Below are 57671 nucleotides of genomic sequence, written 5' to 3'. Positions count from 1 at the left end.
AAGATTTTTCCCCATCTCCCCAGTCCCCAGTCCCCAGTCCCAGTCCCCAGTCCCCAGTCCCCAGTCCCCAGTCCCAGTCCCCAGTCCCCAGTCCCCACCTCCCCTAACCTTGTCTCAGATAGATATTCCTAACCAATTTGATGTATTAGTAGTCGGCGCTGGCGCTGCTGGACTATACACAGCATTGTGTCTACCAGAAAGCTTACGCGTAGGCTTAATTACTAAAGAAACTGTGACTTTATCCGCCAGTGATTGGGCGCAAGGTGGTATTGCCGCAGCTGTAGCCCCAGAAGATTCACCCCAACTGCATATTGAAGACACTTTAAAAGCCGGGGCGGGTTTATGTGATCTCAAAGCCGTAGAATTTTTGGCTGAACAAGCCCCTAGCTGTATTCAATCCTTAGTTAACTTAGGGGTAGCCTTTGACCGTCATGGTAACACCCTAGCTTTAACTTTGGAAGCTGCCCATTCTCGTCATCGCGTTCTTCACGCCGCAGATACCACAGGTAGGGAAGTAACCACCACTCTCACAGCCCAAGTATTGCGTCGTCAAAATATCCAAGTTATTCAGCAAGCTTTGGCTTTGTCCTTATGGATAGAACCAGAAACCGGTCGCTGTCAGGGAATCAGCCTGTTTTATCAAGGCAAAGTTACATGGGTAAAGGCTGGCGCTGTAGTTTTGGCAACCGGTGGCGGTGGTCAAGTATTTGCCCAAACTACTAACCCTGCTGTGAGTACAGGTGATGGGGTGGCTATAGCTTGGCGGGCTGGGGCTGTTCTCCGGGATTTAGAATTTGTCCAATTTCATCCTACAGCCCTGACAAAACCAGGGCGCTTTCTCATCAGCGAAGCGGTACGCGGTGAAGGGGCGCATCTTGTCGATAACGAAGGGCGGCGTTTTGCTTTTGACTACGATCCAGCAGGTGAACTTGCACCGCGAGATGTGGTGAGTAGAGCTATTTTCAGTCATCTACAACGTACAGCAGATGATATTGCTACTGCCAATGTCTGGTTAGATATGCGCCCCATCCCTGCTGATAAAATTCGTCAACGGTTTCCCAACATTATTCAAGTTTGTCAGCATTGGGGTATTGATGTTTGTAATCAACCGATTCCTGTAGCCCCTGCTGCTCATTATTGGATGGGTGGTATTCTCACCAATTTGCAGAATCGTACCAATATTCCCGGTTTGTATGCTGTAGGAGAAACTGCTAGTACGGGAGTACATGGTGCTAATCGTCTAGCTAGTAATTCTCTGTTGGAATGTATCGTCTTTGGGGCGCAAATGGCAGATTTAGCCGATTTAGAGAATGAAATGTGGCGGCAGTCTCAAACTACAGAATCAGAATCTTTTCCAAATCCTTTATCTTGTATCTTGTCTTTTCATGATTGGGAAAATCAACAAGTACAATTAGAAGCTATCAGGGAAAAGTTACCTCGTTTAGTCTGGCAAAGTGCTGGTATTTGTCGAGAACAATCAAGTTTGGAAAATGCGATCGCTACAATTGAATCTTGGCAACAGGATTTCGCTACTTTACCTTTGAGTCAATTCTTGCAAAGTTTACGTCCCACAGTAGCAGCCAGTTTCAATCTACCAGATATTGATCAGCAATTGCGGCTTTGGGCAGAAACTCGTAATTTATTAGATGTAGCTTATTTAATTCTCAAAAGTGCTGCTTTTAGAAAGGAAAGCAGGGGTGGACACTACCGTCTAGATTATCCTCAACCAGACCCTGATTGGCAAGTCCACACAATTGTCCAAAATCATAGTTGGTGGAAATCTATCTGAATATTACGAACTTACCTACAATCTAAAATTTAATATCTAAATTTCAAAATTGTATTAGCGTGTTCCGGTACCATGTTGACTGGCAGGCGCACCAAAGTTGGGTGGAATATACATATCTTGACTAACAATATTCATCTCATGAGTATTGAGGTGAAAGCTTTCAATATCGCTGGAACTATTCAAAATAAAAGTATAAAAGTTGATTTTTTCCTCTGCCATTATCGGGATTAATATCAATGTACTCACTATACATAAAATCACAATACTTGTGATTCTCACATTTGGTTCGAGAGATTTTAGTAGATTTCCTAACATATAAATGCCTCCTGATTTTTTTCGCTTCCAAATGTAGATTGAATAACTTGTTGATAAAAAATCAAAACTTGAGAAATTTATTGCTAATAATAAATAGGTATTTAATCTAGAAGTGACCTGTACTGGCTTGTTGCTGAAGACAAGGAATATACAGCACAATCAATCATCTGAGTGAGGGACACCGCAGGCAAGATGCCTACCCCACAAGAATTTCAGCATTCTCATCCATATCTGTACCTCATTACCTACAATTTGCTGCAATCAGTGACTTACATTATTAAGAAATATTTCTAATATGCCTTTCTCAGCATCAGTCATAAGATGGATATTTCAGATGGATATTAATTATTTATCAGGAGCAAATTATAGATGTGGTTTTTTTTAATAGGACTTACGCATGATATGGACGAAAACCTGATTTTTGCGTAGTAGTATCATCGTTTACCCGTACTTTCGTTATGTTTTGCGTAAGTCCTGTTTAATTAGAGCTTAATTTTTTTAAGTGTAATTACTATGGTTTTTCAATAAAAGAGTATAAATGTTAAAAAAAAGTTATTAATCTTTATATAAATTATTTCTAGATGATTTGAACTGTTTTTGATAATTAACAGATTTTAATGAAATAAATATAAATAATACAAAATTTTATTGTTAAATATTCAGCAGTCATTAATCCCCACCCTATAAAGGGAAGGGGTATGACAGCGTTTTAGATAAACTCATAGCGATTTTTTCCCAAATGCTTGGCTCGGTACATTGCTGTGTCAGCTTGTTTAACCAATGTTTCACTGTTTTTGCTGTTGCTTGGGTAAATACTAATACCAATACTGGCAGAAACTCTAGTGATATGGCCATTCAAAATAATTGGCTCAGTTATGGCACTTAAAAGTTTTTCGGCCACCTTTGCAGCTACTTGCTCATTAGTAATAGCCCGTAAAATTACAGTAAATTCATCACCACCTAAACGAGAAACTGTATCACTAGCCCGTAAGGAATTATTCAGCCGTTGAGCAACAATGATCAGCAAGCTATCGCCCTGGTCATGGCCTAAAGTATCATTGATTTTTTTAAAGCCATCCAAGTCAATAAATAATAATCCCAACATAAGATTATGCGTTTGCGACCAAGTGAGAGATTCTTCAAGTTGTTCATGGAAAAATTTACGATTGCATAAACCAGTGAGAGGGTCATGGTATGCTAGTTCGCGCAGCTGGACTTCTTGGATTTTTAATTCGTAATAGGAGCGAGATAAATCATCAGCATTACGCTTGAGTTCTTCCTCCATTTGTTTGCGTTGTGTGATATCTCTAATCACACCAACTAAAAATAAATTACCGGCAGCGTCTTTGTGGAGCGATCGCTTAGTAGCTATCAAATGAATATTCCCATTAGCATCAGTAAATTCTTCTTCATTTTCCTGGGCTTGTTGAGTCTGAAAAACCTGATTATCTTGTTCCCTAAATACATCGGCTTGATATTGTGGAAAAATGTCATATTCTGATTTTTGCATCAATAAATTATAGGGATAACCAATAAATCGACAATAGGCTTCATTTAAAACAACCCACTGATGTTGTTCATTTTTTACAAAAATTGGATCAGAGATAGTATTGATAACTTGATGTAAAAACTCCTGAGAACGTTTCAACTCTCGCTGTATATAAGGAGTGTAAAAAATCATGGAAATAGCTGAACTGGAAAAAGTCAGCCATGCGGGAATGATGGGTATCCACCACCCAAATACAAAGGCAATATAAACACTTATGCTCAACACCAAACCGGATAGTAAAAATGTGAATATACTATTTCTTGGTTGTTTAATTCGGGATATGATTATTGAGCCGATGAAAGACCAAATAAAAATCCACAAACTTTCTAGCAAATCAGGCCAAACTTTGACTAATGGTCGTCCTTCAAGAGCAGCCGAAATTAATTCATTGATAAAATAAGCTTGCAATTGGATACCAGCTACAGGTTTTGCCTCACTTATACCCATCAAACGACTAGAATAGGGAATAAATACAAAATCCTGAAGACTAGGTGCAGTAGAACCGATTAGTATAAGGCGATCGCGAATCAATGGTTCAGGAACTCTATCATCTAATAAATCTTGCAAAGATACATGATCATAACCACAAGGTTGGAAAGATGGAGTTTGACAACGGGGTTTAGGAAAATTAGATAAAATTTGGTAGCCTCTAGCATCAGCATTTACATAAGCACCATTGTTACTTTCAAACCGAGTAAACACAGCCTTACCTAACTGTAAATATTCAGGATTGCTAACAGATTTTTTGGGTGTAATGCCCTCCGACTTCAGATATAATAACGCCAGCTTCAAAGCAAAACTTTGATATGCTTGGTTATTAATGTGCATATATAACAAGCTGCGGCGGACTTTACCATCAGGATCATACAGCACATTGTTAAAACCCACTTGGTCGCGCTGTTTTAACTCTGGTGCAGGTAAAACCCTATTCTCTTTGTTAGTTGTCAGGAGTTCAATTCCGATGAGATTTGGGATGGAATTATAAGCATCCACCAGTTTTTCATGACCAGACTTTACAGGCAAATCTCTATAGATATCTAAGCCAATTGCACGGGGTTTATAGTCTTTCAACTTGGACAAAACCTGAGCTATTTTCTCATCAGAAATCGGCCAAGAACCCGCTTGACGGATAGAATTTTCATCAATTTCTACTATAGTGATGCGTTCATCTGCTGCTTCGTAGGGACGGAAGCGAAAAAATTGATCTAAAGCTGCTAATTCCAAAGACTGTAATAATCCCACAGATCGCAAAAGCAGTACACAAATGGTAATCAACCCAGCAGTCGTCAATTCTCTGCGTCCTTGACGAAGCATTTGTTTAATTTCAAATACAACTTGAAAAAGATGATTACTTAACTGCTGATTCATAAAAACCTCGCTGGAGTGCGACACAAAAATTACACCAATAGCTGATAGGCAAATACCGGACAAATCCTTATTCTTGCTTCCTAAAGGTATAAGTAGGTAGGTGTTGAAAATTGTCGTTATGGCAAGGCAAGAGGCACTCATGCAAGAGGGAAGAGACTTTCAGAGATTTTACATTTTGTTACATACCTTGGTTTTTTCGAGCCGACTTACTTACTCACATCTTGTATCTTTGCCCTTTACCCGGACTAACTTTCAACTTCCGGTCTCAAAATCTAGTGTAGTATTTTACGCGGAATTAGCATTATCCCCAGCTTCAGTTACTACTTAAGCCGGGGATAGAATCAAAGATTTAGCATAGACAGTTCACCTAAAATACTTGAAGTTGCGAGAACCTGTATAACCAGTCATATTTGCCAATTCCTCCAAGTCCTGCACCCCGCTATAGGTTTTACCATTGATAATCCAAGAGGGGAAACCTTGAATTTTCGCAGCTTGACACAAGTCTGGCTTGCCTTTGGGACTCTCTGGCGCACACTCTACTGCAATATTATCGCTGATGATTTGATAAGCTTCTTTACCAAATAGCAGTTTTTGATCGTGGCAATGAGGACACCAATAGGCTACATATTCCTTAGCACCAGCTTTGACTAGATGCTCTGCCAAGGCAATTTCTGACTCTCCAGAAGTGGTGGTGATTTCCCATCCAAACTCAGGGTTAGGCTTTTCCTTGGGAACAAAGGCTGCAATTTGTTGAGGACCATCCGCAGATCCCCTTGTCCCATCGGGATTCATGCCAGAATAAACTCCTAAAGTACCAATCAGCGTCACCATGACGACAATAACGCCTGTAAAGAGGATTTGCCCTACATCTTCCCAGTCGCGTCCCAGGATAGTGAGGGTGAGCATACTCAAAGCAAACAATGCCGAAGCAATACAGTACCAACACAGGGCTTGAAGTTTAAATGCCAGGACATACATTAAATATGCACTAAATACTGACATAGCGATCGCCCCTACCAAGAGCAACCACCAAGTCAGATTTTCTATTTGTTTGCGATTTTTGTTACCATCTTTTTCCCCTGATTTTAATGCCAAGGGAGCTAAAGCCAAGACGAACATACCAATGTATGCCAGCAAGCCAAACAGAGCTAAAGGCTGGCCAAAAACCGTACCCCAAGGGCTGGAAAGTACATCAGCACAACCTTTAACTTTTTCTGGTGTCGTACAAACAGGACTACCTCCTGTGAGCTTTTCAAAGGTGAGATAACCTGTGTTGAGGATACCAAGTCCAGCGATCGCCCCAATTAAGGGACGCGACCATTTATGAATCCAAGGAGTAGAACGACGGCGAATCATAAGTATTAGTCATTAGTTCAGTGGTCAGTGGCAGGAGGTAGGAGGCACGAGGCACGACGCAGGAGACAGAAGGCACGAGGCACGACGCAGGAGGCAGGAGGCACGAGACAGAAGGCAGGAGGCAGAAGGCAGGAGGCAGAAGGCAGGAGGCAGAACAAAAATAAATATTCCCTGTTCCCTGTTCCCTGTTCCCTGTTCCCTGTTCCCTGTTCCCTGTTCCCTGTTCCCTGTTCCCTGTTCCCTGTTCCCTGTTCCCCATCTCCCCAATCCCCAGTCCCCAGTCCCCAGTCCCCAGTCCCCAGTCCCCAGTCCCTAAGAATGTAACTTTACAGAGGAGCTTGATTTAGTTTCACCTTTGGAATTCCAACTTCGGTGAGCAGCTTCCACAAATTGACTGACGCGAATTGGATCAATCGCTTGCGAAATTTGACCGTGACGTTTTAAAGAACTGGAAACAATCACACCATCTGCTGCTTGCATTAAAGTACCAACATTTTCCCAACTAGCTCCGCTACCAATAAACACTGGTGTACCAGCAGCAGCACCAGAAGCTAATTCCAGGTCTTCTAAGTTGGGAGGGCTACCAGTTGCCCAGCCTGATAAAATTACCCCATCTGCCAATCCTCTTTCTATTGTGTCTTTAACAGCAACTGTGAGGTTAGGAGAACTTAAAGGACGAGCGTGTTTGACGAGGACATCAGCCAGGATTTTCACATCAGAACCTAGTTCCCGTCGATAACGGAGTAATTGATGGGCTTCACCTTCAATTAATCCTTGGTCAGTGGCCATTACCCCGGTGAGGACGTTGACGCGGATAAATTGGGCTTTAATACAACTGGCGATCGCCATTGCACTTTTGCCATCATTCCTTAAAACATTTAAACCCACAGGCAAAGTTACTAAATTCTGTATGCGTTGTACCACCATAGTCATAGCACTGACAACGGCTGGGTCAACTTGGTTTTTAGTAAACGGAGCATCGAAAAAATTTTCCACAATCAAGCCGTCTACCCCTCCACTGGCAAGGGCTGTAGCTTCTTGTTCAGCGCGGTCAATTACCGCTTTCAGGCTACCTCCCCAACGGGCTGAGGTAGGTAGGGGTAGCAGATGAACTACGCCAATAATCGGTTTGTGAGTTTTGAATAGTTGATATAGATCCACGTCTTTAATTTGAAGATGGCATTGTCCAGAATTGAAAATTTTTTTGTTTAAGGAACCCAGGCTCAAAAGGTCAGAATACTTATCTGCTTTGGCGTGTTATTCATCAGTTAGTCCATCTCCTCCTTCCGAAGATGGAAATTGGCGTTAAACCTTTCATAAGATATGTTAAGATAAAACTTGGCTACAAGAGGAGTTTGCCACTCACAAGACGCAAGGCAGTTTCCCGTGGTTTAGGCATCTCGCTGTCTGCACGTCGTCGCAGCACCAGCCTGAAGTAGGGTAGCATTACTGCTTTATGGGCGCAGTCGCGTTCGCGATTTCCCTGAGGGTAGCGACTTCTCACAAACAGCCCTTTGGGCGGCTTCCCGATGGGTAAATTAACAACGCACACGCTGCGGTAGTATAAAATACCAATAAGCGAATCGTTAAAATATATTAAGAGTGTCACAAATACCCAAAGACACTTAAATTTACCCTGGGAAACAGATTAATAGAAACATCATAACATGGCCTCTATATCTTTACTGATTAGGGTCATACGTCCACGGGCATTTACAAAAAACAACTGGTAGTGGAAATCCAGTAACGTAACTTGCTAGTTAGGGAAAAGGTAACAGGTGAGCCAAAACATGATTGGGGGTTTACCCATAAGCTTGGCATTCACCGGAGGGTGACAAAGCACAGAGAGATAACAAGGAAAATTGATATTTCTTGCTTCTGCTTTTTATCAATTACCAATTACCGATTACGGTTTACCGATTACGAATTACCAATTACCAGCCTAAACTAGATAACTAGCAACTTGAGTTATTACTGCTGTGTACTGATTAGGGTGCGGGAAAAAGCACCTACTTAATGTTTGTAATGTTTGACTACAAGAGAAAAAAACTGAAGATACTTTCAAAATATGGGTGACAAGCCAACAATTGCCATTTCTCACCTGGGCTGCGAGAAAAACCGAATAGATACAGAACATATGTTAGGACTGCTGGTAGAAGCAGGATATGGTGTAGACACAAATGAAGAGTTAGCTGATTATGTAATTGTCAATACTTGTAGTTTTATCGAAGCTGCCAGGGAAGAATCGGTAAAAACTTTAGTAGAATTAGCAGAAGCCAATAAAAAAGTCGTTATTACTGGTTGCATGGCTCAACACTTTCAAGAACAATTATTGGAAGAGTTGCCAGAAGCAGTAGCCGTGGTTGGCACTGGTGATTATCACAAAATTGTCAATGTAATTGAGCGAGTAGAACAGGGAGAGCGAGTTAAACAAATTAGCGCCGAACCCACCTACATAGCTGATGAAACCACGCCACGATACCGGACAACAACCGAGGGAGTAGCATACCTGAGAGTTGCTGAAGGATGCGATTATCGTTGTGCATTTTGTATAATTCCTTATTTAAGAGGAAACCAGCGATCGCGTACTATTGAATCAATAGTTGCTGAAGCCGAGCAATTGGCTCATCAAGGGGTAAAAGAAATTATTCTAATTTCCCAAATCACCACAAACTATGGTTTAGATATTTACGGTAAGCCAAGGTTAGCGGAACTACTTCGCGCTTTAGGCAAAGTAGATGTACCGTGGATTAGAATACATTATGCTTATCCTACCGGACTCACCCCAGATGTGATCACGGCTATTAGAGAAACCCCGAATGTTCTGCCTTATTTAGATTTGCCCTTGCAGCATTCTCATCCAGAAATTCTCCGCGCCATGAATCGTCCTTGGCAGGGACGGGTAAATGACGGGATTATTGAGCGCATCAAAGCTGCACTACCATCAGCAGTGTTGCGAACCACATTTATTGTGGGTTTCCCTGGAGAGACACAAGAGCATTTTGAACATTTACTAGAGTTTACTGCGCGACATGAATTTGATCATGTTGGTGTTTTCACCTTCTCGCCGGAAGAGGAAACCCCCGCCTACAATTTGCCCAATCAATTGCCACAAGAATTGATGGTAGAGCGTCGTGATCAACTCATGGAACTCCAACAACCAATTTCTCTCCACAAAAATCAGCAGGAAGTCGGCAAAATAGTTGATGTCCTGATTGAGCAAGAAAATCCCGAAAGTGGAGAATTAATCGGCCGTTCCGGCAGATTTTCCCCAGAAGTCGATGGTCAAGTCTATGTTAAAGGCGAAACGGGGCTAGGAACCATCGTGCCAGTAAAGATCCACAGTGCCGATGCCTACGACCTCTATGGTGAAATTGTCATTGCAGGAAATAGGGAATAGGGAACGGGGAACAGGGAACAGTAAGAAGGCAAGAGGCAAAAGGCAAGAGTTTATTCTTCCCAATCACCAATTACCAATTACCTAATTTACGAATAAGTATCGGTTTACAAGTCCAAAACTCAGAATAAATCTAGGAGAATTAATGAATCTTACCTTTCAAGAACTAGGCATTTCCCAAGAACGTGTTGAAATTCTAGAAAAACTTGGCTTTACCACACCCACAAATATTCAGGCTCAAGCTGTTCCCCAGTTGTTAGCGGGTCGTGATGTAGTTGGTCAATCGCAAACCGGAACAGGCAAAACAGCAGCCTTTTCACTGCCGATGTTAGAAAAACTGGATGTGAGCAAAAAAGCTGTACAAGCTATTGTTCTAACACCTACCCGTGAATTAGCAATGCAAGTTCACGATGCTATTTCCCAATTCATGGGAAATGATGGGTTGCGAGTATTGGCTATTTACGGTGGTCAGTCAATTGACCGCCAAATGATGCAACTAAAACGCGGTGTTCATGTTGTCGTAGGTACACCAGGGCGAGTAATCGACTTGCTAGAGCGTGGTAGTTTAAAACTTGACCAGGTGAAATGGTTTGTTTTAGATGAAGCTGATGAAATGTTGAGCATGGGCTTTATTGATGATGTCATCAAAATCCTGTCCCAAGCCCCCACAGATCGCCAAACGGCTTTATTCTCGGCAACTATGCCCCCATCTATTCGCCAACTGGTGAACAAGTTTTTAAACTCTCCAGTGACAGTCACCGTTGAGCAACCAAAAGCTGCACCCAATAAAATCAACCAAGTAGCTTACCTGATTCCCCGACACTGGACAAAAGCCAAAGCTTTACAGCCAATTCTGGAAATGGAAGATCCAGAAACAGCTTTAATCTTTGTCCGTACCAGACGCACAGCCGCAGAACTGACTAATCAATTGCAAGCGGCTGGCCATAGTGTGGATGAATATCATGGTGACTTATCCCAACAAGCGCGGGAAAGATTGTTGACCCGTTTCCGTAATCGCCAAGTCCGCTGGGTGGTAGCGACTGATATTGCTGCACGGGGTTTGGATGTGGATCTACTTTCTCACGTGATCAACTTTGATTTACCCGATAGCGTGGAAACCTATGTTCACCGGATCGGTCGGACTGGTCGCGCTGGTAAAGAAGGTACGGCGATTTCTTTGGTACAACCGTTTGAACGCCGCAAACAACAGGCATTTGAACGCCATAACCGCCAAAATTGGCAGGTGTTAACAATTCCTACCAGAGCGCAAATTGAAGCCAGACACATCAAAAAATTGCAAGAACAGGTAGCAGAAGCGTTAACTGGTGAACGTTTGGCTTCATTTTTACCAATCATTAGTGAATTGATTGAAAAGTATGATGCTCAGGCGATCGCTGCTGCGGCTTTGCAAATTGCCTATGATCAAACCCGTCCAGATTGGTTGCAATCTGGTGTAGACCTTCCCCAAGAAGAACCATCTCCCAAACCCAAGCTCAACAAGCGTCGTGATGGTGGTGAATACCCACGCAGCGGCGGTGGTGAACGTGGTGGACGTTCTTCCTGGTCTAAATCTGACAACAATGGTGATGAAGGACGGGGATCAGCCAAGCCTAAATTACGTACAGGCCGCCGTGAATCTCCTGTGACACCTAGTAATCAAAAACTAGGTTCACATCGAGAATAGGAGTTTGAGTTAATTTGGGATTTTGGATTTTGGGTTGAAATTTAGGAATTGATGCAATTTGCAACTAATGATTTTGATTTTTCCTAATCTAAAATCGCCAACCTAAAATCTAAAATTGTGTCAGAGGCGGGTAATTTGATCTAACTCGCCTAATTCATCATCAGTCATTATCCAACCCAAAGCGCCAACATTCTGTTTCACTTGTTCGGCGTTTTTGACACCAGCAATGGGAATTACGTTCCCCTGAGCAATCAACCAGTTAAGGGCAACTTGGGCAGGGGTGCGACCATATTTTTCACCAATTTTCCGCAGTAAAGATAAAACTGGGGCAATTTTATTTAAACCATCTTGACTAAATCGCGGGTCTATGCTTCTGGCACCTGTAGGATTTTGAGAAGGTGTATATTTACCTGTAAGTAATCCCTGAGCTAAAGGACTATAAGCTAATATTTTTACATCTAAATCACGGGCAGTTGGCAAAATACCGTTAGTTTCGATTTGCCTTGTTAGCAAAGAATAACGAACTTGGTTAACTGCTAAAGGTACTCCCCGTGCGGCTAATATTTGATGTGCTTCTTGCATTTGTGATGCCGAATAATTACTGACACCTACTGCACCGATTCTTCCCTTATGCACTTCATCGGCTAAAGTATTCATCAAAGTTTCTTGACTGAGAAAGAATGTAAATGGCCAATGAACTTGGTATAATTCAATTCTTTCAACTTGTAGACGTTGGAGACTGGCTGTTAAAGCCTCAGACACAGATTTTCCATCCCAACGCCAGGGTAATGGTCCAAATTTAGTAGCAATTTGTACTGGTTGGGATGTTTGCTTCATGAACTTTCCTAAAAACTCTTCAGAAAGTCCCAAGCCGTAAACTTCCGCAGTATCAAAGAAAGTGACACCAGCATCTAATGCTGCGGTAAAAGCGGCTTGTAACTGTTCTTCACCGTAAGCATCGCCATAATTCCAAAAAAGTTTATCACCCCAAGCCCAAGTTCCTATGCACAGGGGAGGAACGGTTATGCCATTTTGACCTAATGTGATGGTTTCCATCTTGCTAAAATAGATTATATTTACATTTCTTTACTTATTCAGTTTATCGTTTTCCCTTAACCTGTTCAGGTGACTCGAAAGAGGTTGGGTGTTTCCGTTTATCTTGGTTAATGAGTGTAAACAATACAAAAAAGTAGCTATGGCAAGCGGTGATGTATTTGATACCCAAAAAGAATCCCTAGCTGTACCAAAGGTCAATATACCGACCATGTTTAGGCTGGGATTATTTCAGATGGGTTTGAGTATGATGTCTATTTTGACTCTGGGGGTACTTAACCGAGTCATGATTCAGGAAATAGCTATTCCGGCTACAATAGTGGCTTTGGTGTTAGCCATACCGGCTTTTGTCTCTCCTACCCGGATTTTATTTGGACAGATTTCTGATGCTAAACCGTTGTTAGGCTATCATCGTACAGCTTATGTGTGGGTGGGAGCAGGGATATTTGCGATCGCTGCTTTTTTAGCAGTACAAGTAATGTGGCAGTTAAATGCCGCTAGTAGTGCTGATAGCTGGGTATGGACAGCCCAAACTATCGGTTGGACAGCAGTTTTAGGTTTGGTTTTCGCTGTCTATGGTCTAGCAATTTGTGTCAGTGGTACGACATTTGCAGCTTTGTTGGTGGATATCTCAGAAGAAGATAACCGTTCCCAAGTCGTTGGTATTGTTTGGTCAATGCTGATGGTAGGAATTATAGTTGGGGCTATTGTTAGTTCTAGTTTATTAAAACAACTGGATGGTAATGCACCTTTAGAAACTTTACAATCAGCCATTAATCGATTATTTCTCATTGTTCCTAGTATTGTATTTGGATTATCAATAATCGCTACTTTGGGCGTAGAAAAAAAATATTCCCGTTTTTCTAAACGTTCCACACTAGGAAACCGAGAAGATAGCATTAGCTTAAGTAAAGCTTGGTCAATATTAACAGCAAGTCCACAAACAGGTTTGTTTTTCACCTTTTTATTGGTGATGACTATCAGCTTGTTTATGCAAGATCCAATTTTAGAACCTTATGCGGGTGAAGTGTTTAATATGCCTTTGGCTGAAAGTACCAGATTGAATATTTTTTACGGTACAGGAATTTTAATTGCTTATGGTGTGACTGGTTTCTTGATTGTGCCACGTTTGGGTAAACGGAGAACTATAAAATTAGGCTGTATTTTAGTAGCCTTTTCGGCTTTATTACTCGGTTTTTCCGGATTCTCTGCTAATCCTAATTTCTTGAAATTTGGTTTGGTGATATTTGGTTTATCTACAGGTTTCTTAACTACAGCAGCAGTGAGTTTAATGTTAGATTTAACAGTTGCAGAAGCCGCAGGTACTTTTATTGGTGCTTGGGGACTAGCACAGTCTATATCTAGGGGAATAGCTGTAGTTATTGGTGGTACTGTTTTAGATATAGGTCGCAATTTATTACCCAATAATTTAGTATTAGCTTATGGTTTGGTTTTTGGTTTAGAAGCGGTGGGAATGTTAATTTCGATTTGGTTTTTGAATCGGGTCAATGTGACAGAATTTCAAACCAATACGAAACAAGCTTTAGCTTCTGTTTTAGAAAGTGATTTAGATTAAAGGGAACGGGGACAGGGGACAGGGGAGAAAGTAACCACTGATCAATGACTAATAACTAATAACTAATAACTAATGAACGATTTTTGGACTACTATTTTAGACTTTGCGGAAACCACTACTACCAGAGTGGGACAACAATTAATGCACGATTTTGGGAAAGTGCAAGCTTCTCAAAAAGCTGATGGTAGTTTAGTTACTCAAGCTGATAAATGGGCAGATCAGGAAATTCGAGATGCGATCGCTTCTACTTTCTCAGGTTACGGTATTTTAAGTGAAGAAAGTGATCAGACTTTTCCTAATACAGAATGGTGTTGGGTAATTGATCCTTTAGATGGAACAACCAACTTTACACGGGGTATTCCCATTTGGTCTATTTCTCTGGGGTTACTGTATCGAGGTACGCCCATTTTTGGTTATGTTTACGCACCACCATTAAATCAAGCATTTTATGGTTTTTGGCCTGGTTCTTCAGGCTTAACAACCCCAACAGGAGCATTTTTGAATAATCACGCTATTCATACCAGTAAAGATGCTCCTAGCAGTAATCACTTTTTTAATCTTTGTTCCCGCAGTACGGGAATAATTCAACCAGGTTTTCCCTGTAAACTGCGGATGTTAGGAGTTGCTAGTTATAACTTTTTGACAGTTGCGACTGGTGCGGTTTTGGGAGGAATTGAAGCGACACCAAAGGTTTGGGATATTGCAGGTGCTTGGGTAATTGTACAAGCTGCTGGTGGTAGTTGGGTATCTCTCAAGTCTGAGCCGTTTCCATTATCACCAGGTACAGATTATAGCGATCGCTCTTTTCCGACAATGGTGGTTGGTTATCCAGAATTGGTTCCTGTGTTTACACCCTTTCTAGAAGGTGTAAAATTTTAATTAATTCCCACCGCTATATCCATCAGGGTTAGCGGGGAATTCCTTATAAAAAACTATATTTATTATGTTTGCACACAGAGCAATAAAAGAGAGATAATAAATGATTACGTTAATAAACTAGCAAACAACAGTAGTCAGTAATTCAGCATAAATATTGATCGTTAATATCAAGCAATTAGCAGAAGAAAATGGAAATTTAGCCTAATTCAGCACTTCTGGAAATAATTATCTTGATTTATGCTTTTCTACTTAATCTTACTGTTAATTTGCATTTGTTCTAGGTGCAACTCTACTGAGTCATCGACAATTATGCTATCAAATTTAGATTTGGTGCGAGATTTTGTTCATCACTCTAGCCAAAACCAAGAAGTTTTGTTGGCAAATTCTATTTTAAGCTCGCAAACAATTTGCCGGAGCAATCAACTGACAGCAAAAAAAGAGGGCGTAATTATGAGCGCCCATGCAACCGACACACAAACTAAATTTTTAATCAAAGCCAATTCATCCCATTGGGAATTGATGAATCAGGTATTAGCTGAATACGGATATCTTTTACAAGGAGATATAGATAGCCGAGGATTCTATGAGTATTTATACGGCAAAGTCCCTGAAGGCTATCAGCTTCACTGTACTAAATCTGTGATGCTATGGCGAGCTTGGTGGAAATATCGTAAATATACTTCTCGAATAGGTATTCCTATGAATCTTCTAATTCGGAAGAAAGATTCATGGTATCCAGTCAAAGATTTAATAATTAGCAATGGTACATTATATATTAAAACACTAGGAAATGAAATAGCACTTAGTTCAGAGGATCTGATTACTTGGCTAAACAAAATTGAATTATCACCGTTGAGTGAAAAGGTTGAAGAAAAGCCACAATTGTAGTCAGCAGTCAATTAGCAAATTAGGTGAGGACAAAATGAAAGGACTCTGGCTGGAAAATAACCAGTTACAACTCAAAACAGATATTCCTATGCCTGAACCACCACCGGGCGAGGCTTTGGTGCGAGTTTTACGTGCGGGGATCTGTAACACTGATTTAGAATTACTCAGAGGTTATTATCCCTATACAGGTATTTTAGGACATGAGTTTGTTGGTGTTGTCGAACAAGGTCCAGAAGAGTTAATCAATCAAAGAGTTGTCGGTGAAATCAATGCTGCTTGTGGTTATTGTCGGTTTTGTCGCAGTGGAAAACCTACCCACTGTGAAAATCGCACAGTTTTAGGTATTGTTAATCGAAATGGTGCTTTTGCAGAATACCTTTGTTTACCTGTTAAAAATTTGCATCCTGTACCAGAAAATGTTTCTACAGAAGCTGCAACTTTTACCGAACCTATAGCCGCAGCTTTGGAAATTCAACAACAAGTGCAATTATCTCCAGATGACCGAGTTTTAGTAGTCGGAGATGGTAAATTAGGACAACTGGTATCTCAGACACTAGCTTTAACTGGCTGTGATTTGTTGGTAGTAGGGCGACACCCTGAGAAATTAGCTAATTTAAAAGCCAGGGGTATAAAAACAGGTTTAGCTGATGCTGTGACAGATAGGGCTTTTGATATATCAGTTGATTGTACTGGAAACCCAGCAGGATTTTCTATTGCTCGTCGGGCTTTACGTCCCAGAGGTACGCTAGTTTTAAAAAGTACATACTCTGGTAATCTCAGTCTGGATGCTTCCTCATTAGTGGTAGATGAAATTACCCTGATTGGTTCTCGTTGTGGACCCTTTAGCCCAGCATTAGAGTTATTAGCTACAAAACAAGTAGATGTAGAACCTCTAATACATTCTCATTATCCTCTGAGTGAAGGGTTAGCTGCTTTTGAAAAAGCGCAAACTAAAGGAGTTTTAAAAGTGTTGTTAGATATGAATTAGCAAATCACATCGATGCTGCACCACTTATAACTAGACGTTTAAACAAAGCCGATGACCAACCAGTTTCTTTTAAAACAGCAGATGTAGAAACCTCTATATACGACTGTTCAATAAAAGCTAAATCAATCATGCAAATCTTACCCAAAGCGTCTTTTAATTCTTCTGATTTTCCTTCTACTTTGAGTTTTTTACCGACTTCATTAACTACAGTAGCCATAGCTGGAACTATATGCTGGGGTTGGATTCCAACCTTGACATGAACAATGCCAATTTGCCAACGACATTGAGAATAGCCAGCACTCCAATCATCAATTCCTGTAAACATTTCATGAAACCATTGCACGAATGTTTTATGCAAGCGATGAATTCTTCCTTCAGTTGCATTTAAAATGGTATTCATTTCTTCATCTCGTCCTAGATAAGCATAGAAATGATCTGCCATTTCTGCGGCAATTTCTCGCCCCCAATCTGCATTGGATTTAAGAATAACTTTATCTTCCTCGGTAAAATCAAATCTCTTTACCAGGGTATTCATAAAAACGACAGGATCTATAGTCATAATTAATCCTTATTTTCTTCAACAAATCAAGATCAAGACTGACTGGTTGCGCTAAAAAAAGGTAGTGAGTGCAGCCGGACTCAGTTTACTGCACAACAAGTTGTTTTAACAAAACAGATGTGCTTTTAAGAACCGAGTTCAATCTTCGTCTAATTTAGTCGATAAAGTTGAGGAAGTTGTGAAGATAGAAATAATTGTTACAAATAACTCTCGGACAGCTAGGCATAATCAAGGATGTGTATCACCTGTTGTATAGCTGTCAGAATCAGGATTTATGGCTAACGCCACGCTTCGCTATGAGGATTTAAGGATTTTCAGGATTATTTTCTCAATGACTGTCTAAATCATTCTGCCAATAGAAATCCATCCTGTAATCAATACATCATTTGAGGATGTCTGATAGCTTGCGTGGCGTAGCCATCAACTTTTTCTGTAATATCCAATACTTGTATATTCCCCTAAATACTGCTGAAAAAGGGGGGATAAGGGAGGAGCGGAATAAAACTTGATACTTCTCCGATATCCTCTTAGAGGAGAGGGAGATAATAATTAATTTGATTGATAATCTTTACAACCAATTGCTTCTTCAGTATTCGCAATGTATGGATTTACAGTACATTTAAGACGATAATTATTAGTAAAAAATTTGCAATTATGACAGGGTATTTTGTGCATTTGTTGAGCATTTTTAACCGTATCTCGTGTTGCTGTCCATAAGTTCAAAAATACCAGAATAATCATAGTCCAAGCTATGACAAAGCAAATCGGAATCAATAATGGTTGTATCCCATGAATTAGGAAGGATATAAAATTTAACACGGCATTTGCTAATACAAGTGAGGAGTTAGAAATTAATATAACTCCTAACTCCTCGTTGACTACTTCTAGCTAAAGATATATTACAGGGGATTTTCAGGTGAATGCGAGAAGAGGATTCTTTACCCCTACGGGAGGTTAAACCCCAGCATGACCTAATGCTAAACCTGTCACCAGCATTCCCAGAACTAGGAAAGGTTGGGCGCTGGCTTGGTACTTAACGTCATTTGCTATGGGGTCACGCAGGAAATACATATCCTGGAAAGTGATTTGGGGAATGATTAATAGTACCAAGATGGCAGCGTACAAGTTTTCATGAATACTGACGAGGTAAGCTGCAACTAAACCTTGGAATAAGTCAATCATAACCACACAAATCAAGGCGGCAGTTTGCACGCCAAACATGACTGGTAGTGATTGTAAACCTAGTTGGCGATCGCCCTCTACACTCTTGAAGTCGTTAACAATGGCAATACCTAAACCTGCCAAGCTGTAAAATAAGGTAAGAACCACAATTCTCCAATTGAGTTCCCCAAACAAAGCATGACCAGCCCACCAAGGTAAAGCAATGTAACTTGCACCTAACGCATAGTTTCCTAACCAACCATTTTGTTTTAATTTCAATGGTGGTGCAGAATATATATAGGCGATAAAAGTACCAAAAATAGACAACATCAAAACATTAGGAAATGGATGACCTGCCCATAAATCTAAGGTATAGGCTACGCCATATCCTAGTAATAGTAAAACAATGAATTGGCTAATTACTTGCTTTTCAGAAATTGCCCCAGAAGGTATGGGACGGTAAGGTTCATTAATAGCGTCAATTTCCCGGTCATAAAAATCATTGATAGTTTGGGTGTAACCTGTCAACAATGGACCAGAAAGAAACATACAAAGTGCTGCTTTTAAGACATTTTCTAGAGTCCAAGTGTAGTTACCAGAAGAAGCCGCACCGCAGACTACACCCCAAATTAGGGGAATCCAGGTAATCGGTTTCATCAATTGCAAGCGAATTTTCCAAATAGAAGTTTCACCAGCACTTGCACCTTTCATTCCCAGAAGTTGCCGAGTTTTTGCATTGCGGTCTTCTGTGGTTGTTACTTCCTGAATTGTAGATTCTACAACCTCAATAGGTTGAGGATTTTGATTAATGGGAGTTGATTCAGACATAAGATGTAATGGGTGATTGGTGATTGGTGATTGGTGATTGGTGATTGGTGATTGGGAAAAATAAAAGTGATTACCCAATCCCCAGTCCCCAGTCCCCAGTCCCCAGTCCCTAAAAAGAAATAATCAAATAACTATTTTGAAACTTGGCTCCGGTGATAGGTCTACCACTGAGAGCAGGGGGTAAGAAGATATTGCGGCGATGATCTCCGGCTTCTACCGTGACCTCTGGTCCGTACTGAGTGAGTTTGACTTGTTTTTTGTCAAAACCAGGTAAAAATAGGCGTACTTGGCGATTATGCACGTCTATGTCAATTGGTTTGGGAGCCTGTAATGCTTGCTCTACAAAGTTAGGTAAAGCATCTATCAGTGGTTGCCATTCACCGTTGGAGACATCAGGGACAATGCTTACAGGTAGGGGTGTAAATTCTGCTGATAGGTTGGTGTTTTGCTGATCGGACACTAAAATAGCACCACCAATAGTTAAACCTACTTGTTGAGCAGTACCCCAAAGATAACGAGAATTTGCCACATCAATTGGATCTGAGGTTGTGACTAAAAAAGCAGCAACGCGCTCAGGGTTAGCTAAAGCAGCTTTGCCTTGATCGAGAAAATTATTAACTTGGTTGGTGGGTTGGGAGAAATTATCAGCTGTCCAATTAACATTAAAAAAGCTGGTAATTAGAGGTTGAATCAAGGGTGATTCAGAAATTGTTTTGCCTAAATCGGAGTTAACAAACAATTGTCGAAATCGCCGCACATACCAGCTAATAGATTCAGGCATACCCAACATCCGCAAGGTGGAACCGTCTCCAGTGCCATCATAGATAATCGCGTCATATTTGCCACTGGCATCGTATTCACGAATAGCATTGAGAGCTAAAGCGTTGTCCATGCCTGGTAATACTACCAGTTCTTGACCATAAACCTCTTTAAAAATAGGTGTGCGGAGATATTGCGCTTCAAGTTTTTTTACTTCTTCCCAGTTGCGTTCTAGCAGTACAGATGCTTGAAACTGTACTGCTTGCAAGTTGGGAGCGATTTCCTGGGGGTCAGGAGACAGAGTAGTTTCTAGTAAAATTGGCAACGTTGGTTCTGCTAATCCTGCTAGGAGTACCCGTTTGCCTTGGGTTGCCAATAGCTTGGCTGCTGCGATCGCTATTTTGCTACGGGCGATGCCGCTTTTGCCTAAAAATGTCAATATCAAGGCCATTACTTGAGTTCCAATTACCGCCTGTCTGGTCAACTCCAACTTAACATTACCCAGATACTCTGTGCCTGTGCTTTGAGGTGTGTATACTACACTGGTTTGATTTCATCTTCAAAAAACCAAGTACAAAAGTTGTCATCAAACTTGACTACTACACCAATTCCAGCACCGTCAGTAACTTTGTAGCCTTCGATAATGCCGACTTTTCCTAATTTTTGGGCGATAGTGGCAGATACGCGATCGCGCATACGAAACACCTTAACCTTTTGTCCAATTTCCATATCTAGTTACAATCCAAGAATTCAAGTCTCAGTGTAGCGGAATCTGGTACTTTCTTTTCATTGGTCATGACTTAAAATTAAATCAGTAAGCAAGCTGGTATTCAATTACTCTCAGATATTACTACTAAACTTAACCGCCACCTCAAAAAAAGTTCGTATGAAAGTTGATTTCATCCCATTTGCGATTTCTGCGGAGCAATTCGCCATTGCTTGGACTAAATCCTGATAGTTTAACCTAGAAATAACGTTATATATGTATCAAAATCATCCACCCTCCTCACCCAAAGAAACCATGCCAACAATGTATGATTTACCTAGTGAATTAATAGGGGAATCAGGTTTGCCAGACGAATTTCATTGCATACAAGCAGATTTACTCACTGAAACTTGTCAACCAGCCAATTATACTTTTGCAGAAATACTGCTTGCTAGTGATTTAAACCTTTATTATGATCCCCGTCATCCTAGTTGGTACAAGCGTCCTGACTGGTATATGGTGTTAGGTGTTGCTAATGCTAACCAACAACAAGACTTACGTTTAAGTTATGTTGTGTGGCAAGAAGGTATTGATCCGTTTTTAGTGGTTGAATTACTTTCACCGGGAACAGAACAAGAAGACCTGGGACAAACCCTGCGAGAAGTTAACAAACCACCAACCAAGTGGGAAGTATACGAAAGAATTTTGCGTGTTCCTTACTATGTTATCTATGACCGCTACGAAAATAATTTCCGTGCCTTTAAACTCAATGGTACTCGTTATGAACCTATAACTCTATCAGATCATCGTTTCTGGTTAGAAGAAATAGAAATGGGTTTAGGTTTATGGCAGGGAAGCTATCAAAATACAGAGGGTTTGTGGTTACGTTGGTATAATGCTGATGGCTGGTTGCCAACTTTGTCAGAACGGGCAGAAAGCGAACGTCAACGGGCTGATGAAGCGGAGGTTAAAGCAGCTATTCTAGCTCAAAGGTTAAGAGAATTAGGTATTGAACCGGATAGTGTGTAATGAAAGAAATTTTTTGCAGATCATGAGCGTCAACGGGCTGATAAATTAACAGAAAAATGCCATTACTGCGGATCATTGCGAGTAAATCCTGACAGTTTGGCTGCAATTAATGCTGACAATCATATAAAATGCGCGAATAACTTGGCTGTGGTGTGCAGTGGTACTTGAGGATGACCCTATCTATCAAAGACAATTTCACTAAGTTGCAAGTAGAGCGTTATTGGGAATTGCTGCACGTTTTAGTAGCACGGACTCTGAAAGTACGTTATAGGGGTTCCTTCCTGGGAGTTTATTGGTCTCTGTTGAACCCGTTAATAATGACAGGGTTGTACACCGCAATTTTTGGAGTTACCTTCGCATCCTATTATGGTAACTCCATTCTGAACTACGTTTTAGCAGCCTTCACAGGTTTAGTAGTAATCAATTTTTTCTCAGCTTCCACATCCCAAGCCTTGGTAAGTGTGGTAAGTAATGGCGCATTATTGAATAAAATTCATCTCCCAGTCAGCGTTTTTCCTGTATCAATGATTGCGTCTAATATATTTCAGTTTTTCGTGGGAGCATTTCCGTTGCTGTCACTAATGACTTTAATAAATTCTAAAAGTCTAGTAAATGTCCTAGCGTTAGTGTTTCCATTTCTGGCATTAATTTTAGTTTCCACAGGAATCGGATTTTTAGTAAGTGCCTTGTATGTATTTTTTAGAGATTTACCTTACTTTTATGAATTAGTCACCTTTGTGATGTGGATTAGTAGCCCTATATTTTATCCGGCTGCGATTGTCCCGCCACAAGTAAAGCCATTTCTCAGTTTAAATCCCCTATCCCCAATAATTGAAAGTCTGCGTCAGATTACATTATCAGGAACATCGCCAGATTTAGGTTTAATTTGGGGTGCTTTACTAAGTGGCATCATTATTTTGTCCCTGGGATGGACTTGTTTTCATATTTGGCGACATCAATTTATGGATTTACTGTAATGGAAGTAATTCGCCTGGATAAAGTTTCACTGTGGCGACGGACACAAGAAGAGTTTTCTTACGACTTGAAAAAAACAGTGCTTTCTATTGTAGAAGGGAAATATCGCCAACCTGCCAGAAAATTAGTGCTGGATACAATTGAATTGGTAGTTAACAAAGGTGAAAAAATAGGTATTATTGGTGCAAATGGTTCTGGTAAATCCACGCTTTTAAAAATAATTTCTGGTATTCTTAAACCTACTCATGGAACAGTGCGAGTAAAAGGGCAAATTGCTCCTTTAATTGAACTGGGAGCAGGCTTTGATCCAGAAATATCTGTGATGGATAATATTGTACTTTATGGTGTACTACTGGGATTTTCTAGAATAGAAATGCGAGCAAGAGCGCATTCTATTTTGGAGTTTGCAGAATTGCAAGATTATGCTTTAGTTCCAGTTAAGGGTTTATCTTCGGGTATGGTAGCAAGGTTGGGTTTTTCTATTGCTACAGATGTACAACCTGATATTTTAATTTTGGATGAAGTTTTATCAGTAGGGGATGAGAGTTTTAAGAATAAATGCCAACAAAGAATTGAGAGATTTTGGGACGCAGAAGCAACTGTTTTGGTAGTTTCTCATGATTTGGGTTTTATGAAACAGTCTTGTAAAAGGATAATTTGGTTAGAGAAGGGAAAAATCAATTTTATAGGAACAGCGGAGCGTGCAGTAGAGTCTTATTTGGCTGGTAAAGTCATCCCCGAATAAATTAAAGTCAAGATATTAGGGTGCATATCTTGATATTTGTACTATATTTGTAAAGTTTTGTTTAAAAATTCAATATCTGTGCTGACATAGCAGAAATGTTGAAGGATTTATAGTTACAGGGTGTAACGGAAATAGGTGGAGTTGATACAACTTTGTTGTAAGTTCCTTCATAACCTCCTACCTCTTTCATATCCCTCTCGTTGCATTAATTAATAGAACTTACGCACTCAGATCCTCAAAACCGCTTAAAAACAGAGCTTTAGATATCTCCCACCTTGTTAAAGCAATAGGGATGATCTGAATTTCAAGAGTCAGTGTGTAAATCCTCATTAAACAACAAACTTCATCCCAGTCCAAGAGACTACAGGAAAGACTTGCAATACAGTTTTAAAAGCTTTCTATTGAGCTAAAAATCTGCTGTCTACTCAAAGCATTTTTAGGAGATATCAGCGATTTTGACACACAAAGAAAATCAAGGATAATGCACTGTGCTTTTTTCAATATGAACTCATTTTTTGGCATTGCTACCAAGTAAAATTACACCATCAATAGGAAAGTTAATGTATAAGTTTACATTTGGAAGCAAAAAGAAAATCAAGAATCAAAACGACTTCAGATTCCCCGATTTTTACTGTTAAATACTTAGCCAGTATTTCCAGACATAAATAAATGATAACTTAGGTGTAAAAAATAGCATAAGTCATTTAGAAGAAGTGATTTTTCCCAATGAATTAGCTGTTTATAGAAAAGAAAACAACCTAAAATATACATCCATTTTGCAAAATGATTAGCCTAAAATGTAACAGCAAAAAGTAATATCAATACAGAATAGAATGTTTTGAATTAAGTGTTTATTCTGTTGGCATTTCAATTGATGTTTTGGCATAACAGTTACTGAAGAAGATTTTGAGTCGAAATATAAAATCAAAATTGAGTAAAAACAAACTATGGTTAACCAACTAGAATTACCAACTATCTGTCACATTACTCAAAATAAGATATTTAATCATCTGCAAAATATTATTTTTCCTAGAACTGATATTTGTACTGTTGAAGAACTATTTTTTAGAAGTAATGCTCAAGTTTTATTTGACTATGAAAATCAGACATTAGAGCTAAATCAAGGTGGAATTGTTAGTTTTGACACATATTTTAATGCTTTTTATGTGGATAGTTGGCAAGAATATACAAAGGTTAAAACTATAGGTGCTAGTCTCAAATTAAAAGGAAGTTTAAAAATTAGTATTTACAATATAGACAGATTAGGTGAAACTAAAACCGTCTTATCACAGAAGATAATAAACAACCAAAAAATTGAGGAGATTACAGTTTTAGACAACTTCGATATATCCGCATATACAGGAATGATCTACCTGGAAATCGAAGCATTAGAAAATATGTGTCAAATTAGCGCAGGGTATTTTTCTACTTTTATAGAGACTGATATAAACGTCAAAATTGCAGTTGTAATTTGTACTTACAAAAGGGAAAATTATGTTTATAAAAATATGAAATTATTAGAAGAATACTTATTAGAAAAAACTGAATTTATTAAGAGATTAGAAGTATTTATTATTGATAATGGCAATACTTTAGAACAACTTGATAGTCATATAATTCATTTAATACCTAATAAAAATGCCGGGGGAAGCGGCGGTTTTGCTAGAGGAATGCTGGAAGTTTTACAGCAGCAAGATAAATTTTCACATATTATTCTTATGGATGATGATGTTCTCTTTGAGCCAGCAATATTGGAAAGAACATGGAATTTTTTGAGCGTAGCTAATCAGAAAGAAATCTGTCTTGGTAGTAGTATGTTGAGATTGGATAAAAAATACATACAGCATGAAAAAGGAGCTTATTGGAATAGAGATAAAGGTTTTATTCCTGTCAAACCCAATATGGATTTAAGAAAATTAACAGATACTTTATTCAATGAAGTAGATGAATATATTGATTACAGTGGATGGTGGTTCTTTTGCTTTCCAGTCAATTCTATCAAAGATTATGGCTTGCCATATCCTTTCTTCATTAAAATGGATGATGTTGAATTTTGCCGAAGAATAGGGAAAAAAATTATTATTTTGAATGGTATATGTGTTTGGCATGAACCCTTTGAAAATAAAAAGAATCCATCCATTGAATACTATTTTTTTAGAAATAGTATGATTTATCATAGCCTGTATTTTCCAAAAGAGTTTAGTAGTAGCAAGGCGATCAAATGGTTTCTAAAACCATTACTAAAAGAAATATTTTGTTATAGATATGAAACTGCCGAGAGCATTATCAAAGCCACTGTTGATTTTCTCAAAGGTCCTGATGCTTTAGTTGCTAACCAACCGGAGGAAAAGCATAAAGAAGTTTCTACGTCTACGGAAAAAACAACTAAAAATTCACAGTTACCATTCGTATACAACAAATATATAGCCAGTCTAGAAAAGAGTGAAAACAAGTTACATCGTTTTTTCAGACTTCTAACTCTTAATGGTCATCTTTTACCAAATTGGTTTTTCTTTGCAGACGACACATTGAGCGATAAGGGATATAGTATTGTTCCATTTGGTAATAGTAGACCTTTAAACGTTTTTAGAGCTAAAAAAGTTTTGTATTACAATTTACAAACACAAGAAGGATTTATAGTTAAATTTTCCCGAAGCAGATTTTTTTTGGTGCTAATAAATGCCTTATGGTTAACCTTGGTAATGCTCTTAAAATTACCAAAATTGAAAAAGCTATATATCAACTCATTCTCTGAATTTACTAGTCAAGCTTTCTGGGAAAAGTATCTAGAAATAGAAGCAAAATAATTAAAATACCCGCAATAAAACTATGTACAATAGAATGTTTGACTTTCTGATTGTTGGTGCTGGGTTTGCAGGTTGCACCCTAGCAAATTGTATTGCTACGCACCTAGATCGCAAAGTTTTAGTCGTTGATACCCGCAATCATATTGGTGGTAATGCTTTTGATTTTTATGACAATGCTGGAGTATTAATTCACAAGTATGGAGCGCACATTTTTCATACTAATAGCAAAAAAATCATTGATTACCTTTCCCAGTTTACTCAATGGCGAGTTTATCAGCATGAAGTTTTAGCTAAAGTTGATGGTGACTTATATCCAATTCCCATCAACTTAAATACCATTAACCAACTCTATGGACTAAATCTTAACGGCCAAGAAATTGAAGATTTTTATGAGCAAGTTAGAGAAAAATATGAAAGAATTGAAAACTCAGAACAAGCTGTAGTTGGCAAAGTAGGAACTGATTTATACGAGAAATTCTTTAAAAACTACACTTATAAACAGTGGAACCTGTGGCCGCACGAACTAGATGCTTCAGTTTGCGCTCGTATTCCCGTGAGAACAAATAAAGATAACCGCTATTTTGGTGATAAGTATCAACTTATGCCTATACATGGTTATACGAAAATGTTTGAAAAAATGTTGGCACATCCCAACATTAAAGTTATGCTAAATACTAGCTTCCAGGAAGTAGAAAAATGGCTGAAGTTTGACCATCTAATTTATACTGGACCCATCGATCAATTTTTTGATTATAAATTTGGTAAACTTCCCTATCGCTCATTGCGCTTTGAATTTGAAACTCATGATGTTGAATATTTCCAACCAGTTGCTGTTGTCAACTATCCCAACGATTATGATTTTACACGGATAGTCGAGTCAAAACATATTACTGGACAAAAACATCCAAAAACTACTATCTACTACGAATACCCACAAGCGGAAGGAGATCCTTATTACCCTGTTCCGCGTCCCGAAAATCGTGAGTTATTTCAACAGTATAAAACTGAAGCAGATAAGCTGGAAACAGTAACATTTGTAGGTAGATTAGCACAATACCAATATTACAACATGGATCAGGTTGTTGCTGCTGCTCTCACGGTGTTTGAAAACAGAATTAGTCAAATTTATTAGGTTTTATCAACAATTATTAGAGGAAAAATACTTTGTCATATACATCATTTACACAAAAATTGCCCAAGTCTCTCCGTGCTTTTATCCGTGAAAGAGATACAGCAGTTCAAAAATTAATAAGTTCTTATGAGCATATCAAGCTTGAGTCGAAAAAGTTAAGAAAGCTTTATAAAATTTTAGAGTCACAAAATCAATATTCACCTGCGGAGAATAAAAACGAAAAAGTTCCAGATTTAATCAAAAGAAAAGCACTAGAATATGATTTAAACAAGGGTAGAGTTGTCATTGAATCAATCTTATCTTCTTCAAAAGAAGAATTGGCAAATAGAGATTTTTTGTTAGATAAAATTAAAGAGTATGGTTGTGCATATCAAGGCTGGAACCTTTATTCTCCTTATCAACAGTATCTCAATGCTTCTGACTATGGACCGCTACAAATTCCTACAGAATTCACAGATTTTTTAATTTATTGTATTCAGAAACAACCCAGTTCATTTTTAGAAATTGGCGTGATGTATGGAGGATTTTCTGTTTTCTGCTGTGCGGTTTTATCTAAATTCAACACGAATTTTAAGTATACGTGTGTTGATATAGAAGATAATTTTCGAGATTGGGAGTATTTTTCATCTATTTTACCGCTGGAAAAAGCTATTCCTGCTACATCTGCTGATTTTATAGGCTCACAATTTGATGTTGTTTATATTGATGCTGATCATTCATATCATGGCATGAAAAAGGATTTCTGCAATGTAGGTCGTTATGCAAAAGTTTGCGCTTTTCACGATATTAATGCATCTGAATATGACCACTTAGATGGTGGAACTAGAAGATGTTGGAATGAACTCAAATTATCATACTGTCAGTCAGCTTCAATTTTGGAAATTAGTCATATCGCTGAAGAGTGGATGGGTATTGGTATTATCGATTTTAATAAATGATTTATGCAAATTATTAAAGTCGCAGCTATCATTGTCACTTGGAACAAACTTAAAGATGTTTGTTTGCTAATTGAAGACACTAATAAACTAGATTTAAATGGGATATGTCTGGATATTTTTGTGGTTGATAATGCTTCATCTGATGGTACACAAGCTTATCTTGAAGAACATTATCCCCAAGTCAAGGTTCTCCAAACAGGTGAAAATATAGGCGGTTCTGGTGGCTTTTCTCATGGAATGAAGTTTTTAATTCAACTCAATTATGACTACATTTGGCTACTAGATAATGATGTGCGCTTAGATACTCAAGCTTTGCTTGCTTTAGTAGAAACTTTACAAAATTATTCTGAAGTGGGCTTAGTAGGTTCTCAAATTAGAAAGTTAGAGCAACCGGAGATTATTCAAGAAATAGGCAGTTATATTCATGAACAAAAAGCCCATTTAAAAACTTACTTGGGTAACTCTCCTATTGTATCTACAGAAGACATTTTGGCAGAGAAACCTTATCTATCTGTAGATATTTGTGCTGCGGCTTCATTATTATTTAGACGGGAAATAATTCAGCAAATAGGAGTATTTGAAAATTATTTTTTGCACTTTGATGATGTGGAATGGTGTTTAAGAGCAAAGCAAGCTGGTTGGGTTGTTGCTGCTCATCCAGCATCTATTGTTTGGCATAGATCACCTGATTTTAAACATCGTCCTTGGATTAGTTATTATGATGAACGTAACCTCTGTTATTGTTGGCAAAAACACAAACCGGAACTGTTATTAAAACGTCTTCGATTACTTTTAGCAAAGTTAATCTACTATTCATTAACAGGGCGTTTTTTTTGGACGGAAATTTATTTGCAAGGGTTAGAAGATTTTCTCAAGGGAGTGAAAGGCAAAATGCCTAGTTTACTTCCCTATCGAGAATATTCTCTAGCGGAAATTATTACCCCTGATGCAAATATTTTGGTGCAATCTTCGATATATCAAGATATCTGTCAATTTACAGATTTACAGATAGATGAAAAAACGACTCTTTGGTATTTACCTAAAAATTTATTATATCGGGTTTATATTTGGGTAATTTCTTGGTTTTTAAAACCTGTAGATTTAGCAATACTTAGCTGCTATCGTCCTGAAATTTACCAATTTCATTTAGCTAAAAAAGTTTATTGTTTCACTGGTGCAGGTTACGTACAAGTAAATCTCAGTTTAATGAATGTTCTGCTCAACAGTCTGCAACTATTTTATCGGTTGTTGAACATATATTGGCAGATGAGCATTGTCGTAAGTAACTCAGCAGGTGCAAGATAACTTTTCTCATTAGCAAGATTGGAAATAATTGCAACTATGTCAAACTCAGAATTGATATCTATAGTGATATGCACTGCTGACCGCTCGGTTTCTCTGCAAAAAACTATTGAATCCTTAAATCACATCAATTATCCCCATTTTGAAGTGATTGTTGTAGATTCTTCATCTAATGACAATACCTTAAAAATGCTAAATTTGCTCAAACAAGATTTGAATTTTAGCATCAAAATATCTATATCAAGTCATAAAAATCTTAGTATATCTAGAAATATAGGTATACAAAAATCATCAGGAACAATTATTGCTTTTATAGATGATGATGCTATTCCTCCATCAGAATGGTTAAACGAATTGATAGCAACCTATATTTTATATGGTAATAATTGTGCTGGTGTTGGTGGTACTGTGCGAGATATGACAACTTTGGGTTATCCTTTACAATATCATCATGGGATAACTAATATTATTAGTAATACTATTCCTATTCGTGCAGTTGATGCTATCAATTACAATCAAATAGATGGGTTTTGGTACAATGGTTTGATGGGAACAAATTCATCTTATCGTAAAGAATTACTGGAAAAGATTAATGGTTATGATGAATTTTTTGAATATTTTTTAGATGAAACTGATGTTTGTTTGCGCTTGATTCAAGCTGGTTATGAAATTCACTACTGTGATGCAGTTGTAGATCACTATCCCCAACCTAGTCATAATCGTTATGATCAAAAGCACCTTACTTGTTGGTATTCCTTAGCTAAAAATACTACTTATTTTGCCTTAAAGCACGCTTATAAAAGACTTCCTTTGGCGATTTTGTTGATACGTCTAGCTTCACTGTTAATTTATCGGTGCTTACTGAGGATTATTCGGCTTAAATTTACTCATGGTCTTAGTAATCGGATTTTATGGCAATATATCCAAGAGGCTTTTAAGGGTGTGCGTGTGGGTTGGAGTGCTGGTATTGCTTGGCATAGCGGAAATAATGAGAAGGTGGGTAAATCGCCTGCTTCTAGTTATAAAGCTGAATTGTTATTTGTTAGTTCTAAAAAACGATTTACCAATTCATCCCAAGAATAGATTTGATCAGTTTGAATTTGATCACGCTTATAGCTTTGGGCTGCAAGTAAAGCATTGCGGATACTGTCAACATCTCCTGGTTGATAGTAAAAAACATGAGTTTTTGAAGATGATAAGTAGACTGGAGCAATAATAGGTAACTGACAGTAAGTATATTGAATCATTTTCAGGCTATCAGTAAAAGACTCACTACCATGACTATAGACCAGTGTCTGAAGAGCTATATCTGCATATTTTATATAAGGGATAGTGGCTATAAATGGTAACTCTCCATAGGAAATGATGTTTTTCCTTGCAGGTAAGTTTTTAATAGGTCCAATAATATGAAATTGCCAATTAGGGAATAATTGACTGGCTTGGGCGATAAAATCTGTATCAAAGTAAGAATTACCTACAAATATGATATTTGGATGATTTACAGTGGGATAAGGATTAGCATATTCTTGATCAAATAAGTCTTTACGAATACCATGAAAATGCAATTCCAAATTCGGCAAGCCTGGAAAATTACGGTAAATGTACTGACTAGGTACGCTGACTAAATCAAATTCAGAGGCTATTTGCTGTTCTGTTTCTAAGACAACAGGATGATTATTTAATAATCGCAGATCATCAGAAACACGATAGATAAACTTAGCACTGGGATTGATGCGTTTAAAGCTTTCAAATAACAGAATTGCAGGGGTACTTTCAAAGATAAAAAGATCAGCATCCTCAATCATGGATGCTACTGGTCCTAGAGGCAAGTGACTGTAAAGACGGAACAAACCATGACTTAAGGAGTTAAGTACATTCAAACGCAGATTAGCTGGATGCCAAAGTGTAAACCAGATATAGCTCCAAAGTGTGGTTTCTACCTGCTGAAGTTTGTTAGCCTCTTGGAGTACAGGATAGTCTAGGCGGTAGTCTTGACGAATTACAGATAGCCAACTTAGGGGTGCGGTGAAAAATACCACTTCCCAACCTTGACGCAAAAAGGCATCAGCTAACCAGTGAAAGCCTGCCTTGCGTTTGGAACTCCAGTAATGGCCAGTAATCAAAACTACACGCTTCATAAATTAATGATATGTCACAAAACTGCTAAACTATTAACCTGGTAAATTAAATATTTACTGGTATAAAGTTTGCGCTACTAGAAACCTGTCAACATTGTCTAATGCTTGAGTATATCTTGAGTTGAGATTATAGATACATTGTGATTAGAAATACTTTTTATGTAGCGTAGTCACTATGAAACTTGCTCTAAGCAAGATTATGTAGCCTGAAAATATGACTGATCACCCAGAAAATTTAGTTAAATTAAAACAAAAAATTAGCGACCATACAGCCATTGTTGGGGTTGTCGGTCTGGGATATGTAGGTTTACCATTTGCAGTAGAAAAAGCCAAAGTTGGCTATCATGTCCTGGGAATTGAGCAAAATCCGCTCAGAGTTGAACGAGTCAACATAGCCGATAATTACATCACAGATGTTCAAGATGAAGACTTAAAGCGAGTTGTCAGCAGTGGCAAACTACAAGCAGTTGCCGATTTTGAACGGGTTGCGGAGATGGATGTTATCGTCATTTGTGTTCCCACACCCCTAACTAAAAATCTGACTCCTAATTTGAGCTACGTTGAAAATGTAACTCATGCCATTGCTAGACATTTGCGCCCTGGACAGTTGGTAACTTTAGAATCAACTACTTACCCTGGAACTACGGATGAGGTGATGCGCCCTGTTCTAGAGCAAATTAGTGGTTTAAAGCAAGGAAAAGATTTCTTTTTAGCCCATTCTCCAGAACGGGTAGATCCAGGCAATAAGCGTTACACTACCAAAAATACTAATAAGGTAGTAGGAGCATCAGATCCATATTCCCTGGAAGTTTCACAATTATTTTATGAGCAAACTATTGATCATGTAGTACCTGTCAGTAGTGCTAAAGCTGCGGAACTGGTGAAGGTGTTTGAAAATACCTTTCGCGCTGTAAATATTGCTTTAGTAAATGAGTTAGCTTTATTGTGCGATCGCCTCAATCTCAACGTTTGGGAAGTGCTAGATGCTGCCAACACCAAACCCTTTGGCATTATGCCCTTTTATCCGGGTCCTGGGGTAGGTGGTCACTGTATCCCTATTGACCCCCATTACTTGGAATGGAAAGCTAAGGAAGTTAACTTTAATACCCATTTCATTGCTTTAGCAGGGGAAATTAATCGCTCCATGCCCCTATTTGTTAGGGAAAAAACCCGCAGAGCATTAAATAATTTAGGTATTGCTCCCGCTAAATCAAAGGTGCTGCTCATTGGTGTGGCGTATAAAAAAGATTTGGGTGATTGGCGGGAATCTCCAGCTTTGATGGTCATGAATTACCTCTTAGAAGATAAAATCACAATTAGTTATCATGACCCCTATGTGCCAAAAATTGAGGTGCAAGGCAAAACTTACTCTAGTGTAGAGCTAACAGAGGAAAAAATTATCTCGGCTGACTTAGTAATAATTACTACTGATCATAGTCAGATAGATTACATCAATTTGGTAGTTAAGTCCAAAGCGGTTCTAGATACAAGGGGTGTAACTCGTCATCTTGATTGCGCCCATGATAAAGTAACTCTGTTGTAGGGATGGGTAAGTGGTGACAGATTTAAGCGAAAAATCAGTAATTGTTGTTGGTGCTGGGAACTGGGGCAAAAACCTGGTGCGGAATTTTCACGCATTAGGAGCATTGCAGGGTGTCGCAGAAACTCATCCTGGACTGAGAGAAACAATAGCTACAACCTATCCAGATATTAGTATTTATGCTGATTTTCAAGCGGCTATAGAAACAGATATACCTGCCATTGTGCTGGCAACAACCGCACCTACCCATTATGAATTAGCGATGGCAGCTTTGGCGGCTGGTAAGGATGTATTTGTAGAAAAGCCCATGACCCTGCGAACGGATGAAGCTAGAAAACTGGCTGAATATGCAGATCAGCAGGGTAAAATTCTCATGGTTGGACATTTGTTATTGTATCAAAGTGCGATCGCTTGGATGCGCGATTATTTAGCCAGTGGAAAAGCTGGTCAAGTGCTGCACGTAGCTACTCAACGATTAAAATTAGGCAAAGTACGCACAGAAGAAAACGTTTGGTGGTCTTTTGCACCCCATGATGTTTCCGTGGTTTTAGACCTGTTGGGAAACCCCAAACTAACACAAGTTCAAGCCCAAGGTAAAGCTATTTTACAACCAAAAATAGCTGATTTTGTGCAAGTTGATCTGAGTTTTTCAACAGGTCAATCTGCCCAAATTAGTTGTTCTTGGTATTGGCCATTAACTCAGCGTAGCACTGTAGTTATTGCCGAAAAACAAATGCTGGTTTACGATGAAGTGCAACAAACTGTTACTATTCATAATAAATATATTGACCAAAATTTACAACATCATGATCAAGGCAGCGAAGTAGTAGAAGTAGCAAATTCAGAACCATTAAAAATTGAGTGTCAGCATTTTTTAGAATGTTTGAAAACTCGCCAAAAACCTCGTTCTGATGGTTGGAATGGAGTTGCAGTTGTAGAAATTTTAGAAGAGGCACAGAAAATCCTAAATGACTAACTATTTTGTACATGAATCCAGCTATGTAGATGAAGGTGCAGATATTGGTAAAGGTACGAAAATTTGGCACTTTTGTCATATTTTTGCCAAAGTGAAAATTGGTGAAAACTGTATATTTGGACAAAATGTTTTAGTTGCTAATAACGTCGTTATTGGTAATAACTGCAAAATTCAAAATAACGTTTCTTTGTATGAAGGGGTAATTTTAGAAGACTACGTTTTTTGTGGTCCAAGCATGGTATTCACAAATGTGAAAACACCACGATGTGAGTTTCCCCGTAATACCAGTAATGATTACCAAAAAACTTTAGTGAAAAGAGGTAGCAGTATTGGTGCTAATGCTACAATCGTTTGCGGTGTAACATTACATGAATCTGCTTTTGTAGCTGCTGGTGCAGTGGTAACAAAAGATGTACCATCCTATGCTATGGTGGCTGGAGTGCCAGCAAAAATAATTGGTTGGATGAGCGCCTATGGTGATGTGTTAAAGTTTGATACTGATGGCTACGCTGTAGATTCTACAGGAACTAAATATCAAAAAATTTCAGAAACAGAAGTGATCAGAGTTGCATGAACCAAACTAATATTCCTGTTCTAGACCTTAAACCTCAATATGAATCTTTGAAAACAGAGATTCAAGCGGCTATTAATCGCGTTTTAGAATCTGGTCAATTTATCATGGGACCAGATGTGAAACTATTTGAACAGGAAGTAGCGACTTATTTAGGAGTACGTCATGCGATCGCTGTTAACTCTGGTACTGATGCTTTAGTCATCGGGTTAAGGGCTTTGGGTATTGGTACAGGTGATGAAGTAATTACCACACCATTTAGCTTTTTTGCTACTGCGGAATCAATTAGTAATGTCGGTGCTACACCCATATTTGTTGACATTAACCCTGATACATTTAACATCAACCCAGCCGCAATAGTTGAGAAAATCACATCTCAAACTAAAGCTATCATGCCCGTTCACCTCTATGGTAATCCGGCAGCTATGTCCGAAATTTTGGATATTGCCCAAAAGTACAATTTAAAAGTCATTGAAGATTGCGCTCAGTCTTTTGGTGCTAGATACTATACTAATACCCATGAAAATATTAACAGTAAACATGCTGGTACAATTGGTCATGTAGGTGCTTATTCTTTTTTCCCTTCCAAAAATTTGGGTGCTTACGGTGACGGTGGCTTAATTGTTACCGATGATGACCAAGTTGCAGAAACCGCCAGGATGCTGCGGGTACATGGAGCCAAAAAGAAGTATCATAATGAGGTTTTGGGCTATAATTCACGTTTGGATACTATACAAGCAGCAATTTTGCGTGTAAAGTTACCTCACATTGATCAATGGAATCAAGGTAGACGTACAGTAGCTAAAACCTATAATCAACTATTAGCAGATGTTCCTAGTGTGGTGACTCCTGAAATTGTTGATGGTCATGTATTTCATCAGTATACAATTAGGGTTTTAGATGGTAAGCGTGATGCTGTGCAGAAGTATTTAACTCAACAGGGTATCAGTACAATGATTTATTATCCTGTGCCGCAAGATCAGTTACCAGTTTACAAAGGTCTCTATCCTATGAATCCTGTAAGTGATTTGTGTGCTGGGGAGGTTTTGAGTTTACCGATTTGGACAGAAATTGATTATGTAGCCATTGAGCGTATTGTGAGTGCTATTAAACAAGCTTTAGTTTTAGAAACTAAAAATTAAATCCATCAATTCAGCTAATATTTTCAGTATTAATCAAATAAATAACTTGTATGTGTGAAAAAATAGATTAATCAATCAATTATATTATCTTGGATCTCAATGAAAAAAGTTGCCATATTACAATCTAACTATATTCCTTGGAAGGGGTATTTTGACATAATTAATTCAGTAGACGAGTTCATTCTTTTTGATGATATGCAATATACTAAGGGAGATTGGCGCAATCGAAATAAAATCAAAACTTCCCAAGGACTAATCTGGTTAACAATACCTGTTAAGGTTAAAGGAAAATGTTTTCAATTAATTAAAGATACTCAAATAAGTAATAAAACCTGGATTCAAAAACATTGGAATTCAATTATTTATAATTACGCTCGTGCTACTTATTTTCGACAATACAAAGAGATATTTGAGGACTTATATCTAAACTGCGAAGAAACGTTTCTCAGTCAAGTTAATTATCGTTTTTTAGTAAACATTTGTAAGATTTTAAATATTAATACCAAAATTTCTTGGTCTATGGACTATTTTATAGTTGAAGGCAAAACTGAACGGTTAGTTTCTATATGTAAGCAAGCAGGAGCAACAGAATATCTTTCCGGTCCGGCTGCTAAGATTTATATGGATGAGGAATTATTTAAACAAGAAAATATTAAATTAAGTTATTTTGATTACTCCAATTATCCAGAATATAATCAACTTTTTCCGTCTTTTGAACATGGAGTAAGTATTATTGACTTGATTTTTAATGAAGGTGTTAATGCTAAAAAATACATGAAAACTTTCAAATAATATGTAATTTCTAAAAATTGAAAATTAATGGTGATTTATGAAGAAAATGAATAATGTAAAAAATATTTTAGGACAAACATCACAACCAGAAAACGTCTATCCTGTTAAAGAAGTCATATTTTTTGGTAACACTTATAAAGTGGTAGAAATTATACATGAAATTATTCCTGTCCAAAAAATTATTTGCGAAAACCACCGATATAACATGGATATTTTTAATTTTTCCCAACTTAATAATATACAATTTTTGACTATTAAAACTAGACAAGATTTAAGATCTTTAGAATATATAAGTAAATCCGTGGGAATTTCTTATGGATTTGGAATTATTTTTACCCTAGAAGAAATTAATAAATTTGAATATGGTATTTGGAACATTCATACGGGTAAACTTCCACAGTTTCGTGGTAGACATCCTATCTCTTGGGGATTTTTAAAGAACGTAAAACAATTTGGTATTTCGATTCATGAAATAAATGATAAAATAGACCAAGGTTACTTGCTGGCAGAGTCTTATGTGAAACGTAGCCTAAATGATAATTCTATTGATATAGAAAATAAACTAGAAGAAGTTTTAGCATCTGGTTTAATTCAACAAGCTATAAATAATTATTTTTATGGACAAAAGATCAAGTTAGAAAAAGGTGAGTACCTAGAAAACTTGATTGGTAGATTTGATAGCATTAACCCAGAAAATTATGATAGCAAATTTATTTTTAATCTTTTCAAAGCACAATTTCGGTATGGAGGTGTTACTGTTCAAGGTAAGCTATATAAAGAATGTGTATTTGTGCATGAAGAATATATCGATAAATATAATGATTATACCCTTATTATGTGTAAAGATGGAATAAGAATGGGTTTGAAATAACTAGATGAAAATATGTAATGACCGTAGTCATCATTTTGTAGCCAAGACTGGACTTGTTCTGCTTGTGGTTATTTTCCCAATTCCATACAAGGACACTTAGCTTTTGCTCCTGAATTGGCGGCCGATAGTGAAGGATTGGAAGCTCAATTCTTTCCCTAACTCGCTAAACTGGAAGCAAAAAACTTCTGGTTTCGTTCCCACCATAGGCTGATAATTTATGCTCTACAACATTACTTTCCCCAAGCAGAAACATTTTTAGAAATCGACTTTAGAACCGGATTTGTTTTACAAAGAATAGAAAAAAAGCTTTTCTAGTCATCAGATATTGAACGCTTTTTCATTAAATTAGTTTTTCCTTTCCTCTGGGTGGTTCTTTATTCGTAATCCCTTATAAAAAAAATTAACATGACTTACATTCCCTTTAATAAACCCTATATGACAGGTAAAGAGCTTTGGTATATCAGCAAAGCTCATCATGCTGGTCAATTAGCAGGAGATGGGAGCTATACCAAAAAATGCCATCAATGGATTGAAGCGAAGACTGGGACATGGAAAGCCCTGCTCACTCAATCCTGCACCGCAGCGTTAGAAATGGCCGCTATTCTCGCTGATTTAGATCCAGGAGATGAAGTAATTATGCCTAGTTATACCTTTGTCTCTACGGCTAATGCTTTCGTACTGCGGGGTGCTATTCCTGTATTTATAGACATTAGACCAGATACTCTTAATTTGGATGAAACTTTAGTGGAAGCCGCAGTCACAGAACGCACTCGCGCTATTGTCCCTGTTCACTATGCTGGTGTGAGCTGCGAAATGGATACCTTACAGAAGATGGCTCACAACTATCAGTTACTATTAATTGAAGATGCAGCGCAAGGAGTTATGTCCACTTACAAAGGTAAACCTCTGGGTAGTATTGGTGACTTAGGCTGTTTCAGTTTTCATGAAACCAAAAACGTCATTTCTGGAGAAGGTGGCGCTCTTTTAATTCATACCCCACAATTTGCCGAACGAGCGGAAATTATTCGAGAAAAAGGTACAAACCGCAGCCAGTTTTTTCGAGGTCAGGTAGATAAATATACTTGGATAGACCAGGGTTCTAGCTATTTACCAGGAGAAATTATTGCTGCATTTCTGTATGCTCAGTTAGAAGAAGCAGAACAAATTACGGCTACAAGAATGCAGATTTGGCAACATTATCACCAGCTATTAGAACCTTTAGAACAAGCTGGAAAATTGCGTCGTCCCATTATTCCCCCTTACTGTCAGCATAATGCTCATATGTACTATATCCTTTTACAAAACTTATCAACCCGAACACAGTTGATTAGTTATCTCCAACAGAAAGGAATTTACGCTGTATTTCACTATGTACCTTTACATAATTCTGCCGCCGGACAGCGTTATGGTCGCACTCATGGTAACATGAATAACACAATAACTGTGTCTGAATGTTTATTACGTCTCCCCTTGTTCCCGGAATTAGAACTAATCCAAGTTGAACAAGTGGTAAGAGCTATACAAGATTTTTTTAATGAAACATAATCAAAACTTGAGCAAGTTATTAAAAAAATATGATTCGTCGGCTTTTGCCAAAAAGTGAGTTTACCCGCAATGTCTTAACCCTGATGACAGGGACAACAATTGCTCAAGCAATTCCAATCGCAATCACCCCAATTCTGACAAGGATTTATACGCCAGAAGACTATGGGGTATTTGCTATGTATACTGCCATTATCTCTATTATTAGCGTCATCGCTACTGGACGCTATGAATTGGCTATAATTCTACCACGCAAAGAAAGTGATGGAGCTAATATCGTAGTTTTATCAGTTGTTATAGCTGCTGGAGTAAGTCTCTTGATGCTTTTGGTGGTGTGGTTGTTTAATACTCCTATCACTCAAATGCTGGGAAATACAGATATATCTACCTGGCTATATTTAACTCCCATTAGTGTATTTTTAACAGGCATATACCAAAGTCTAAACTATTGGAATACTCGCAAAAATAAATACAAGCGTTTGGCTGCTAATCGGGTCTTGCAGAGTGGGTCTACAGCAGTTTCAAACTTAGTTGCTGGGTTGATAGGGATGGGATTTGGAGGCTTGGTTTTCAGTGGATTTATAGGACAAGCTATTTCCACAGGAATACTGGCTAATATTTTTATAAAAGAAGATAAGAACATTCTTCTGAAAGTCAAGTTATCTAAAGAAATTGCCTTGGCAAAAAAATACAAAAATTTTCCGTTGATCAATTCCTTACACGCTTTTTTAGATTCTTTTAAAAATGGAATATCTTTATTATTCATTTCTAAAATATACGGTGTACTCAATCTAGGTTATTTTTCATTAATGGAAAAAGTTCTTTTCACGCCAATGAGAATATTAGGTACATCATTCACACAAGTATACTATTCAGAAGCAGCAGAGTACTATCGTCATAAGAAATGCTATGCTAATCAGACAAAAAAATTAATGATTAAACTATTTTTAATAGGACTGATACCATTTTTAATAATTAATATATTCTCAGATCAGATATTTCATATAGCTTTTGGAGAGAAATGGGCTGAGGCTGGTAAAATAGCTCATGCTTATTCTGTTTATGTTTTATTCCATTTTGTTGCTTCCCCTATTTCTGTAATTCCTCTTATCTGTAATAGGGAGGCTGAAGCATTTATTTGGAATTTCATAGGTTCAGCAATTTATTCTCTATCAATAATTATTTGTTCATTATTTCAGCTAACTCTTTTTAACGCATTATTATGTTTATCTATAAGTATGGCTATTTATTTTTCAACATTTTATTGGCGAGCTATCCAAATGACAAAATGGGCAAGGTAACTTGAAAAATATGAAAAATAAAATTATACATTGTTATAATGATTCACCCATTGCCAGTGATTTTTTAGACTTTATGTTGGATAATTTTCCCCACGAAATACATTATCATTTTGTCTTGCAAAACGAGAATAAATATTTTAAAGAATACCAATTGAGTTACTATAAAAAGCTAAACAACATCTTTTCATTTATTGACTTACTTCGTATTTGTTTGAATTGTGATATTATTATTATTCATGGCTTCTTTAGCCCACGTCTTGTGCTATTTTATCTTTTAAATCCTCTTTTTATGCTTAAATCTTATTGGGTTATATGGGGTGAAGATTTACATTCACTTGACAGTATTAATGCAAAAAATATTGGCAATTATTTACTACTGAAAATAGTTGTATTTTTTAAAAAAAATTTACTCAGAAGAGTGAAGGGCGTAATTACGTATATTACGGGAGATTATGAAGATGCTTGTTTAAAATTAAACACGAATTTAAACTACTATAAATGTATTATGTATCCTAGTAATGTTTATAAACATATAGAGGAAATTGATAATACAAACTTCAACAAAAGTACAATCAATATTCAAATTGGTAACTCAGCATCATCAAATAATAATCATTTACAGTTATTCGATATTTTAGAACCCTACAAAGATCAGGATATCAAAATTATCTGTCCCTTATCCTATGGTTCAGAAATAGTAAAAGAACGTGTTATAGCAAAAGGGAAAAAAATATTTGGTGAAAAATTTATTCCCATAACAACTTTTATGTCTTTAGAGGAATACAGAAAGTTTCAGCTTAGTATTGATATTGCTGTTTTTAACCATAATCGACAAGAGGCAATGGGTAACACCATTTCTCTTCTGGGAATGGGTAAAAAAGTCTACATGAGAACTCACGTATCACAATGGCAGCTTTTTAAAGAGTTAGGCATTGAGGTTTACGATACACAGGAGTTTGAAATAACTTTGATGGATGAGAATACAAGAAATCGTAATATCCAGAAGATCCAAGAATACTTTTCAGAAGAAAATTTACTTTATCAACTAGAACAGATATTTAATTAGGTGGTTATAATGCCATATTATTCAGATAACGAACTGCAAGAGATGGGATTTAAATTCATTGGCAAAAATGTCAAAATCACTAACGAAGCAAGTATTTATAATTGCGACATGATAAAGATTGGAGATTGCTTAATAATATCTCTATAAATCAAATTTCAAATTTAAATATTTTATACATTTAAAAATAAGCTTTATGTGTGGAATTGCTGGCATAGTAAAATTTGACCGATTACCCATAGAACCACAACTATTAAAAAACCTGAGCAATTCCCTGCACCTTCGCGGACCTGATGATTTTGGCTTCTTAGCTTGGTCAGGAACAGCCCCAGTTAAGATTTCTCACAATCCTGATCACCTGCAAAATTGCTGGCTTAGTTTAGTCCACTGTCGTCTTTCCATTCTGGATTTGAGCGAAGCTGGTTCGCAACCAATGGTAACACCAGACGGGCGTTATTCAATTGTTTTCAACGGAGAAATATATAACTATTTAGAACTACAAACAGAATTAAAATCATTAGGTTATACGTTCAATTCCCACTCAGACACAGAAGTATTACTGACTGCTTATAGCCACTGGGGTATGCAAACACTAAATCGCCTAGTGGGAATGTTCGCCTTTGCTGTACTGGATACTCATACTCGTAAACTTTTTCTAGCCAGAGATTTTTTTGGCATCAAACCTTTATACTATGCCTATTTTGATAATAACTTTGCTTTTGCATCAGAAATTAAAACGCTTTTAGAAATACCCGGTATAAGTCCTCAAGCAAATCCTCAAAGGATTTATGATTATCTACGTTTTGGACTGACAGATTTTGGAGGAGAAACCTTATTTGCTGATATTTATCAGCTTCCTGCTGCTCATTATTTGGAAGTTTCTTTAGACTCACCCGAAGAAGTAAAGCCAGTGCGTTATTGGCAAGTAAATCTAAGCGATCGCTTGGAAATTTCCTTTACAGAAGCAGCAGAACAACTGCGAGATTTATTCTTAGATAATGTGCGTCTCCACCTCCGCAGTGATGTGCCAGTAGGGGCTGCACTTTCAGGAGGAATTGACTCATCTAGCATTGTTATGGCAATGCGGTACTTAGAACCTGGAATAGATATACATACTTTTACTTACATAGCAGATGATACCAGACTGAATGAGGAACAGTGGGCAGATATAGTGGGAAAAGCAGCGAACTGTATCATGCATAAAATCCAACCTACTGCCACAGACTTGGTAGCAGATTTAAATCACCTCATTCACGTTCAAGATCAACCTTTTGGTAGCACCAGTATTTACGCGCAGCACCGAGTATTTCAACTAGCGCAATCAGCCGGAATTAAAGTCATGTTGGATGGGCAAGGCGCGGACGAATTGTTAGGTGGTTATCGTCCTTATCTAGCCGCACGACTAGCCAGTCTGATTCGTCAGGGAAAGTTTGTCAAAGCATCTGAATTTCTGCAAAAAGCATCCAGTTTTCCTGATATGAATAAGCTAACATTATTGATAGCTGGAGGAGAATTTTTGCTGCCCGATTATCTTAAAGCCCCTGCTAGACTTTTAGTAGGAAAAGAATTAACTCCACCTTGGTTAAATATTGCTTGGTTTGCAGAACGCGACGTAAAATTTTATTCTATCATACAACATCATAAAAGTGATATTTTGCGCGAGGAACTTCATCAGAGCCTGGAAAATAGTTTACTCCCTCTGCTGCGTTATGAAGACCGCAACTCAATGGCTTATTCAATTGAAAGTCGCGTTCCTTTCCTCACTCCTGCTTTAGCCAATTTTATTTTCTCTTTACCAGAAGAATTTATTATTGCTAAAAATGGTACATCAAAGGCAATATTCCGCCAAGCAATGCGCGGTATTGTTCCAGATTTCATCTTAGACCGCAAAGACAAAATCGGCTTTGCTACACCCGAACAAAGCTGGCTGAAAACTTTACGCCCTTGGGTAGAAAATGCCCTTAACAGTGAAACAGCAAACCAGATTCCTGCCTTAAATTTGCCACAAGTAAAAGCTGAATGGCAAGCAGTAATTGATGGTAAATCTACCTTCGATTTTCGCATCTGGCGGTGGGTAAATTTAATTCGCTGGGTGGAACATTTTAATGTTACTTTTGATGATTAAAAATTATGAAAATTCTCACAATTGTCGGCGCTCGTCCTCAGTTTATCAAAGCAGCCGCTGTTTCTCGCAAATTGCAGTCTCATTCACAAATACAAGAAGTTTTAGTTCATACAGGCCAGCACTATGATGAAAATATGTCTGATGTGTTTTTTCAAGAGTTATAAATTCCTGCTCCAGATTACCATTTAGCCATTGGTTCTAGCTCTCATGGGGCGCAAACGGGCAGAATGTTAGAGAAAATTGAAGAGGTATTATTGCAAGAATCCCCAGATTGGGTATTAGTCTATGGTGATACCAATTCTACATTAGCTGGAGCGATCGCTGCTGTCAAACTACATATTAAAGTAGCTCATGTTGAGGCTGGATTACGTTCTTTTAATCGCAAAATGCCAGAAGAAATTAATTGCGTTCTCACCGATCATACTGCTAATTTATTATTTGCACCTACTAATTCTGCTGTGGAAAATTTGAGAAACGAAGGAATTGCTCAAGAAAAAATTCATTTAGTAGGTGACGTGATGTATGATGCTGCTTTAGATTATCTCACCAAAGCAGAAGAGAAAAGCTTAATTTTGCAAGATTTAAACTTGACTTCTCAAAACTATATTTTGGCAACTATTCACAGAGCAGAAAATACTGATAATTCAAAAAGACTACAAAACATTTTTATTGCATTGGTAGAAGTTAGTAAAAAGATAACTGTAGTTTTACCTCTTCATCCTCGCACCCGTGCGGCTTTACTCAGAGAGGGAATTTTAGATATAGTAAGTAATTCTTTATGTTTGATTAATCCCGTGGGATATTTAGACATGGTGATGCTAGAAAAAAATGCCAAACTAATTACCACTGACTCTGGAGGTGTGCAGAAAGAAGCTTTTTTCTATCGAGTACCTTGTGTAACTTTGCGAGATGAAACCGAGTGGATAGAGTTAGTACAGTTAAGATGGAATCGGCTTTTACCACCATTAGATACTAATCAAATAACTGCTGGAATATTAGCAGCTTATGTAAATACCTCAAAAACTCAAATTCCACCTAATCTTTATGGTGGAGGTATGGCAACCACACAGATTATTAAAATTATAACTGAATCCTGATTTATAAATTATTACTCATTACTTAATGAACATAATAAATAATTCATTTTCTCATCAACTCATCATCAATTTATCCGTTATCTTCTCCCAACCAACCGGCATCAGCAACTATGCGTTAAATCTTTTTCCCTATTTAAAATCTCTCCAACCTACACTATTAACAGCAAACAAATATCCTGAATTCAACTGCTACCCAGTCCCAAATAATCTTACTCCTGCGGACGGAATTAAAGGACATTTACGCCGTCTAATGTGGACACAATTTCAACTACCAAAAATCTATCAAAACCTCAAATCTCAACTTTTATTTTCCCCCATCCCAGAAGCACCCCTATACACCAACTGTCGCTTTATCATCATGTCTCACGACATGATACCATTACGCTTTCCCAAACCCTTCTCACCTTTAACACCATACCATCGTTACTACACCCCCCAAGTCCTCAACCAAGCAAAACACATTATTTGTAACTCCGAAGCAACAGCTAAAGACATTACCGACTTTTACCAAATACCTACCAAGAAAATAACACCCATTTCTTTAGCTTATGATGCTTCACATTTCCGCTTCCTCAACCTCCCCACTCGCAACTATTTCCTCTACATCGGTCGTCAACACCCTTACAAAAACCTTCAGCGTTTAATAACCGCTTTTTCCGCACTACCTAATAAAAATGACTATGAACTGTGGTTAGTAGGACCTATTGATAAACGTTACACCCCATTATTAGAAACACAAGTTGAAACATTAGGAATAAATCATTTAGTAAAATTCCTCAACTATGTACCTTACGACGAATTACCAACAATCATAAATCAAGCACTTGCGTTAGTTTTCCCTAGTTTATGGGAAGGGTTTGGTTTACCAGTTTTAGAAGCAATGGCCTGTGGTACACCAGTAATTACTTCTAATCTTTCCTCACTTCCAGAAGTTGCCGGAGATGCTGCTATTTTAATTAATCCCTACAACGTAGGAGAAATTACAGCAGCGATGCAAGCAATTATCAATGATTTAGAAATGAGAAAACAACTCTCAGAAAAAGGTCTAAAAAGAGCAAATCAATTTAGTTGGAAAAAAACAGGAATAGCTACAGTTGAAGTTTTAAAACAATATCTTTAAGAGAATTTATAATCCTAAACAGGAGGAAATTCGACAATGGATAAAAAAAAAATGTAAGTATTCAGCCATAGCAATCAGTCATATCCAGATCCCCGACTTCTGAGATCAATTTATCATTTATGGACACAATAAATAAAAGAAGTCGGGGATCTTATCGCTTTAACTGAATTCTTACAAAGAAATTTACGTCAAGACTCAAATATGTAATACTAAAAGTAATAAAATTCTTACTTGATAGCAATAATATGAGAATCACATCAAATAGTTCCAGAGTCTTGATATACTGATTGATATAGGAATCCGGTTTGATTACTGTTCTTGAACTAACGTAAATCTTAGAGAAGAGGCAAGAGGGAATAATTAAAAATTACCCATTACCTCCTATTATTTGAAAACCTAAAAATTAAAAACCAACAATTATTTGTTTTAATCTTTAATTTTTAATTTTTAATTGTTTATGGTGTTCCCACCGCACCCGAGTAAACCAAACCCCGCTGCATATCCAAAGTCAAAATTGCACCGTCTTTAATTACCTTTGTCGCTTCCTTGACACCGACAATAACAGGTACACCAAGACGTAAACCAATTACTGCTGCATGACTTGTAAGACTTTCCTCTTCAGTAATAATACCACCAGCTTTGCGAATTGCTTCTACAAAATCAACTCCTGTACTGGATGCAACCAAAATATCACCATGATTAAAATTACTTGCATCCATACCAGTACGCACTACCCTGGCGCGACCACTGACCGAACCTTGTCCTAAACCAATTCCTTGGCCTAGTACCGCTGTCACCACCTCAACTTTAATCAAATCTGTTGACCCAGAAACGCCTTGAAGCGTGCCAGCAGTCATTACCACCAAATCACCCTCACTCAAGAGATTTTTTTCCTGAGCTACATTGATAGCTGCTTGGAATGTCTGACCCGTAGAAGGCAATTCTAGCACTAACAGAGGTTTTACTCCCCAGACCATCTGTAACTGTCGCGCCACATTTACATGAGGTGTAATCGCTAAAATTGGCGTTTTAGGACGGAATTTAGAAACGTTGCGAGCAGTTGCGCCCGTTTGTGTCAAAGTCATAATTGCTGCTGCGCCCAAATTCTCAGCAATTTGACCAACTGCTTGACTAATAGCATTAGGAATAGAACGTCTGTTATCTCTGGACAGACGGGAGTTGGGGTTTTGAGCGTCTTCCTGTTCAATGCGTTCAGCAATTCTCGCCATAGTTGCTACTGCTTCCACTGGGTAGCTACCAACAGCGGTTTCATTAGAAAGCATCACCGCATCCGTACCATCTAAAATCGCGTTAGCTACATCGGATACTTCCGCACGGGTAGGACGGGGGTTGCTCACCATACTATCTAACATTTGGGTAGCAGTGATGATGGGAATACCCAAACGGTTGGCTGTAGCAATTAACCGCTTTTGTAGTACAGGTACATCTTCTGCTGGTAGTTCTACCCCTAAATCGCCTCTAGCAACCATTACACCATCACACAAAGACAGAACCGCTTCCATTTGTTCAATGGCTTCATGCTTTTCAATTTTGGCAACTACAGGAACGTTTTTACCAGTGCTGGAAATTAGCTCTTTGATTTCGATAATATCCTGGGGGTTGCGGACAAAGGAAAGTGCTACCCAGTCTACACCTTGGTCAAGACCAAACATTAAATCCTCACGGTCTTTGTCGGTCATGGCTTTGATGGATAAGTAAACTCCCGGAAAATTGACACCTTTGTTGTTAGAAAGTTTACCAGCTACTGTGACGCGACAATGTAAATCACCTTTATCGCGGTTAATCTCCTCCACTACCATTTCTACACGTCCATCATCGAGGAGGATTTTTGAGCCGACGGGGACTTCTTCAGCTAAATAATCGTAGGTAACGCAGCTGATTTCCTCGGTTCCCACCACTGGGCGATTTGTTAAAGTGAAGCGATCGCCCTTAGCCAAAATTATAAAACCATTTTCAAACCTACCCAAGCGAATTTTCGGACCTTGCAAATCTTGGAGAATAGCAACTGGTCTATTAAGTTCAAAGGCGGTTTGTCGAATTAACCGGATACTACGCTGATGATCAGCATGAGTTCCGTGGGAAAAATTTAACCGCAGTGTGGTTGCACCCGCTTCAATAATTGCTTTCAGCATTTCTGGACTGCTGGTAGCAGGTCCAATAGTAGCAACAATTTTAGTTCGGCGCAGAGAATCTCTTAATTGCGTCATGGGCTGATTTCAGGATTTTTTGGATCTATCTGGGAAATAATGGTAAATTAAGCGGCCTCTACTTTTCAGTCACTGCTATATCAATGTCACAAGCAGTTAAAGAGGTGGCTGCGGTATAGATTTGATATTGTACAGTTAGTAACTTTATAGACAAATATCCTCCAGCTACTTTTCTCGGTGTTAACCGGAATGGGTAAACTGTAATACCTTCTTCTGGGAGAGCTTTTTTATCAAAGCACTCGTCTAGTTTGAAATCATAACCGTTAATCAACCTATTCATCCCCTAATCAGCAACACTGCGGTTAAATCTTACTATACAAAAATTGATATAAGTTTACTTTTTACTAAGATTTATCGTATATTCTTAATATTTGACAGAGAAGGAGTTAGTAATGCTCACGTCGGAGGCAAAAAAGCCGCTGACAATCCCGCCCAAAGAACTTTTAGCACCTCCTGGTGATTTTAATCCAACGCTACTGCTGTTTTTTGTAGTAGTGACAATGTTGGTATTATCTAACTTTGGTTATTGGGTTTGGCAATGGCCGCATTGGCTATGCTTTAGCATTAATACTCTGGCCTTACACTGTTCTGGGACGGTGATTCATGATGCTTGTCATCAGTCCGCCCATCGTAACCGGGTGATTAATGCTATGTTAGGGCATAGTAGCGCCTTAATTTTAGCTTTTGCTTTTCCAGTATTTACACGAGTACATCTTCAGCATCATGGTAATGTCAATCACCCAAATGACGACCCAGATCATTACGTCTCTACAGGTGGTCCATTGTGGTTGATTGCGGTGCGGTTTTTGTACCATGAAGTATTTTTCTTTCAACGGCAATTGTGGCGCAAATATGAGCTACTGGAATGGTTTATTAGCCGTTTGATTGTAGTTTCTATTGTTTATATTTCCGTCCAATATCACTTTTTGGGCTATATTCTCAATTTTTGGTTTATTCCAGCGTTTATAGTGGGAATCGCATTAGGGTTATTTTTTGATTATTTACCCCATCGTCCTTTTGTGGAACGTAATCGCTGGAAAAATGCCCGCGTATATCCTGGTAAAGTTCTCAACATCCTGATTTTAGGACAGAATTACCACCTGATTCATCATTTGTGGCCTTCGATTCCTTGGTATAATTACCAACCTGCTTACTATCTCATGAAGCCGCTTTTAGATGAAAAAGGTAGTCCTCAAACTTCCGGGTTATTGCAGAAAAAGGACTTCTTTGAGTTTGTCTATGATATTTTCATAGGTATTCGATTTCATCAGCACAAAGAATAGGTAAATTTGTAGGGTGGGTTAACGACTGTTTAACCTACCAATAAAAATGAATTTTATTAATAGTTAATTTCTAAGTCAAAATCTGAAGTTTGGCTGCATCAAATACAACTCCTCGACGGGCAAAATATTTATGAATGTTAATTTGTACAAATAAATCTTTTAGTTCTTCCGCAATTTCAAGTGGTGGATTTCCTGATAAAGCAACTGCTATTAAAAGTTCTGCTCTGTTCTAACACCGCGACAGGAGTAATCACTATCTTCTCATCAAAATAAAAATATCCTAGTCGGCTTCAGCCGACTTTCGCTATTAGACTGGGAATTAATTCCCAGGCTTCTACGCCGTTTGTTCAGATTCAGTCTCCACCTTCTGCCCAATTTTTGGTTCCGTACCCGCAAGCAACCTTTCAATATTACTGCGATGACGAATAATTACATATGACCCACCAGCAAGAGTAAACAGAATATATATTAAAGGTTGCTGGAAAACCACCATCAAAATAGAAACAGCAACAGCACCAGAAATTGAACTTAAAGAAACAATTCTCGATATAGCGAAAACCACAGCAAAAACACCAAAAGTAGCCAAACCAACCTGCCAACACATGGCCAATAAAATACCCAAACTGGTAGCTACAGACTTACCACCAGTAAAACCCAAAAAGATTGATTTACTATGTCCTAAAATTGCCCCTAAACCAACCAAAGTGACTAACCAAGGTTGCCATAGTTGCACATCTAAATTCAGTGGTATGAAATTGTAATTTGGAACAAGATTGAATAAAACGTAAACCAGATTTATTGCTAAAACTCCCTTTAAACAATCAGCAAATAACACAAATGCCCCTGGTCCCTTACCCAAAGTTCTCAGGACATTTGTTGCACCAGTTGAACCAGAACCAACTTCTCGAATATCAATTCCTTTTAACAACTTAGCCGCAATATACCCAGTGGGGAAAGAACCCAATAGATAAGCTAATAAAACCACTACCCCACACAAAGTCAACCAAATAGCCATAATTCAAAAGTAAGAATTCAAGAGTTAGGAGTTAGGAGTTAGGAGTCTGGAGTCAGAAAGCAAGTGTGGAGAATAACCAAGAACCAATGACTAATGACTAATGACTAATTAAAAATCATCATCAAAATCTCTATCACGCATCATTTTTGGATCTGGTGCAAAAGCTAACCACAAAGGAAATTGTAATAAGCCTAAACTAATTTGCTCCTCAGAATCATCAATGACAATTAAAGGCATTTGATTAGATTTAACTAATCTGTCAGCTTTTTGTGCCAAAGCCGTAGGTGCTTCAAATAATACCACACCTCTGTCGGGTCCAAAATCAGGACGACCGATACCTAAACAATCTTGTAAACCCCGTCGCCATTCGCCCAAACGTTCTGGACTATTAGCTAAAATCAGAGTACGTAAGCGATCGCCATATAGTTTATGTAAAATCGAAATTGCTGAAGAAGCAATCAAAATATTCTGCAACCTGCTACCCATCGTCCGCAACGCACCCCGTCCCCCCAAGGTAAAAAACCAATTAGAGACTCTTTCGGCGTGAACAGGTTCAAAAGTACGCCTTAGCTGCCATGCAGGACCATAATAATCTGGCTGGTTGCGATATTGATCAATTAAACGGCGAATTTGTTTTGTTGTATCTTGAAACTGTTGTTGTGCCAGTTGCAAAGTTTGAGGCTGTTCTTCAACAGGTTTGGCTTCCTTTACCGCTGGTTTTTCTCTTTCTCGTTCCCTCACAGCCGGCACAAGTTGCAACTGCTCTGCTGCGGCTGCCAAATCCTGTAAACTACCTGTGAGATAGTCTTTAAAACCCTGTACCCGAATTGCCAAATCTTGAGATGTACCAGCAAAAGTCGTTCGCATTTCATTTCTAATGCGTTCTTGTCGTCGTTCCAGTTGTTCTACAGAAATTTGCAATGCCTGTTTACGTTGTTCTAAAAGTGCAAGGGACTCTTGCACCATCTTCGAGAGTGTTGTTTGAGTTTCGCTAACTTGTCCCTGAAGGGTTTTGTAAGTAATTTGCAGTTGGGATATTTCCGCTTTCAGTGATGCTTCAGTTTCCTGTAACTGGGCTACTCGTTGTGCTGCTACTGCATATAGTGAATTAAGTTCTGATTCTGACTCCATCGCCCCAGTGTCTAGTTTTTGTGTCACTAATTCCACTAAATCGCCGTTAGACTCCTCTGTTGGTTCTATTTGAGGTTCTTGTCCTTTTGTCTTGGCGATGGGTGACTCAAAATCAATATCATCTGCTTGTAGTTCATCCGATGGTGTTGGTGTTTCTGTCTCTAAGACTGAATCACTAGATAGGTTTGCCGATATTTCACCTATAGGACTTTGTTCTGGCGTTTCTTCCCACCATTCATCAATCGGTTTTGAAGCTTGAGATTCCTCTGGGTTCATAAACAATAATGTAATTCTATAACGCCAATAAATCAAAAACAATCATAACTCAGCACTAAATCCGTGGACACCGCTCTTCTAAGCAAGATTTTAAGGTGTTGGGGTCAAATAAAATCGGTAAAAAGTGAATGCTGTGGATTTCTTTAAAGTAAAACAAGATGGGAACTCTATTCCAGAAAATACGCCAGTTTTGCCATTCTTGGTAGGGAAAACGCCGAATTAACTTTTCACCCCGATAAAGATCAAAATCAGTGGCGGTAAATTGAAACCGCAGTGTTACAGCTTGCAACATCAGAAATAATCCCAGCAGCGTCAACACTCCTCCTATCCACAATTTCATCAGCAGTAGGGGAATGGAAGCAAGCACCAACACAATAGGGATATTGTAACTTGGCTTGAGTTCCACTGTAGATAAGACGTTAGGCACAGATGAAGTAGTCACAATTTTTACTCCTTGTTCAGTTGTCAGTTGTCATTAAGTTATCTCCCCTGCTCCCCTGCTCCCCTGCTCCCCTGCTCCCCTGCCTCTCTGCCTTCTTCACAGTCCTGGAGATAATCCACCACCTGTTCCTTGAAACATCAACCATGATAGAAAGAAGTTGCTAATAAAGATAATTAGCAAGGCGGTAACAACAGCAGTTGTGGTAGATTGTCCCACACCTTTGGCTCCTCCTGTGGTGGTTAAACCCCAACTACAACCAATGATGGCGATTAAAACGCCAAAGCAACTTGCTTTAATCATGGCGCTAACGATGTCCCAGATGTCCAGAAAGTTACGGGCTGAGTCTAAAAATACTGTGTCCGATAGGTTGTAAATGTGGGTAGCAATGATCATTCCTCCAAACATCCCGGTAACTAAGGATAGCAGGGTGAGGATGGGCAGCATGAATAAACAAGCTAGGATGCGGGGAATAACTAAATAATCAATGGGGTCTGTTTTTAACATCAACAGAGCATCAATTTGTTCTGTGACTCGCATTGTGCCTATTTCAGCCGCAAATGCAGAACCAACCCGTCCGGCTAAAATGACTGCTGTTAGCACAGGTGTGAGTTCTCTAGTTAAGGCTACTGCTAACACACCTCCAACGAGATTTCCTGCGCCAAAGTTGATAAACTCCCGCGCTACTTGAATTGTAAATACTGCACCCACGAAAACGGCCGTCAATAAGGCGATAAATAGGGAATCAGGGCCTACTGCGGCTAGTTGTTCTATGGTGTTGCGGCGATGGATTTTGCCTCTCATCAGGTGAACTATTACTTGTCCACCTAAAAAAAACGCCGCCAGTAATCGCTGGCTCCAAGCGCCTAAACTGGATTTGGATCTAGTCTTGCTCAATGTTTTCCAGTTAACTCGGTAACTGCTTTCAGAATAGCGAAAGTCCTTGCTTATTTGTCATCTGTTATCACTTTTCTTATCAGAAAATAGTCTCTACCCAGATCCCCGGCTTCTCAAAGAAGCCGATATCTATCTCCTCATCTCAATCTTAAAGTGAAACACTATTAGCTGATCGCTCTCTGTCCAAACGTTAACTTAGGTTAAAGACTCTCTCAGAAAGTTAAGCATAATATTAGTCTTGACATAACTCGTTTAAATTTATTGGACAGAAAATAAATCCTCATCTAACAAGGGTTTTGCGGATTGGAAGCCTTAAAAATAGCCGCATTATTTGATGGTTATATTAGCCTGTTCTTTTAATGGAAACTTAAGATTTTTGACAAATTGACCTTTCGGGAGCGATCGCACGTATTGTAGAAATTGACGTGCTGCTTTTTAGCGATCGCTCACCTTACTCTTGGAGATTGCCCGATAATGAGCATTTTTACCAACTTTCTCCGCTCCCTGGTACTCACTACCGTTTTCAGTTTTATTGCTCCTATGTTCTTAGTCGGCGTTATGCTGGTCTGTTTTTGCCTTTCTAGCTTTGTTCCTGGTTTACAAGGGCTAACTGAGGACATCCCCTCTCAGATTCTGCATTTTCTCGCCACGTTTGGTACTGGTAGTCCCATAAATGGGTTATTTGTCATCAGTCTGACTTGTGCTTTTGTGGGTGGGCTATTTGATATCTATGCTTATTATCGGTATCAAATTCTTCGCCTTGATTCCTAACTAGGTCATCAATATTGATATTCATAGCGTCTTCGCGTCAATGAATGACAAGTTACAGCTAAATTAATCGTCTCAAAAATAAGATTTCTGCTATCCCAAACTCAACTGATAGATGGTATAGCTAAATATTGCTGTGAATTAGAGTTAATCAAATTAAACCTATTTTGGTCATTAGTCACAAGTAACTAAAGGCTGTGCTTTGTGCTGTCAATTGCAATTATCTGTTTGATTACTTGACCAATACAAACTTAAATTGTGTTTTTGAGATTGTGGTTTTTTGCCATCACCACAGATTTACAACTAAGCCTGGCTGAAAGATAGATATCTAAATACATACTCCTTCATGAAGAAATATAGCAAATAGAACCATACACCAAATCTAAAAATTTCCTTAAGATTGTGAATAGCAGCTTATTTGCTTGCTTATTTTTCTTAACAGAGTCGAGAAGGTCGTCTAACCTCTGGACAATCTATATTAAATTTATTAATAACTGATTAGATTACTCATGGTTTGGCCGTTGAGACCCAAGTTTCGTAAACAAATTGCTCGGATTGAAATAACTGGTGCGATCGCCAGTGCTACCCGCAAACGGGTATTAGAAGCCCTAAAAACTGTAGAAGAGAAGAAATTTCCAGCTTTATTGCTACGCATCGATAGCCCTGGCGGTACAGTGGGAGATTCCCAAGAAATCTACAGCGCCCTCAAGCGGTTGCGTAAAAAAACCAAAATCGTCGCTAGTTTTGGCAATATATCGGCTTCTGGAGGCGTTTATATTGGCATGGGAGCCGAACACATTATGGCTAACCCAGGCACAATCACAGGTAGTATAGGCGTGATTTTGCGGGGAAATAACTTGGAACGCCTGCTAGAAAAAGTTGGTGTTTCCTTTAAAGTGATTAAGTCTGGTCCCTACAAAGATATTTTGTCTTTTGATAGGGAACTGACAGAACCAGAAGAAAACATCCTGCAAGAGTTGATAGATGTCAGCTATCAGCAGTTTGTACAAACGGTAGCTGAGGGTCGTTCTTTGGAGGTAGAAAAGGTAAAAACCTTCGCTGATGGGCGGATTTTCACCGGAGAACAAGCCGTAGAATTGGGAGTTGTAGACCGTCTGGGAACAGAAGAAGATGCACGTCGCTGGACTGCGGAATTAGTTGGACTTGATCCAGAAAAAACTCCTTGCTATACGCTAGAAGAACGTAAACCATTATTGAGTCGGATTCTACCAGGAAGTCGTCAGGCCAAATCAGGTATTAGGTCTGGAATTGATTGGCTGGAATTTGAAATGTCTACAAGTGGTTTACCCCTGTGGTTATATAGACCGTAGATTAATTGTCAATAGTCACTAGTTAGCAGTTTTTGTACTGATGACTAATGACTAGTGACCAATGACTAATGACTAATTAAGGAGGACTTTGGGAGTGGAATGGCAAATGCGGGCGATTCGTGGTGCAACAACCGTTGCAGAAAATAGCGTGGAAGCAATTACAGAAGCGGTGACAGAATTAATTGATGAACTAGAAGAACGGAATACGCTGCAACCAACAGAAATTTTGAGTGTTACTTTTTCTGTCACACGGGACTTAGATGCTATTTTCCCAGCAGCGATCGCCCGCAGTCGTCCTTTATGGGATAGTGTGGCTATGTTGGATGTCCAACAAATGCACGTCGAGGGAAGCTTACAGCGTTGCATCCGCTTTTTGATTCACGCCTATTTGCCAACTTCCGCTCCCGTTCACCACATTTATTTGCGTCAAGCAGCTAAATTGCGCCCTGACTGGGGTTTACAGCAAACGTTACAAACCTCACAGCAGGTAGTAGAAACAAAAGTTTAAAATCAGCAGGTCAATAATATACGTAAAAATAGCGCCCAATGACTTATTACAGTGGTGACGCGGCCGCTCAACCTGCTGCTATTGCTGGAAAAATTTTCACTCATCGGGGAACAGGTGTTTGTGTAAAATTAGATGATTTTTTGGCGATTCTTTCCAAGAGTGAAGAACCGCTTGTCATCGTTACCAGTGAAGGTTATTTTACGAAAATATATAAATATGTGACAGCTTATAAGGGTTTTGTGTTTTTCACAGAATCCTTAGATAAGTTGGAATTTGGTAGCCATATTGAGATTATTTACGCGCAGAGCATAGGAACTGATATTTGAATCTAAGAATTCAGGGGTCACAATGCTTTTGCCAAAATTTCCATAGTAGATATCAGGGTAATCACAATTAAAAATTGGCAAGGTATGATAATTAAGATTGAAAAGTTATTAGATACTGATTTTGATGAACTGAGAAAAGTTAGTCAAGAAATTTGGTATGCTCACTATTCCCAAATTATCAGTATTGAACAAATAGAATATATGTTGAATAAGATGTATGGAATGGAAGTCATTGAAAATGAAATTTATAATTTAGGAATATTTTACGATAAGGTCGTTAAAGGCGATCAAATGGTTGGTTATTTATCTTATGGTGTGGAAGTAAAAGATAATTTTAATTGTTTGAAATTACATAAATGCTATTTATTACCTTTACTGCATGGTTTTGGTTATGGGCAAATAATGTTATCTCATGTTTGTCAAAAAGCAAAACAGATGAATTTGAAAAAAATCATTCTCAATGTCAATAAAAGAAATGAAAAAGGAATTAAAGCTTATTCTCGATTTGGTTTTGAGATTATTGAGAGTAAGGTAATAGATTTTGGGGGTGGGTTTGTCATGGATGATTATATAATGGGTTATGATATTTGAGACGTAGGAAACCAATTTAACCAAGCATCCCAATTTTCCACAATTTGAGCAAATTCTGTATAACCTCCGGTTCTAGGATGAGTGCCATCATTATTTTTTGCTTCTTCTAACCAAATATTTGAATTTATTAATTTAGAAAAAACATCCAAATACGGTATATTTAACTCCTGACATACCAAAGTAAATTCCTGAGATAAATCAGCAATTCTTTGATCTTGCTCCTCATTGCCAATGGGTGGTGGACTAACTACTAAAATAGGATATAGTTTTTTGGCTTCACTTAAAATACTGTGAATATTGGTAATTGATTCTTCAAAATTAACACGAGTTTTACCATTTTCTATAGTTGTGTCATTCACCCCAAAAGAAAATACAACTCTGCCATCATACTTTTGGGATAAGCGATAAGAAACTTCTCTAAACCAACGATTTCTTAATTCTGTACTTGTTTCTCGCCGCACTCCTAAATTATAGTAAGTAATGTCATAACCTTTTTTATTAGCATTAACACATATTCTCCCTGTCCAGCCCAGACATTCAGGATCACCTGTACCATTAACAAATGATTCACCAACAAAACAAATTCTGATTTCTTGGAGTGGAGATTTTAAAGACATAAAACTTTTTTGATTTAATTAACTAACGACAAAACCAATAGCATTTTTCACAGCTTTTCAATAAAACTTCTGATATCTACCATAAACGCTGTATGGGATAGGCATCAAAAATTGTATCAGCACTGATTATAGGTATATTTTCCACCATAGCCTGTGCAATTAACATTCTGTCAAAAGGATCACGATGATGTAAAGGGAGT

Annotated in this window: 54 protein-coding genes (1 of these 54 cut by a window edge); 34 read left to right on the top strand and 20 right to left on the bottom strand. The window is 38.2% G+C overall.

Annotated features, from left to right (window positions below):
- The first annotated feature begins 109 nt into the window (after positions 1-109).
- Entirely contained in the window at positions 110-1789 is a 1680-nt protein-coding gene (gene nadB, locus H6G06_RS01430) for an L-aspartate oxidase (protein WP_190557212.1), read from the top strand.
- 54 nt (positions 1790-1843) lie between these two features.
- Here the strand turns inward: nadB and H6G06_RS01425 are convergent, their stop codons facing one another.
- From H6G06_RS01425 to H6G06_RS01405, 5 genes are all read right to left on the bottom strand, one after another.
- Positions 1844-2104 (bottom strand): hypothetical protein, encoded by a 261-nt coding sequence (locus H6G06_RS01425; protein ID WP_190556348.1) that lies wholly within the window; start codon positions 2102-2104, stop codon positions 1844-1846.
- Positions 2105-2813: 709 nt separating this feature from the next.
- A complete protein-coding gene (locus tag H6G06_RS01420) occupies positions 2814-5021 on the bottom strand; it encodes a CHASE2 domain-containing protein (RefSeq protein WP_190556346.1) in 2208 nt (735 codons plus the stop codon).
- 363 nt (positions 5022-5384) lie between these two features.
- Positions 5385-6377, bottom strand: coding sequence for a vitamin K epoxide reductase family protein (locus H6G06_RS01415; RefSeq protein ID WP_190556344.1), 993 nt, complete (start codon positions 6375-6377; stop codon positions 5385-5387).
- A gap of 312 nt (positions 6378-6689) precedes the next feature.
- Positions 6690-7538, bottom strand: a complete 849-nt coding sequence (gene btpA / locus H6G06_RS01410; protein WP_190556342.1) for a photosystem I biogenesis protein BtpA — start codon at positions 7536-7538, stop codon at positions 6690-6692.
- Between the two features lie 181 nt (positions 7539-7719).
- Positions 7720-7881 carry a hypothetical protein gene (locus H6G06_RS01405; RefSeq protein ID WP_190556340.1) on the bottom strand — a complete coding sequence of 54 codons (162 nt, stop codon included), beginning with the start codon at positions 7879-7881 and terminating at the stop codon, positions 7720-7722.
- 564 nt (positions 7882-8445) lie between these two features.
- Here H6G06_RS01405 and rimO point away from each other — a divergent pair.
- The gene (gene rimO / locus H6G06_RS01400) at positions 8446-9777 is read left to right on the top strand and encodes a 30S ribosomal protein S12 methylthiotransferase RimO (RefSeq protein WP_190556338.1); all 1332 of its coding nucleotides are present in this window, start codon (positions 8446-8448) and stop codon (positions 9775-9777) included.
- Positions 9778-9919: 142 nt separating this feature from the next.
- Entirely contained in the window at positions 9920-11458 is a 1539-nt protein-coding gene (locus H6G06_RS01395; protein ID WP_190556336.1) for a DEAD/DEAH box helicase, read from the top strand.
- A gap of 120 nt (positions 11459-11578) precedes the next feature.
- Here H6G06_RS01395 and H6G06_RS01390 read toward each other — a convergent pair whose 3' ends face one another.
- Positions 11579-12514 (bottom strand): aldo/keto reductase, encoded by a 936-nt coding sequence (locus H6G06_RS01390; RefSeq protein ID WP_190556334.1) that lies wholly within the window; start codon positions 12512-12514, stop codon positions 11579-11581.
- A gap of 139 nt (positions 12515-12653) precedes the next feature.
- Here H6G06_RS01390 and H6G06_RS01385 point away from each other — a divergent pair, with 139 nt between their 5' ends.
- The 4 genes from H6G06_RS01385 (at position 12654) to H6G06_RS01370 (ending at position 16842) form a co-directional block, all read left to right on the top strand.
- Entirely contained in the window at positions 12654-14087 is a 1434-nt protein-coding gene (locus H6G06_RS01385; RefSeq protein ID WP_190556332.1) for a BCD family MFS transporter, read from the top strand.
- Between the two features lie 72 nt (positions 14088-14159).
- On the top strand, positions 14160-14966 hold the full coding sequence (locus tag H6G06_RS01380; RefSeq protein ID WP_190556330.1) for an inositol monophosphatase family protein: 807 nt from the start codon (positions 14160-14162) through the stop codon (positions 14964-14966).
- Between the two features lie 309 nt (positions 14967-15275).
- The gene (locus H6G06_RS01375; RefSeq protein WP_190556328.1) at positions 15276-15854 is read left to right on the top strand and encodes a hypothetical protein; all 579 of its coding nucleotides are present in this window, start codon (positions 15276-15278) and stop codon (positions 15852-15854) included.
- Positions 15855-15888: 34 nt separating this feature from the next.
- On the top strand, positions 15889-16842 hold the full coding sequence (locus tag H6G06_RS01370; RefSeq protein WP_190556326.1) for an MDR/zinc-dependent alcohol dehydrogenase-like family protein: 954 nt from the start codon (positions 15889-15891) through the stop codon (positions 16840-16842).
- Between the two features lie 4 nt (positions 16843-16846).
- On the opposite strand, the gene H6G06_RS01365 is transcribed toward H6G06_RS01370, so the two are convergent.
- The 5 genes from H6G06_RS01365 to petP all read right to left on the bottom strand — a co-directional run bounded on the left by H6G06_RS01365 (position 16847) and on the right by petP (position 20878).
- Positions 16847-17401: a protoglobin domain-containing protein gene (locus H6G06_RS01365; RefSeq protein WP_190556324.1), complete on the bottom strand. Its 555-nt coding sequence runs from the start codon at positions 17399-17401 to the stop codon at positions 16847-16849.
- A gap of 549 nt (positions 17402-17950) precedes the next feature.
- The gene (locus tag H6G06_RS27180; protein WP_338422898.1) at positions 17951-18220 is read right to left on the bottom strand and encodes a hypothetical protein; all 270 of its coding nucleotides are present in this window, start codon (positions 18218-18220) and stop codon (positions 17951-17953) included.
- Positions 18221-18355: 135 nt separating this feature from the next.
- Positions 18356-19390, bottom strand: a complete 1035-nt coding sequence (chlG, locus tag H6G06_RS01360) for a chlorophyll synthase ChlG (RefSeq protein ID WP_190556322.1) — start codon at positions 19388-19390, stop codon at positions 18356-18358.
- 109 nt (positions 19391-19499) lie between these two features.
- A complete protein-coding gene (locus tag H6G06_RS01355; RefSeq protein ID WP_190556320.1) occupies positions 19500-20600 on the bottom strand; it encodes a Get3/ArsA fold putative tail anchor-mediating ATPase NosAFP in 1101 nt (366 codons plus the stop codon).
- Between the two features lie 86 nt (positions 20601-20686).
- On the bottom strand, positions 20687-20878 hold the full coding sequence (gene petP / locus H6G06_RS01350) for a cytochrome b6f subunit PetP (protein ID WP_190556318.1): 192 nt from the start codon (positions 20876-20878) through the stop codon (positions 20687-20689).
- Between the two features lie 253 nt (positions 20879-21131).
- Here petP and H6G06_RS01345 point away from each other — a divergent pair, with 253 nt between their 5' ends.
- The 8 genes from H6G06_RS01345 (at position 21132) to H6G06_RS01310 (ending at position 30866) form a co-directional block, all read left to right on the top strand.
- Positions 21132-21884, top strand: coding sequence for a Uma2 family endonuclease (locus tag H6G06_RS01345; protein ID WP_190556316.1), 753 nt, complete (start codon positions 21132-21134; stop codon positions 21882-21884).
- Positions 21885-22054: 170 nt separating this feature from the next.
- The gene (locus H6G06_RS01340) at positions 22055-22861 is read left to right on the top strand and encodes an ABC transporter permease (protein ID WP_190556314.1); all 807 of its coding nucleotides are present in this window, start codon (positions 22055-22057) and stop codon (positions 22859-22861) included.
- Entirely contained in the window at positions 22861-23604 is a 744-nt protein-coding gene (locus H6G06_RS01335; RefSeq protein ID WP_190556312.1) for an ABC transporter ATP-binding protein, read from the top strand. Before H6G06_RS01340 ends, H6G06_RS01335 begins: the two co-directional genes overlap by 1 nt.
- Positions 23605-24551: 947 nt before the next feature.
- Positions 24552-26411: a glycosyltransferase gene (locus H6G06_RS01330; protein WP_190556310.1), complete on the top strand. Its 1860-nt coding sequence runs from the start codon at positions 24552-24554 to the stop codon at positions 26409-26411.
- Between the two features lie 22 nt (positions 26412-26433).
- Positions 26434-27543, top strand: coding sequence for a UDP-galactopyranose mutase (gene glf / locus H6G06_RS01325; protein WP_190556308.1), 1110 nt, complete (start codon positions 26434-26436; stop codon positions 27541-27543).
- Positions 27544-27575: 32 nt separating this feature from the next.
- Positions 27576-28481 (top strand): class I SAM-dependent methyltransferase, encoded by a 906-nt coding sequence (locus H6G06_RS01320; RefSeq protein ID WP_190556306.1) that lies wholly within the window; start codon positions 27576-27578, stop codon positions 28479-28481.
- Positions 28482-28484: 3 nt separating this feature from the next.
- Positions 28485-29786: a glycosyltransferase family 2 protein gene (locus H6G06_RS01315; protein WP_190556304.1), complete on the top strand. Its 1302-nt coding sequence runs from the start codon at positions 28485-28487 to the stop codon at positions 29784-29786.
- Between the two features lie 36 nt (positions 29787-29822).
- A complete protein-coding gene (locus tag H6G06_RS01310; protein WP_190556303.1) occupies positions 29823-30866 on the top strand; it encodes a glycosyltransferase family 2 protein in 1044 nt (347 codons plus the stop codon).
- On the opposite strand, the gene H6G06_RS01305 is transcribed toward H6G06_RS01310, so the two are convergent.
- Positions 30803-31921, bottom strand: a complete 1119-nt coding sequence (locus H6G06_RS01305) for a GumK N-terminal domain-containing glycosyltransferase (RefSeq protein WP_190556301.1) — start codon at positions 31919-31921, stop codon at positions 30803-30805. The two genes, H6G06_RS01310 and H6G06_RS01305, sit on opposite strands and share 64 nt — an antisense overlap.
- A gap of 214 nt (positions 31922-32135) precedes the next feature.
- On the opposite strand from H6G06_RS01305, the gene H6G06_RS01300 reads away from it, so the two are divergent.
- The 13 genes from H6G06_RS01300 (at position 32136) to H6G06_RS01245 (ending at position 46061) form a co-directional block, all read left to right on the top strand.
- The gene (locus tag H6G06_RS01300) at positions 32136-33464 is read left to right on the top strand and encodes a nucleotide sugar dehydrogenase (RefSeq protein ID WP_190556299.1); all 1329 of its coding nucleotides are present in this window, start codon (positions 32136-32138) and stop codon (positions 33462-33464) included.
- Positions 33465-33474: 10 nt separating this feature from the next.
- Positions 33475-34437, top strand: coding sequence for a Gfo/Idh/MocA family oxidoreductase (locus H6G06_RS01295; protein ID WP_190556297.1), 963 nt, complete (start codon positions 33475-33477; stop codon positions 34435-34437).
- Positions 34430-35011 (top strand): acyltransferase, encoded by a 582-nt coding sequence (locus H6G06_RS01290; protein WP_190556294.1) that lies wholly within the window; start codon positions 34430-34432, stop codon positions 35009-35011. Before H6G06_RS01295 ends, H6G06_RS01290 begins: the two co-directional genes overlap by 8 nt.
- Positions 35008-36150 (top strand): DegT/DnrJ/EryC1/StrS family aminotransferase, encoded by a 1143-nt coding sequence (locus H6G06_RS01285; RefSeq protein WP_190556292.1) that lies wholly within the window; start codon positions 35008-35010, stop codon positions 36148-36150. Before H6G06_RS01290 ends, H6G06_RS01285 begins: the two co-directional genes overlap by 4 nt.
- 99 nt (positions 36151-36249) lie before the next feature.
- Complete coding sequence (locus H6G06_RS01280; RefSeq protein ID WP_190556290.1) at positions 36250-36942, top strand: WbqC family protein; 693 nt, start codon at positions 36250-36252, stop codon at positions 36940-36942.
- 37 nt (positions 36943-36979) lie between these two features.
- Complete coding sequence (locus tag H6G06_RS01275) at positions 36980-37813, top strand: formyltransferase family protein (protein ID WP_190556288.1); 834 nt, start codon at positions 36980-36982, stop codon at positions 37811-37813.
- 405 nt (positions 37814-38218) lie between these two features.
- Positions 38219-39358 carry a dTDP-4-amino-4,6-dideoxygalactose transaminase gene (rffA, locus tag H6G06_RS01270; RefSeq protein ID WP_190556286.1) on the top strand — a complete coding sequence of 380 codons (1140 nt, stop codon included), beginning with the start codon at positions 38219-38221 and terminating at the stop codon, positions 39356-39358.
- A gap of 29 nt (positions 39359-39387) precedes the next feature.
- Positions 39388-40656, top strand: a complete 1269-nt coding sequence (locus H6G06_RS01265) for a lipopolysaccharide biosynthesis protein (RefSeq protein WP_190556284.1) — start codon at positions 39388-39390, stop codon at positions 40654-40656.
- 10 nt (positions 40657-40666) lie between these two features.
- On the top strand, positions 40667-41722 hold the full coding sequence (locus tag H6G06_RS01260) for a TDP-N-acetylfucosamine:lipid II N-acetylfucosaminyltransferase family protein (protein WP_190556282.1): 1056 nt from the start codon (positions 40667-40669) through the stop codon (positions 41720-41722).
- Positions 41723-41915: 193 nt separating this feature from the next.
- Positions 41916-43844 carry an asparagine synthase (glutamine-hydrolyzing) gene (gene asnB / locus H6G06_RS01255; protein WP_190556280.1) on the top strand — a complete coding sequence of 643 codons (1929 nt, stop codon included), beginning with the start codon at positions 41916-41918 and terminating at the stop codon, positions 43842-43844.
- A 5-nt stretch (positions 43845-43849) separates the two neighbouring features.
- Positions 43850-44008, top strand: a complete 159-nt coding sequence (locus tag H6G06_RS27175) for a hypothetical protein (RefSeq protein WP_242039567.1) — start codon at positions 43850-43852, stop codon at positions 44006-44008.
- Positions 44009-44941 carry a non-hydrolyzing UDP-N-acetylglucosamine 2-epimerase gene (gene wecB, locus H6G06_RS01250; protein WP_338422904.1) on the top strand — a complete coding sequence of 311 codons (933 nt, stop codon included), beginning with the start codon at positions 44009-44011 and terminating at the stop codon, positions 44939-44941.
- Positions 44942-44966: 25 nt separating this feature from the next.
- Positions 44967-46061, top strand: coding sequence for a glycosyltransferase family 4 protein (locus H6G06_RS01245; RefSeq protein WP_190556278.1), 1095 nt, complete (start codon positions 44967-44969; stop codon positions 46059-46061).
- Positions 46062-46516: 455 nt separating this feature from the next.
- On the opposite strand, the gene pyk is transcribed toward H6G06_RS01245, so the two are convergent.
- Together pyk and H6G06_RS01235 are read right to left on the bottom strand one after the other, a co-directional pair.
- Positions 46517-48289, bottom strand: a complete 1773-nt coding sequence (gene pyk / locus H6G06_RS01240) for a pyruvate kinase (protein ID WP_190556276.1) — start codon at positions 48287-48289, stop codon at positions 46517-46519.
- Between the two features lie 58 nt (positions 48290-48347).
- The gene (locus H6G06_RS01235; RefSeq protein WP_190556274.1) at positions 48348-48569 is read right to left on the bottom strand and encodes a hypothetical protein; all 222 of its coding nucleotides are present in this window, start codon (positions 48567-48569) and stop codon (positions 48348-48350) included.
- A gap of 112 nt (positions 48570-48681) precedes the next feature.
- Here H6G06_RS01235 and crtR point away from each other — a divergent pair, with 112 nt between their 5' ends.
- A complete protein-coding gene (gene crtR, locus H6G06_RS01230) occupies positions 48682-49572 on the top strand; it encodes a beta-carotene hydroxylase (protein ID WP_190556272.1) in 891 nt (296 codons plus the stop codon).
- Positions 49573-49906: 334 nt separating this feature from the next.
- Here crtR and plsY read toward each other — a convergent pair whose 3' ends face one another.
- The 4 genes from plsY to H6G06_RS01210 all read right to left on the bottom strand — a co-directional run bounded on the left by plsY (position 49907) and on the right by H6G06_RS01210 (position 53330).
- Positions 49907-50587: a glycerol-3-phosphate 1-O-acyltransferase PlsY gene (gene plsY / locus H6G06_RS01225; RefSeq protein ID WP_190556270.1), complete on the bottom strand. Its 681-nt coding sequence runs from the start codon at positions 50585-50587 to the stop codon at positions 49907-49909.
- A gap of 108 nt (positions 50588-50695) precedes the next feature.
- Positions 50696-51994, bottom strand: coding sequence for a DUF3086 domain-containing protein (locus H6G06_RS01220; protein WP_190556268.1), 1299 nt, complete (start codon positions 51992-51994; stop codon positions 50696-50698).
- 55 nt (positions 51995-52049) lie between these two features.
- Complete coding sequence (locus H6G06_RS01215; RefSeq protein WP_190556266.1) at positions 52050-52436, bottom strand: DUF3119 family protein; 387 nt, start codon at positions 52434-52436, stop codon at positions 52050-52052.
- A gap of 96 nt (positions 52437-52532) precedes the next feature.
- Positions 52533-53330 (bottom strand): MlaE family lipid ABC transporter permease subunit, encoded by a 798-nt coding sequence (locus H6G06_RS01210; RefSeq protein WP_190556264.1) that lies wholly within the window; start codon positions 53328-53330, stop codon positions 52533-52535.
- A gap of 474 nt (positions 53331-53804) precedes the next feature.
- On the opposite strand from H6G06_RS01210, the gene H6G06_RS01205 reads away from it, so the two are divergent.
- The 5 genes from H6G06_RS01205 (at position 53805) to H6G06_RS01185 (ending at position 56854) form a co-directional block, all read left to right on the top strand.
- Positions 53805-54101 (top strand): hypothetical protein, encoded by a 297-nt coding sequence (locus tag H6G06_RS01205; protein ID WP_190556262.1) that lies wholly within the window; start codon positions 53805-53807, stop codon positions 54099-54101.
- Between the two features lie 506 nt (positions 54102-54607).
- Positions 54608-55429, top strand: a complete 822-nt coding sequence (sppA, locus tag H6G06_RS01200; protein ID WP_190556261.1) for a signal peptide peptidase SppA — start codon at positions 54608-54610, stop codon at positions 55427-55429.
- A gap of 106 nt (positions 55430-55535) precedes the next feature.
- Positions 55536-55937 (top strand): chorismate mutase, encoded by a 402-nt coding sequence (aroH, locus tag H6G06_RS01195; RefSeq protein WP_190557210.1) that lies wholly within the window; start codon positions 55536-55538, stop codon positions 55935-55937.
- Between the two features lie 38 nt (positions 55938-55975).
- Positions 55976-56263, top strand: coding sequence for a hypothetical protein (locus H6G06_RS01190; RefSeq protein ID WP_190556259.1), 288 nt, complete (start codon positions 55976-55978; stop codon positions 56261-56263).
- A gap of 84 nt (positions 56264-56347) precedes the next feature.
- Positions 56348-56854: a GNAT family N-acetyltransferase gene (locus H6G06_RS01185; protein ID WP_190556257.1), complete on the top strand. Its 507-nt coding sequence runs from the start codon at positions 56348-56350 to the stop codon at positions 56852-56854.
- On the opposite strand, the gene H6G06_RS01180 is transcribed toward H6G06_RS01185, so the two are convergent.
- Together H6G06_RS01180 and H6G06_RS01175 are read right to left on the bottom strand one after the other, a co-directional pair.
- A complete protein-coding gene (locus H6G06_RS01180; protein WP_190556255.1) occupies positions 56842-57471 on the bottom strand; it encodes a GDSL-type esterase/lipase family protein in 630 nt (209 codons plus the stop codon). The genes H6G06_RS01185 and H6G06_RS01180 overlap by 13 nt on opposite strands.
- 76 nt (positions 57472-57547) lie before the next feature.
- Positions 57548-57671, bottom strand: the final stretch of a protein-coding gene (locus tag H6G06_RS01175; RefSeq protein WP_190556253.1) for a type II toxin-antitoxin system VapC family toxin. The gene runs 257 nt beyond the window's last position; the window shows 124 of its 381 coding nt (coding positions 258-381); the start codon falls outside the window, past its right edge; it ends in the stop codon at positions 57548-57550.

Origin of the sequence: Anabaena sphaerica FACHB-251 (assembly GCF_014696825.1) — a bacterium.
Lineage (GTDB): Bacteria > Cyanobacteriota > Cyanobacteriia > Cyanobacteriales > Nostocaceae > RDYJ01.
This window is presented reverse-complemented; position numbering and strand designations above follow the sequence as displayed.

Excerpts from the sequence above, each read along its gene's own strand:
- H6G06_RS01425 (WP_190556348.1), bottom strand. The coding sequence starts at position 2,104 with ATGTTAGGAAATCTACTAAAATCTCTCGAACCAAATGTGAGAATCACA.
- H6G06_RS01420 (WP_190556346.1), bottom strand. The coding sequence starts at position 5,021 with ATGAATCAGCAGTTAAGTAATCATCTTTTTCAAGTTGTATTTGAAATT.
- H6G06_RS01415 (WP_190556344.1), bottom strand. The coding sequence starts at position 6,377 with ATGATTCGCCGTCGTTCTACTCCTTGGATTCATAAATGGTCGCGTCCC.
- rimO (WP_190556338.1), top strand. The coding sequence starts at position 8,446 with ATGGGTGACAAGCCAACAATTGCCATTTCTCACCTGGGCTGCGAGAAA.
- H6G06_RS01395 (WP_190556336.1), top strand. The coding sequence starts at position 9,920 with ATGAATCTTACCTTTCAAGAACTAGGCATTTCCCAAGAACGTGTTGAA.
- H6G06_RS01390 (WP_190556334.1), bottom strand. The coding sequence starts at position 12,514 with ATGGAAACCATCACATTAGGTCAAAATGGCATAACCGTTCCTCCCCTG.
- H6G06_RS01385 (WP_190556332.1), top strand. The coding sequence starts at position 12,654 with ATGGCAAGCGGTGATGTATTTGATACCCAAAAAGAATCCCTAGCTGTA.
- H6G06_RS01380 (WP_190556330.1), top strand. The coding sequence starts at position 14,160 with ATGAACGATTTTTGGACTACTATTTTAGACTTTGCGGAAACCACTACT.
- H6G06_RS01375 (WP_190556328.1), top strand. The coding sequence starts at position 15,276 with ATGCTATCAAATTTAGATTTGGTGCGAGATTTTGTTCATCACTCTAGC.
- H6G06_RS01370 (WP_190556326.1), top strand. The coding sequence starts at position 15,889 with ATGAAAGGACTCTGGCTGGAAAATAACCAGTTACAACTCAAAACAGAT.
- H6G06_RS01365 (WP_190556324.1), bottom strand. The coding sequence starts at position 17,401 with ATGACTATAGATCCTGTCGTTTTTATGAATACCCTGGTAAAGAGATTT.
- chlG (WP_190556322.1), bottom strand. The coding sequence starts at position 19,390 with ATGTCTGAATCAACTCCCATTAATCAAAATCCTCAACCTATTGAGGTT.
- H6G06_RS01355 (WP_190556320.1), bottom strand. The coding sequence starts at position 20,600 with ATGGCCTTGATATTGACATTTTTAGGCAAAAGCGGCATCGCCCGTAGC.
- petP (WP_190556318.1), bottom strand. The coding sequence starts at position 20,878 with ATGGAAATTGGACAAAAGGTTAAGGTGTTTCGTATGCGCGATCGCGTA.
- H6G06_RS01345 (WP_190556316.1), top strand. The coding sequence starts at position 21,132 with ATGTATCAAAATCATCCACCCTCCTCACCCAAAGAAACCATGCCAACA.
- H6G06_RS01340 (WP_190556314.1), top strand. The coding sequence starts at position 22,055 with ATGACCCTATCTATCAAAGACAATTTCACTAAGTTGCAAGTAGAGCGT.
- H6G06_RS01335 (WP_190556312.1), top strand. The coding sequence starts at position 22,861 with ATGGAAGTAATTCGCCTGGATAAAGTTTCACTGTGGCGACGGACACAA.
- H6G06_RS01330 (WP_190556310.1), top strand. The coding sequence starts at position 24,552 with ATGGTTAACCAACTAGAATTACCAACTATCTGTCACATTACTCAAAAT.
- glf (WP_190556308.1), top strand. The coding sequence starts at position 26,434 with ATGTACAATAGAATGTTTGACTTTCTGATTGTTGGTGCTGGGTTTGCA.
- H6G06_RS01315 (WP_190556304.1), top strand. The coding sequence starts at position 28,485 with ATGCAAATTATTAAAGTCGCAGCTATCATTGTCACTTGGAACAAACTT.
- H6G06_RS01310 (WP_190556303.1), top strand. The coding sequence starts at position 29,823 with ATGTCAAACTCAGAATTGATATCTATAGTGATATGCACTGCTGACCGC.
- H6G06_RS01305 (WP_190556301.1), bottom strand. The coding sequence starts at position 31,921 with ATGAAGCGTGTAGTTTTGATTACTGGCCATTACTGGAGTTCCAAACGC.
- H6G06_RS01300 (WP_190556299.1), top strand. The coding sequence starts at position 32,136 with ATGACTGATCACCCAGAAAATTTAGTTAAATTAAAACAAAAAATTAGC.
- H6G06_RS01290 (WP_190556294.1), top strand. The coding sequence starts at position 34,430 with ATGACTAACTATTTTGTACATGAATCCAGCTATGTAGATGAAGGTGCA.
- H6G06_RS01285 (WP_190556292.1), top strand. The coding sequence starts at position 35,008 with ATGAACCAAACTAATATTCCTGTTCTAGACCTTAAACCTCAATATGAA.
- H6G06_RS01280 (WP_190556290.1), top strand. The coding sequence starts at position 36,250 with ATGAAAAAAGTTGCCATATTACAATCTAACTATATTCCTTGGAAGGGG.
- H6G06_RS01275 (WP_190556288.1), top strand. The coding sequence starts at position 36,980 with ATGAAGAAAATGAATAATGTAAAAAATATTTTAGGACAAACATCACAA.
- rffA (WP_190556286.1), top strand. The coding sequence starts at position 38,219 with ATGACTTACATTCCCTTTAATAAACCCTATATGACAGGTAAAGAGCTT.
- H6G06_RS01265 (WP_190556284.1), top strand. The coding sequence starts at position 39,388 with ATGATTCGTCGGCTTTTGCCAAAAAGTGAGTTTACCCGCAATGTCTTA.
- H6G06_RS01260 (WP_190556282.1), top strand. The coding sequence starts at position 40,667 with ATGAAAAATAAAATTATACATTGTTATAATGATTCACCCATTGCCAGT.
- asnB (WP_190556280.1), top strand. The coding sequence starts at position 41,916 with ATGTGTGGAATTGCTGGCATAGTAAAATTTGACCGATTACCCATAGAA.
- H6G06_RS27175 (WP_242039567.1), top strand. The coding sequence starts at position 43,850 with ATGAAAATTCTCACAATTGTCGGCGCTCGTCCTCAGTTTATCAAAGCA.
- H6G06_RS01245 (WP_190556278.1), top strand. The coding sequence starts at position 44,967 with ATGAACATAATAAATAATTCATTTTCTCATCAACTCATCATCAATTTA.
- pyk (WP_190556276.1), bottom strand. The coding sequence starts at position 48,289 with ATGACGCAATTAAGAGATTCTCTGCGCCGAACTAAAATTGTTGCTACT.
- H6G06_RS01235 (WP_190556274.1), bottom strand. The coding sequence starts at position 48,569 with ATGAATAGGTTGATTAACGGTTATGATTTCAAACTAGACGAGTGCTTT.
- crtR (WP_190556272.1), top strand. The coding sequence starts at position 48,682 with ATGCTCACGTCGGAGGCAAAAAAGCCGCTGACAATCCCGCCCAAAGAA.
- plsY (WP_190556270.1), bottom strand. The coding sequence starts at position 50,587 with ATGGCTATTTGGTTGACTTTGTGTGGGGTAGTGGTTTTATTAGCTTAT.
- H6G06_RS01220 (WP_190556268.1), bottom strand. The coding sequence starts at position 51,994 with ATGAACCCAGAGGAATCTCAAGCTTCAAAACCGATTGATGAATGGTGG.
- H6G06_RS01205 (WP_190556262.1), top strand. The coding sequence starts at position 53,805 with ATGAGCATTTTTACCAACTTTCTCCGCTCCCTGGTACTCACTACCGTT.
- sppA (WP_190556261.1), top strand. The coding sequence starts at position 54,608 with ATGGTTTGGCCGTTGAGACCCAAGTTTCGTAAACAAATTGCTCGGATT.
- aroH (WP_190557210.1), top strand. The coding sequence starts at position 55,536 with ATGCGGGCGATTCGTGGTGCAACAACCGTTGCAGAAAATAGCGTGGAA.
- H6G06_RS01190 (WP_190556259.1), top strand. The coding sequence starts at position 55,976 with ATGACTTATTACAGTGGTGACGCGGCCGCTCAACCTGCTGCTATTGCT.
- H6G06_RS01185 (WP_190556257.1), top strand. The coding sequence starts at position 56,348 with ATGATAATTAAGATTGAAAAGTTATTAGATACTGATTTTGATGAACTG.
- H6G06_RS01180 (WP_190556255.1), bottom strand. The coding sequence starts at position 57,471 with ATGTCTTTAAAATCTCCACTCCAAGAAATCAGAATTTGTTTTGTTGGT.